At 41.5% G+C, this 56,529-nt stretch carries 61 protein-coding genes and 1 pseudogene (1 of these 62 only partly in view); 26 read left to right on the top strand and 36 right to left on the bottom strand.

From position 1 onward, the window contains the following. The 8 genes in view from IM515_RS21860 to IM515_RS21825 are tightly spaced (at most 33 nt apart) and all read left to right on the top strand, a layout consistent with a single transcriptional unit that may run on beyond the window. On the top strand, positions 1 to 323 hold the 3' portion of the coding sequence (locus IM515_RS21860; protein WP_190723104.1) for a F0F1 ATP synthase subunit epsilon. Its footprint begins 85 nt before the window's first position; the window shows 323 of its 408 coding nt (coding positions 86–408); its start codon lies off the left edge, out of view; its stop codon occupies positions 321 to 323. Positions 324 to 341: 18 nt separating this feature from the next. After that, a complete protein-coding gene (locus IM515_RS21855; RefSeq protein ID WP_272081022.1) occupies positions 342 to 701 on the top strand; it encodes an AtpZ/AtpI family protein in 360 nt (119 codons plus the stop codon). After that, positions 694 to 987: an ATP synthase subunit I gene (locus IM515_RS21850; RefSeq protein ID WP_190723103.1), complete on the top strand. Its 294-nt coding sequence runs from the start codon at positions 694 to 696 to the stop codon at positions 985 to 987. Before IM515_RS21855 ends, IM515_RS21850 begins: the two co-directional genes overlap by 8 nt. Before the next feature lie 12 nt (positions 988 to 999). Further along, positions 1,000 to 1,716 (top strand): F0F1 ATP synthase subunit A, encoded by a 717-nt coding sequence (locus tag IM515_RS21845; protein WP_190723102.1) that lies wholly within the window; start codon positions 1,000 to 1,002, stop codon positions 1,714 to 1,716. Continuing rightward, a complete protein-coding gene (locus IM515_RS21840) occupies positions 1,709 to 1,987 on the top strand; it encodes a F0F1 ATP synthase subunit C (RefSeq protein WP_002768905.1) in 279 nt (92 codons plus the stop codon). Before IM515_RS21845 ends, IM515_RS21840 begins: the two co-directional genes overlap by 8 nt. Positions 1,988 to 1,991: 4 nt before the next feature. Beyond that, positions 1,992 to 2,777, top strand: coding sequence for a F0F1 ATP synthase subunit B family protein (locus IM515_RS21835; RefSeq protein ID WP_287627277.1), 786 nt, complete (start codon positions 1,992 to 1,994; stop codon positions 2,775 to 2,777). Next, entirely contained in the window at positions 2,774 to 4,300 is a 1,527-nt protein-coding gene (locus IM515_RS21830) for an alternate F1F0 ATPase, F1 subunit alpha (RefSeq protein WP_287627276.1), read from the top strand. Before IM515_RS21835 ends, IM515_RS21830 begins: the two co-directional genes overlap by 4 nt. A 33-nt stretch (positions 4,301 to 4,333) precedes the next feature. After that, entirely contained in the window at positions 4,334 to 5,236 is a 903-nt protein-coding gene (locus tag IM515_RS21825; protein ID WP_190719349.1) for a F0F1 ATP synthase subunit gamma, read from the top strand. Between the two features lie 506 nt (positions 5,237 to 5,742). Here IM515_RS21825 and clpB read toward each other — a convergent pair. From clpB to IM515_RS21805, 4 genes are all read right to left on the bottom strand, one after another. Beyond that, on the bottom strand, positions 5,743 to 8,403 hold the full coding sequence (gene clpB / locus IM515_RS21820; protein ID WP_287627273.1) for an ATP-dependent chaperone ClpB: 2,661 nt from the start codon (positions 8,401 to 8,403) through the stop codon (positions 5,743 to 5,745). Between the two features lie 92 nt (positions 8,404 to 8,495). Further along, complete coding sequence (locus tag IM515_RS21815) at positions 8,496 to 8,981, bottom strand: GNAT family N-acetyltransferase (protein WP_002788994.1); 486 nt, start codon at positions 8,979 to 8,981, stop codon at positions 8,496 to 8,498. A gap of 22 nt (positions 8,982 to 9,003) precedes the next feature. Then, the gene (locus IM515_RS21810; RefSeq protein ID WP_002768918.1) at positions 9,004 to 9,306 is read right to left on the bottom strand and encodes a hypothetical protein; all 303 of its coding nucleotides are present in this window, start codon (positions 9,304 to 9,306) and stop codon (positions 9,004 to 9,006) included. A gap of 119 nt (positions 9,307 to 9,425) precedes the next feature. Further along, the gene (locus IM515_RS21805; RefSeq protein ID WP_287627272.1) at positions 9,426 to 10,319 is read right to left on the bottom strand and encodes a methylenetetrahydrofolate reductase; all 894 of its coding nucleotides are present in this window, start codon (positions 10,317 to 10,319) and stop codon (positions 9,426 to 9,428) included. A gap of 222 nt (positions 10,320 to 10,541) precedes the next feature. Here IM515_RS21805 and IM515_RS21800 point away from each other — a divergent pair, with 222 nt between their 5' ends. Continuing rightward, on the top strand, positions 10,542 to 11,270 hold the full coding sequence (locus IM515_RS21800) for a GDSL-type esterase/lipase family protein (protein WP_193956955.1): 729 nt from the start codon (positions 10,542 to 10,544) through the stop codon (positions 11,268 to 11,270). A gap of 197 nt (positions 11,271 to 11,467) precedes the next feature. Here IM515_RS21800 and IM515_RS21795 read toward each other — a convergent pair whose 3' ends face one another. Further along, entirely contained in the window at positions 11,468 to 11,884 is a 417-nt protein-coding gene (locus IM515_RS21795; protein WP_287627271.1) for a type II toxin-antitoxin system VapC family toxin, read from the bottom strand. Then, a complete protein-coding gene (locus tag IM515_RS21790) occupies positions 11,877 to 12,152 on the bottom strand; it encodes a hypothetical protein (RefSeq protein WP_287627270.1) in 276 nt (91 codons plus the stop codon). Before IM515_RS21790 ends, IM515_RS21795 begins: the two co-directional genes overlap by 8 nt. 438 nt (positions 12,153 to 12,590) lie before the next feature. Here IM515_RS21790 and IM515_RS21785 point away from each other — a divergent pair, with 438 nt between their 5' ends. Then, positions 12,591 to 13,241 carry a TIGR04282 family arsenosugar biosynthesis glycosyltransferase gene (locus tag IM515_RS21785; RefSeq protein WP_287627269.1) on the top strand — a complete coding sequence of 217 codons (651 nt, stop codon included), beginning with the start codon at positions 12,591 to 12,593 and terminating at the stop codon, positions 13,239 to 13,241. Here the strand turns inward: IM515_RS21785 and IM515_RS21780 are convergent. The 5 genes from IM515_RS21780 to IM515_RS21760 all read right to left on the bottom strand — a co-directional run bounded on the left by IM515_RS21780 (position 13,203) and on the right by IM515_RS21760 (position 16,009). Further along, the gene (locus IM515_RS21780; protein ID WP_287627268.1) at positions 13,203 to 13,715 is read right to left on the bottom strand and encodes a L,D-transpeptidase; all 513 of its coding nucleotides are present in this window, start codon (positions 13,713 to 13,715) and stop codon (positions 13,203 to 13,205) included. The two genes, IM515_RS21785 and IM515_RS21780, sit on opposite strands and share 39 nt — an antisense overlap. 78 nt (positions 13,716 to 13,793) lie before the next feature. Continuing rightward, on the bottom strand, positions 13,794 to 14,099 hold the full coding sequence (locus IM515_RS21775) for a DUF6464 family protein (protein WP_002768930.1): 306 nt from the start codon (positions 14,097 to 14,099) through the stop codon (positions 13,794 to 13,796). Between the two features lie 59 nt (positions 14,100 to 14,158). Beyond that, positions 14,159 to 14,566, bottom strand: coding sequence for an adenosylmethionine decarboxylase (speD, locus tag IM515_RS21770; protein WP_002735723.1), 408 nt, complete (start codon positions 14,564 to 14,566; stop codon positions 14,159 to 14,161). Positions 14,567 to 14,726: 160 nt separating this feature from the next. Next, a complete protein-coding gene (locus IM515_RS21765; protein WP_002768934.1) occupies positions 14,727 to 15,380 on the bottom strand; it encodes a DUF4335 domain-containing protein in 654 nt (217 codons plus the stop codon). Positions 15,381 to 15,382: 2 nt separating this feature from the next. Further along, on the bottom strand, positions 15,383 to 16,009 hold the full coding sequence (locus tag IM515_RS21760; RefSeq protein WP_002768936.1) for a DUF3038 domain-containing protein: 627 nt from the start codon (positions 16,007 to 16,009) through the stop codon (positions 15,383 to 15,385). 98 nt (positions 16,010 to 16,107) lie between these two features. Here IM515_RS21760 and IM515_RS21755 point away from each other — a divergent pair, with 98 nt between their 5' ends. The 5 genes from IM515_RS21755 (at position 16,108) to IM515_RS21735 (ending at position 19,188) form a co-directional block, all read left to right on the top strand. After that, positions 16,108 to 16,626, top strand: coding sequence for an adenine phosphoribosyltransferase (locus IM515_RS21755; RefSeq protein WP_002742074.1), 519 nt, complete (start codon positions 16,108 to 16,110; stop codon positions 16,624 to 16,626). A 10-nt stretch (positions 16,627 to 16,636) separates the two neighbouring features. Further along, a complete protein-coding gene (locus tag IM515_RS21750) occupies positions 16,637 to 17,698 on the top strand; it encodes an ABC transporter permease (RefSeq protein ID WP_072924375.1) in 1,062 nt (353 codons plus the stop codon). 160 nt (positions 17,699 to 17,858) lie between these two features. After that, positions 17,859 to 18,167, top strand: a complete 309-nt coding sequence (locus tag IM515_RS21745) for a hypothetical protein (protein WP_002737657.1) — start codon at positions 17,859 to 17,861, stop codon at positions 18,165 to 18,167. 3 nt (positions 18,168 to 18,170) lie between these two features. Further along, entirely contained in the window at positions 18,171 to 19,049 is an 879-nt protein-coding gene (locus IM515_RS21740; RefSeq protein ID WP_287627267.1) for an SDR family oxidoreductase, read from the top strand. Further along, entirely contained in the window at positions 19,036 to 19,188 is a 153-nt protein-coding gene (locus tag IM515_RS21735; protein WP_287627266.1) for a hypothetical protein, read from the top strand. The genes IM515_RS21740 and IM515_RS21735 overlap by 14 nt, the downstream gene beginning before the upstream one ends. A 203-nt stretch (positions 19,189 to 19,391) precedes the next feature. On the opposite strand, the gene IM515_RS21730 is transcribed toward IM515_RS21735, so the two are convergent. The 9 genes from IM515_RS21730 to IM515_RS21690 form a co-directional block, all read right to left on the bottom strand. Further along, on the bottom strand, positions 19,392 to 20,690 hold the full coding sequence (locus IM515_RS21730; protein ID WP_287627265.1) for a serine hydrolase: 1,299 nt from the start codon (positions 20,688 to 20,690) through the stop codon (positions 19,392 to 19,394). A 173-nt stretch (positions 20,691 to 20,863) separates the two neighbouring features. Then, entirely contained in the window at positions 20,864 to 21,718 is an 855-nt protein-coding gene (locus IM515_RS21725; RefSeq protein ID WP_287627264.1) for an ARC6/PARC6 family protein, read from the bottom strand. A gap of 28 nt (positions 21,719 to 21,746) precedes the next feature. After that, complete coding sequence (locus tag IM515_RS21720; protein ID WP_287627263.1) at positions 21,747 to 23,021, bottom strand: vWA domain-containing protein; 1,275 nt, start codon at positions 23,019 to 23,021, stop codon at positions 21,747 to 21,749. 13 nt (positions 23,022 to 23,034) lie between these two features. Next, positions 23,035 to 24,141, bottom strand: coding sequence for a hypothetical protein (locus tag IM515_RS21715; RefSeq protein WP_287627262.1), 1,107 nt, complete (start codon positions 24,139 to 24,141; stop codon positions 23,035 to 23,037). 11 nt (positions 24,142 to 24,152) lie between these two features. Beyond that, positions 24,153 to 26,816: a hypothetical protein gene (locus IM515_RS21710; protein WP_287627261.1), complete on the bottom strand. Its 2,664-nt coding sequence runs from the start codon at positions 26,814 to 26,816 to the stop codon at positions 24,153 to 24,155. A gap of 4 nt (positions 26,817 to 26,820) precedes the next feature. Next, the gene (locus tag IM515_RS21705; protein WP_287627260.1) at positions 26,821 to 27,735 is read right to left on the bottom strand and encodes a hypothetical protein; all 915 of its coding nucleotides are present in this window, start codon (positions 27,733 to 27,735) and stop codon (positions 26,821 to 26,823) included. A 10-nt stretch (positions 27,736 to 27,745) separates the two neighbouring features. Beyond that, the gene (locus tag IM515_RS21700; protein ID WP_287627259.1) at positions 27,746 to 28,567 is read right to left on the bottom strand and encodes a hypothetical protein; all 822 of its coding nucleotides are present in this window, start codon (positions 28,565 to 28,567) and stop codon (positions 27,746 to 27,748) included. 19 nt (positions 28,568 to 28,586) lie between these two features. After that, positions 28,587 to 29,360 (bottom strand): hypothetical protein, encoded by a 774-nt coding sequence (locus tag IM515_RS21695; protein WP_287627258.1) that lies wholly within the window; start codon positions 29,358 to 29,360, stop codon positions 28,587 to 28,589. A 114-nt stretch (positions 29,361 to 29,474) separates the two neighbouring features. Then, positions 29,475 to 29,612: a hypothetical protein gene (locus IM515_RS21690; protein WP_287627257.1), complete on the bottom strand. Its 138-nt coding sequence runs from the start codon at positions 29,610 to 29,612 to the stop codon at positions 29,475 to 29,477. A 68-nt stretch (positions 29,613 to 29,680) separates the two neighbouring features. Here IM515_RS21690 and IM515_RS21685 point away from each other — a divergent pair, with 68 nt between their 5' ends. From IM515_RS21685 to IM515_RS21665, 5 genes are all read left to right on the top strand, one after another. After that, on the top strand, positions 29,681 to 30,388 hold the full coding sequence (locus IM515_RS21685; RefSeq protein WP_081417826.1) for a sigma factor: 708 nt from the start codon (positions 29,681 to 29,683) through the stop codon (positions 30,386 to 30,388). 18 nt (positions 30,389 to 30,406) lie between these two features. Continuing rightward, positions 30,407 to 31,327 (top strand): DUF1822 family protein, encoded by a 921-nt coding sequence (locus IM515_RS21680; protein ID WP_287627256.1) that lies wholly within the window; start codon positions 30,407 to 30,409, stop codon positions 31,325 to 31,327. A gap of 93 nt (positions 31,328 to 31,420) precedes the next feature. Then, the gene (locus IM515_RS21675; RefSeq protein ID WP_287627255.1) at positions 31,421 to 32,287 is read left to right on the top strand and encodes a hypothetical protein; all 867 of its coding nucleotides are present in this window, start codon (positions 31,421 to 31,423) and stop codon (positions 32,285 to 32,287) included. Positions 32,288 to 32,338: 51 nt separating this feature from the next. Further along, complete coding sequence (locus IM515_RS21670; protein ID WP_287627254.1) at positions 32,339 to 32,800, top strand: DUF6932 family protein; 462 nt, start codon at positions 32,339 to 32,341, stop codon at positions 32,798 to 32,800. Continuing rightward, positions 32,791 to 33,267 carry a hypothetical protein gene (locus tag IM515_RS21665; protein WP_012266783.1) on the top strand — a complete coding sequence of 159 codons (477 nt, stop codon included), beginning with the start codon at positions 32,791 to 32,793 and terminating at the stop codon, positions 33,265 to 33,267. Before IM515_RS21670 ends, IM515_RS21665 begins: the two co-directional genes overlap by 10 nt. Before the next feature lie 5 nt (positions 33,268 to 33,272). Here the strand turns inward: IM515_RS21665 and IM515_RS21660 are convergent, their stop codons facing one another. The 10 genes from IM515_RS21660 to IM515_RS21615 all read right to left on the bottom strand — a co-directional run bounded on the left by IM515_RS21660 (position 33,273) and on the right by IM515_RS21615 (position 47,677). Then, the gene (locus IM515_RS21660; RefSeq protein ID WP_287627253.1) at positions 33,273 to 35,291 is read right to left on the bottom strand and encodes a hypothetical protein; all 2,019 of its coding nucleotides are present in this window, start codon (positions 35,289 to 35,291) and stop codon (positions 33,273 to 33,275) included. A gap of 334 nt (positions 35,292 to 35,625) precedes the next feature. After that, positions 35,626 to 37,743, bottom strand: a complete 2,118-nt coding sequence (locus tag IM515_RS21655) for a protein kinase domain-containing protein (RefSeq protein ID WP_287627252.1) — start codon at positions 37,741 to 37,743, stop codon at positions 35,626 to 35,628. Between the two features lie 116 nt (positions 37,744 to 37,859). Beyond that, the gene (locus IM515_RS21650) at positions 37,860 to 39,683 is read right to left on the bottom strand and encodes a protein phosphatase 2C domain-containing protein (RefSeq protein WP_287627251.1); all 1,824 of its coding nucleotides are present in this window, start codon (positions 39,681 to 39,683) and stop codon (positions 37,860 to 37,862) included. A 64-nt stretch (positions 39,684 to 39,747) separates the two neighbouring features. Further along, a complete protein-coding gene (locus tag IM515_RS21645) occupies positions 39,748 to 40,302 on the bottom strand; it encodes a double zinc ribbon and FHA domain-containing protein (protein WP_287627250.1) in 555 nt (184 codons plus the stop codon). A gap of 88 nt (positions 40,303 to 40,390) precedes the next feature. After that, positions 40,391 to 41,773 carry a vWA domain-containing protein gene (locus IM515_RS21640; RefSeq protein WP_287627249.1) on the bottom strand — a complete coding sequence of 461 codons (1,383 nt, stop codon included), beginning with the start codon at positions 41,771 to 41,773 and terminating at the stop codon, positions 40,391 to 40,393. Positions 41,774 to 41,796: 23 nt separating this feature from the next. Next, a complete protein-coding gene (locus IM515_RS21635) occupies positions 41,797 to 42,189 on the bottom strand; it encodes a hypothetical protein (RefSeq protein WP_287627248.1) in 393 nt (130 codons plus the stop codon). 19 nt (positions 42,190 to 42,208) lie between these two features. Beyond that, positions 42,209 to 44,383, bottom strand: coding sequence for a VWA domain-containing protein (locus IM515_RS21630; RefSeq protein ID WP_287627247.1), 2,175 nt, complete (start codon positions 44,381 to 44,383; stop codon positions 42,209 to 42,211). A 443-nt stretch (positions 44,384 to 44,826) separates the two neighbouring features. Continuing rightward, positions 44,827 to 45,321 carry an ureidoglycolate lyase gene (locus tag IM515_RS21625; RefSeq protein WP_002788969.1) on the bottom strand — a complete coding sequence of 165 codons (495 nt, stop codon included), beginning with the start codon at positions 45,319 to 45,321 and terminating at the stop codon, positions 44,827 to 44,829. Between the two features lie 5 nt (positions 45,322 to 45,326). Then, positions 45,327 to 46,784 carry an efflux RND transporter periplasmic adaptor subunit gene (locus tag IM515_RS21620; protein WP_287627246.1) on the bottom strand — a complete coding sequence of 486 codons (1,458 nt, stop codon included), beginning with the start codon at positions 46,782 to 46,784 and terminating at the stop codon, positions 45,327 to 45,329. Positions 46,785 to 47,074: 290 nt separating this feature from the next. Next, positions 47,075 to 47,677 (bottom strand): GUN4 domain-containing protein, encoded by a 603-nt coding sequence (locus tag IM515_RS21615; protein WP_002768949.1) that lies wholly within the window; start codon positions 47,675 to 47,677, stop codon positions 47,075 to 47,077. 83 nt (positions 47,678 to 47,760) lie between these two features. On the opposite strand from IM515_RS21615, the gene IM515_RS21610 reads away from it, so the two are divergent. After that, positions 47,761 to 48,741 carry an aspartate carbamoyltransferase catalytic subunit gene (locus IM515_RS21610; RefSeq protein ID WP_287627245.1) on the top strand — a complete coding sequence of 327 codons (981 nt, stop codon included), beginning with the start codon at positions 47,761 to 47,763 and terminating at the stop codon, positions 48,739 to 48,741. Positions 48,742 to 48,764: 23 nt separating this feature from the next. Here the strand turns inward: IM515_RS21610 and IM515_RS21605 are convergent, their stop codons facing one another. Next, on the bottom strand, positions 48,765 to 49,046 hold the full coding sequence (locus IM515_RS21605; RefSeq protein WP_002788965.1) for a hypothetical protein: 282 nt from the start codon (positions 49,044 to 49,046) through the stop codon (positions 48,765 to 48,767). Positions 49,047 to 49,466: 420 nt separating this feature from the next. Here IM515_RS21605 and IM515_RS26205 point away from each other — a divergent pair. Both IM515_RS26205 and IM515_RS21580 read left to right on the top strand, forming a co-directional pair. After that, a pseudogene (locus IM515_RS26205) lies at positions 49,467 to 50,691 on the top strand (ISL3 family transposase). A gap of 95 nt (positions 50,692 to 50,786) precedes the next feature. Then, positions 50,787 to 51,434, top strand: coding sequence for a Uma2 family endonuclease (locus IM515_RS21580; protein ID WP_185240783.1), 648 nt, complete (start codon positions 50,787 to 50,789; stop codon positions 51,432 to 51,434). 6 nt (positions 51,435 to 51,440) lie between these two features. Here IM515_RS21580 and IM515_RS21575 read toward each other — a convergent pair whose 3' ends face one another. The 3 genes from IM515_RS21575 to IM515_RS21565 form a co-directional block, all read right to left on the bottom strand. Further along, a complete protein-coding gene (locus tag IM515_RS21575; RefSeq protein WP_287629307.1) occupies positions 51,441 to 51,644 on the bottom strand; it encodes a hypothetical protein in 204 nt (67 codons plus the stop codon). A 271-nt stretch (positions 51,645 to 51,915) separates the two neighbouring features. Next, positions 51,916 to 52,392, bottom strand: coding sequence for an urease accessory protein UreE (ureE, locus tag IM515_RS21570; RefSeq protein ID WP_272080509.1), 477 nt, complete (start codon positions 52,390 to 52,392; stop codon positions 51,916 to 51,918). A gap of 75 nt (positions 52,393 to 52,467) precedes the next feature. Beyond that, complete coding sequence (locus IM515_RS21565; protein WP_287629310.1) at positions 52,468 to 52,953, bottom strand: DUF4168 domain-containing protein; 486 nt, start codon at positions 52,951 to 52,953, stop codon at positions 52,468 to 52,470. 199 nt (positions 52,954 to 53,152) lie between these two features. On the opposite strand from IM515_RS21565, the gene IM515_RS21560 reads away from it, so the two are divergent. From IM515_RS21560 to cobD, 3 genes are all read left to right on the top strand, one after another. Next, complete coding sequence (locus tag IM515_RS21560) at positions 53,153 to 53,356, top strand: hypothetical protein (RefSeq protein ID WP_002768959.1); 204 nt, start codon at positions 53,153 to 53,155, stop codon at positions 53,354 to 53,356. Between the two features lie 142 nt (positions 53,357 to 53,498). After that, positions 53,499 to 53,783, top strand: a complete 285-nt coding sequence (gene hbs, locus IM515_RS21555) for a non-specific DNA-binding protein Hbs (RefSeq protein ID WP_002739253.1) — start codon at positions 53,499 to 53,501, stop codon at positions 53,781 to 53,783. Between the two features lie 31 nt (positions 53,784 to 53,814). Beyond that, positions 53,815 to 54,882, top strand: a complete 1,068-nt coding sequence (gene cobD, locus IM515_RS21550; RefSeq protein WP_287629309.1) for a threonine-phosphate decarboxylase CobD — start codon at positions 53,815 to 53,817, stop codon at positions 54,880 to 54,882. A gap of 109 nt (positions 54,883 to 54,991) precedes the next feature. On the opposite strand, the gene psbC is transcribed toward cobD, so the two are convergent. Together psbC and IM515_RS21540 are read right to left on the bottom strand one after the other, a co-directional pair. Next, entirely contained in the window at positions 54,992 to 56,374 is a 1,383-nt protein-coding gene (gene psbC / locus IM515_RS21545; RefSeq protein WP_002768963.1) for a photosystem II reaction center protein CP43, read from the bottom strand. Next, a partial coding sequence (locus tag IM515_RS21540) for a photosystem II protein D2 (protein ID WP_271931852.1) occupies positions 56,358 to 56,529 on the bottom strand: 172 nt, incomplete at its 5' end. The genes psbC and IM515_RS21540, both read right to left, overlap by 17 nt.

Raw genomic sequence — 56,529 nt, 5'->3', positions numbered from 1 at the left:
GAAGCGGTTGCTTTTGCCTGCTGCCCCATCACATTGATTTTGTCACCGCTATCTTGCCCGGATTGCTGTCTTTCACCACTCCTCAAGAGCAGGAGAGATTTATGGCCGTGGATGAGGGCATTTTGGTCAAATCTGGTTTTGACGTGCGGGTTTCTACTCGCCATGCTGTTGAAAGTGCCGACTTAGGATGCTTAAGAGAGGCGGTAGAAAAGCAGTTTCAAATCTTAGATGAGCGGGAAAAACGCACTCGCGTGGCTCTGACAAAACTGGAAGCTAACATGATCCGGCAATTTATCGAACTAGGAGGGCAGCGAGGAAACTAGACGAGAAATAATGGAAATATGGGTACTAATAAAATGGCAGCAAGAAGTCATCAAAAAAATCGTTTGCGCTTTAGCCGCAAGGTAGGGGGCCAGGAAGAGCGTAAACTCAGAGCTAGAGTAGAAAAGAAGCACAGTATATGGTTTGGTCTGGGGTTATTGGGATTAGTCGGTTGGTCAGTCGTTCTACCCACTCTCTTAGGTATGGCACTTGGTATCTGGATCGATCGAGAATGGCCGAGTCGCTTTTCTTGGACATTAATGTTAATGTTGGCTGGGTTGATGCTGGGCTGTTTGAATGCCGGGCAGTGGGTTAAGCGCGAACAATCCGCCATCGAGGGCGCACGCGAGCAATCGAAAAAGGAACTCAATCATGATTGAACTACTGTACTTTCCTCTGGCACTATTGGCGGGAATGGCCTTGGGTTTGGCCTATTTTGGGGGATTGTGGCTAACGGTGCGTCAACTCCCCAGAACCAATAATCCCATCGTGTTAACTTTGATTAGTTTTTTGGGGCGTACAGGCATAATTTTGCTGGGATTTTATGCGATAATAGTTGCAGTCCCCCACTTGCCAGTCCTCCACTTGCTGTTAAGCCTGGCCACCTTCTTCTGGACGAGAAATCTAATATTGCAGCAGGTTCAACCTAAATTCAGAAGTAACTAAGTACAATAGCTGATGTATATAAGTCCTGACAAGATTATTTTCTGGCAATCAGGAGCAGTTACCCTTAATGCTACTCTGTTATTTACTTGGGGGTTAATGGCGTTATTGGGCATTAGTTCCTGGCTAATCACGCGCCGACTATCGACAGATACTCGTCTGTCTCGCTGGCAAAATGTTTTGGAAGTTGTAATCGAAGAATTGCGGGGTCAAATAAGAGATATTAGCGGATGCCAACCGGATATCTACTTGCCATTTATCGGTACTTTGTTTATTTTCATCGCCGCTTCCAATCTTTTAGAAATCATCCCGGGATATCATCCTCCTACGGCCTCTCTTTCTACAACGGCAGCACTTGCTATCTGCGTTTTTTGGGCGGTGCCATTTTACGGCATACGTCAGTCAGGGTTAAAAAAATATCTCAAGCACTATTTACAACCCCATCCCTTGATGTTACCTTTTCATCTGATTGGGGAACTGTCACGCACCTTGTCCTTGGCTATCCGTCTGTTTGGCAATGTGATGAGTGATGTCATGATAGTAGCTATTCTTTTATCCATTGCCCCTCTCTTTTTCCCGATTATCATGCAGGTATTGGAGCTACTGACTGGATTAATTCAAGCGTATATTTTTGCGATTTTGGCTATGGTTTATATTGCTTCGGCAACAGAAGCACAGCAAGTGGTTAATAATTCTCATACAGGAGAAAAGGAGCAAAGAAACCATGAATAATATTGGCTTGACGGCAATGATATCAATTTTAGCGGCTGGATTAACTATGGCGATTGGTTCAATAGGGCCAGCACTGGGAGAGGGAAGAGCTATTGCTCAAGCTTTGACCGCTTTGGCGCAACAGCCAGACGAAGCCAATACGATTACTCGAACGTTATTTGTTGGTTTGGCATTTATTGAGTCAGTGGCAATTTATTGTTTTGTGATTTCGCTAATTTTAATTTTTGCCAATCCTTTTTGGGGTTATGTAGTGACTAAAGCGGGGGGATAATTCCGTGGCAGTTGATTGGTTTACCTTTTTGGCCCAAATTGTCAATTTCTTGATTTTGGTGGCTGTACTGCAAAAGTTTCTCTACCGTCCTATTATTCAGGCAATGGAACGTCGGGAAAAAACAATTAGCGATCGCCAGCAAGATGCAGAACAAAAGTGCCAATTAGCGCGAGAAGAAATCGAAAAATACCAACAAATGCAGCAAGATTTTGCGACTGAGCGCTCGACGATGTTGGCTCAAGTTAGGGCAGCAGTTGCACAGACGCAAACAGAGTTAATGCAAGGTATCCGCACTGAAGTAGAAGAAGATCGATCTCGCTGGCAAGAAATAGTTCAACGGCAAAAAGATGCCTTTTTGCAAGAGTTGCGACATCGAGCATTACAACAGATTCAGGAGACAATTCGCCAAGTTTTGGCAGCTCTAGCCGATGTCCAACTTGAACAGCTTGTCATTCAAGTTTTCCTCGAGCGAGTTCGCAATTGGGATCGGGAAGAGAAACAAGTGCTTTGTCAAGCGATCGCCGCAACGGCCAAGACGCAGGAGGCAATCATCTCTAGCAGCTTTGAAATCTCGGAAGAATTGCGGCAGCAAATTATCTCAGTTCTTCGCCAAGAACTTGTTGGTGATCTGGATATAAAATTTGAAGTGAAACCGGCCCTGATCTGTGGCATTGAGTTAAAAACCTCTGGCCGAAGAATCGCCTGGAATGTCGAGGAATTTTTAAACGACTTTGAAGAGGATTTAGCCGTTGTCTTTACGCGAGAGACGAGGGATCAAACAATACCATGAACCGAGATGAGCAAGCTTTACATCGATTGCTAGAGGATACCTTCTCTAGCTGCCAACGGATTTTAGGCGAGCAGCGCCCACAACTTAAATACCGAGAAATTGGCACAGTAAACTTTATCGGTCAAGGGATTGCCCGGATTGCTGGCTTGCCAGGCGTAAAATCGGAAGAAATTGTTTGTTTCCAGGGAGATTCTCTGGGTATGGCCTTTAACTTGGATATTGATGAAGTCGGCACTATCCTCTTAGATAAAAGCGAACATTTAAAAGCAGGGGATGAGGTACGCCGGACGGGACGAGTGCTAGATGTGCCAGTGGGTGACGGACTCTTAGGGCGAGTAGTCGATCCCATGGGTCGCCCCTTGGATAACCGGGGGCCAGTGCGGGCGGCACAAAGATATTTGGCCGAGCGAAAAGCCCCAGCAATTATGGATCGCGCTCCGGTGACCGTACCGCTGCAAACGGGCTTAAAGGTAGTGGATGCTCTGATTCCCATCGGGCGAGGCCAGCGAGAATTGATTTTAGGCGATCGCCAAACAGGAAAAAGCTCGATCGCTCTTGACACGATTATCAACCAAAAAGGTGAAAAGGTGATTTGCGTTTACTGCGCGATCGGACAGCGCAGTTCGGCGGTGGCTAAGTTCGTCGCTGACTTGCAGCAGTATGGGGCGATGGACTACTGTTTGGTCGTCTTTGCCGCTGGAGAAGAACCACCAGGCTTGCAGTTTATTGCTCCCTACGCCGCCACGGCCATGGCAGAGTATTTTATGGAGCAGGGGCATGATGTCTTGATTGTTTATGATGATTTGACCGCTCATGCTCGCGCTTATCGAGAGCTATCGCTGCTATTACGCCGTCCTCCCGGTCGAGAAGCTTTTCCAGGCGATATTTTCTACATCCATTCTCGTTTGCTCGAACGTTCTACACACCTAAATGCTGCCCGAGGAGGTGGTTCTTTAACTGCATTGCCGATTGTCGAAACCGAAGCCCAAAATATCTCTGCTTACATTCCGACCAATTTAATCTCAATTACCGACGGGCAAATCTATCTCTCTCCCGTGCTGTTTCAAAAAGGAATTTTGCCGGCGGTAGATGCGGGTAAGTCGGTGTCGCGAGTGGGGGGGAAGACTCAATTAGCTGCCTATCGTGCTGTAGCCAGTGATTTACGCCTATCTTATTCCCAGTTTGAAGAACTAGAGGTTTTCTCCCGTTTTGGCACTCGTTTAGATGAAGTCACTCGTCAAACTTTAGAACGAGGGCGGCGCGTGCGGGAAGTTTTGAAACAAAATCAGTACGAACCGATGCCAGTTCCCGAACAAATTGCTATACTCCTAGCGGTGACATCAGGAGTATTTGATCGATTGATGATCGCGGAAATCCCAGCCGCCGAAAAAGCCGTCGCTTTAGCAATACGCCAGCAATTACCCGCAATATGCGTTCACCTACAATCTGGCAAAAAACTGAGCGATGGGGATTTCCAGAATTTAGTCAATATAGCCGAACAAGCAATTGCTATCCCAGAATAAATTAACTCGACTAATTGCCAATCCACACAGATCATGCCAGTCCTTGAATTGCTACAACGACGAATTGCGATCGCGCAAGAACTTCAATCCGTTGTCAAGACCATGAAAGTTCTTGCAGCGGCCAGCATTCATCAATATGAACGGACAGTAGAATCCCTTATTGAGTATAATCGTACCATCGAGATGGGCTTGCAAATTGTTTTAGGATCAGCAGTATATCAACACCATGCGATCGCCGCAAGCCCCAGAAAGCCTCCGAGAAATAGTCATTTAGGTGCGATTATATTTGGTTCAGATCAGGGTATGTGCGGTCAGTTCAACGAGCAGATTGTCCGCTACGCCGTTACTCAGATTCAGCACTTGTCTATTGACTCCAACAAACTCGCAGTCTTGGCTGTAGGTGCGCGGGTAATTCCCCCCTTAGAAAATGCGGGAGTAGTCAGCGAACGGAACTTTGCGATGCCCACTTCTCTTGCTGGCATCACGTCAATGGTTCAAGAACTGCTACTACACATCGAAAGGTGGCAATCTCAAATGCAAATAGATAAAATTGCCTTGTTTTACCATAAGCCTCGCTCCAATATATCCTATCAACCTCATGCCTTACAATTATTGCCTGTGGATAACAAATGGCTACAAGACTTACAGCAAAAAAGGTGGGTAGGAGCCACTTTGCCTACTTTTACCATGGATTGGAGTCAGTTATTTTCTGCCTTGATCGAGCAATATTTGTTTATTTGTCTGTATCGTGCTTTGGCTGAATCTTTGGCTAGTGAAAATGCGAGCCGACTGGCATCGATGCAAGCATCCGAGAAAAATATAGAAGAGCAATTAGCACAACTTCACGCTCAATTCCAACAGGAACGGCAAACTGCTATCACCGAAGAAATGTTGGAAATCGTCTCTGGTTTTGAGGCACTAATTAGGGTTGGCTGAAAAAGTTTTTCCTGGGGGCAGGGTGTGGGGTTTTACCCATTTTCATCTGGTAAATTATACTAAATCCAGTTATTAAAAACTGATTATTTATTCTCCCCTTTGCATGAGTGCCTCTTGCATGAGTGCCTGTCCTGATATGTAGCCTATACTCAACGGATTTATTATTACCTAATTTTCAGGGAAAAAGTCCCTGAATTTTCCCCTCGCTCCCTCCAATGGCTGGCACTTTTTGATTTCAAAAAAGCCTAAAGATATTATCCAACAAGGTTTTTAAGTAGGGAGGCACAATTATTTGTAGGATGGGTTAGCGGTAGCGTAACATGAGCGGGCGTTGGGTTTCATGCTTCAACCCAACCTACGTTCATCTTATATTTAATTCCACCCACCCACTTAGATTTATTCAGCCAACCATCTGTAAAACCTGTTTAGCTGGATTCACAAGAACTTTTGGGGCAAAAATTTGTTTATGTTGGCTGAATTGGGGTGAATATATCCCCTATCTGGTTTTAATCTGAACTGAGGTTAACCAGAGCTAATTCTAATGTTGTCCCTTCCTTTTCTAGCTCCTTTTTGCTAAAACTTAACACCTCATCCAGACAATCAATTACCACCGTATCCCCTTCCATAAAAGCTTGTTCGAGAATTTTTGTGGCTAAAGGATTCTCTAACTCCCGTTGGATAGCGCGTTTTAAAGGTCGCGCACCGTAGGTAGGATCGTAACCAACAGTAACGATATGATTTTCTGCTGCCGTAGTTAATTCTAGATTGATTTTTTGTTCTGCTAATAATCTTTCCAGACGCTGTAATTGCAGACGAACAATGTAACGCAATTCTTCTTTTTTCAGGGTATGGAAAATAATTAAATCGTCGATACGATTCAAAAATTCGGGACGAAAATGACTCCGCAAAGCTGTTAAAACCCGTTTCCGCATCTCCTCATAATCGGCATCTTCGGAAACATTTAAAATATGGTCACTGCCAATATTACTGGTCATGACGATAATCGTATTCCGAAAATCCACCACTCGTCCCTGAGAGTCGGTAATGCGCCCATCGTCAAGCACTTGTAATAAAATGTTAAAAACATCCCGATGGGCCTTCTCCACTTCATCCAATAAAACCACAGAATAGGGACGACGACGCACCGCTTCCGATAGTTGTCCCCCTTCCTCGTAACCCACATAACCCGGAGGCGCGCCGATTAACCGGGAAACCGCGTGTTTTTCCATGTATTCCGACATATCGATGCGAACCATGGCTTCCTCGGAGTCGAACAGTAACCCCGCCAAGGCCCGCGCTAACTCGGTTTTACCCACTCCTGTGGGTCCCATAAACAGAAATGAACCAATCGGACGCGAGGGATCTTTCATTCCTGCACGTGCGCGTCGAATCGCCGCTGCTACTGCCGTGACCGCTTCATTTTGTCCGACAACTTTTTTCTGTAAATGAGACTCTAATTCTAATAATTTTTGTCGTTCCGATTCCATTAAACGATTGACGGGAATTCCCGTCCACCGGGCGACTATTTCGGCGATATCTGCATCAGTTACCTGTTGTCTTAACAGGGTCGAACCTGATGCTTGAATAGTTTCTAGTTCTTTTTCTTTTACTTCTAATTCCCCCTGTAAAATTTCTAGTTTGCCATACTTTAATTGCGCCGCTTTATTGAGATCATAAGCTCGTTCCGCCTGTTCCACCTGTAGGCGCAATTGTTCCTCTTCCTCTCGCAATAATTTAATTTCCTCGGCGATATGTTTTTCCGTTTGCCATTGGTCAGCAAGAGGCTTTTGTTTACTTTCTAATTCCTCAATTTCTTCGATAATTCTTTCTAAACGCTCTTGAAAAGCTCGATCTTTTTTCTCCTCTTTTTCTAAGGAGAATTTTTCCATCCGTAACTGCATTAAGCGACGATCTATCATTTCCAAATCGGCAGGTTTAGTGGTACTTTCTACCTCTAATTTTGCCGCCGCTTCATCAACTAAATCGATCGCTTTATCCGGTAAAAAGCGATCGCTAATATAACGATGGGATAGGGTAGCTGCTGCCACTAGAGCCGAATCGGTAATTGTCACCCCATGATGCAGCTCATAACGTTCTTTTAAACCCCGGAGAATCGAGATAGTATCCTCCACGGAAGGTTCCTTAATATAAACCTGTTGAAAACGTCTTTCTAAAGGGGGGTCTTTTTCAATATGATTGCGATATTCATCCAAAGTTGTCGCCCCAATACAGCGCAATTCTCCCCGAGCTAACATAGGTTTTAATAGGTTGCCTGCATCCATCGATCCCCCTTCCCTAGAACCCGCACCGACAACGGTATGTAGTTCATCAATAAAGAGAATAATTCGCCCTTCTGATTGGGTAACTTCTTTCATGACTGACCGCAATCTTTCCTCGAATTCGCCTCGATATTTTGCCCCAGCGATTAAACTTCCCATATCGAGGGAAATTAACTGACGATTTTTCAAAGATTCGGGAACATCTCCGTTAATAATCCTTTGGGCCAATCCTTCAGCGATAGCGGTTTTTCCTACTCCCGGTTCACCGATTAAAACTGGGTTATTTTTCGACCGTCGCGAGAGGACTTGTACCACCCGTCGAATTTCTTCATCGCGACCGATAACCGGGTCTAATTTGCCTTCTTTGGCCGCTGCTGTTAAATCCCGGCCATATTTATCTAAAGCTTCGTATTTTTCCTCTTGATTGGGTTCAGTAACCTTTTGAGTGCCGCGAATCGCTTTGATGGCTAATTCTAAATCTTGGGGGTCAAGATTGAAAGTGCGTAAACATTTCCGGCCAACCCTTTCATCTTCGGCAAAACCGACGAGAAGATGTTCGACGGAGATAAATTTATCTTGCCAACTTTCCCGGGATGCTTCCGCGCGATCGAGTAGCAGATCAAGACCACGACCTAGGTATAATTGATCGACGATGGCCACTTTCGGCTGTCGGTTAGTGAAGACTTCTAGCTGTTGTTGCAGTCGGGGAATTTCTATATTAGCTTTTTGTAAAATCCGGGTGGCTAGACCGTTATTCTGCTCTAGGAGGGCAATAATAACGTGTTCCACCTCTAAGGTCTGATTTTTAAAGCGTCGCGCAATTTCTTGCGATTTAACAATCGAATCCCAAGCTTGTTCGGTAAATTTATTCGAGTCTGTGGGTTGCATTCTGCACCAATGAGGAAAGCCAGTGTCAGAGGTATAGTATAGCAAGGAGTCTCGATCGATCACAAAGTTCTAGGCTCGACAAAGGGTCTGACTTATTTATCACTATTACCCAATTGGGTTAAAGCTGTCCCGGTGAGACGACAAATTTGCCACTCTTGGAAGACCTTAGCCCCCATTTTTCCATAAAAATCGATCGCCAGTTGATTCCACTCTAAGACAGTCCATTCTAAAAGTCCCGCATCCCTAGCGACGGCAATTTTAGCCACAGCCATTAGTAAAGCTTTCCCGATACCTTGACTACGATAATCGGGTAAAACGAAGATATCTTCTAGGTAAATCCCCGGTTTAGTTATAAAGGTGGAATAGTTAGCAAAAAATAGGGCAAAACCGACTATTTTACCCTCTACTTCCGCCACCAATGCTTCGATGTAGGGTTTTTCTCCGAATAAATGCTCCCCTAAAGCTTGACTATTTCCTGTCATTAAATGGCTGAGTTCTTGATAGGCCGCTAAGGCAACAATTAAGTCAAAAATAGCCTTGACATCGGTAGAAACGGCAGCACGGATGGAATAATTCATGATTGCTGGTCAAATCTTGATTTTAATGCTGATGATGTTTATGGGGAGATTCAGCAGGGGGAGAATTAAGATTGGAAAAATGACCGTTATTTAATCCCATCCCAACGCTACCAATACTGAAAAGTCCCATGGACACAAAACCGGCTGCAATTGTCCCCATGGCCACGGTTCCAATGGAAACTACTCCCATAGGAACAATACCGATGGAAATAACGCCCATGGGAACAATGCCAATGGAAATTATACCAGTGGGGGCAATACCGATCGACAACCATTTTCGCCCACCACAACTATTCTCTTTTTCTTGACCTAGATTGGAATCCATGCTTTTAATCCCGAAGATGCTTTGAGCCTTCCCATACTAGGTTAGGGGTAGAATTCTTGTCAAAAGACCGCTAGTCAAAATGAAAGTTAATTTTTTATAAAAACTATTGACTTTTCATCTCAGTTATGTATTGGCGGGATACCAGCCAGATCGAGAATTTTCGGGACTAAATCCTCTCGTTTAATCGCCATGATGTGGACACCTTGACATAACTGCTGGGCTAATTTTATTTGTTCGGCGGCGATTTTGATGCCTTCTTCGAGGGGATGAGGTGCATCAGCGAGTCTTTGAATGATATGGTCGGGAATTTGTACCCCTGGCACATTTTTATTTAAAAATACGGCATTTTTAGCTGATTTTAACAGAAAAATTCCCGCTAGAATCGGTTTATCGGCGAGGGAGGCCACCTGCTGCATGAACTTATCAAGGCACTCGAAATCCGTAACTAATTGACTTTGAAAAAACTGCGCTCCTGCTTCGATTTTACGCTCAAAACGGCTTTGAAGACCGGACCAACTTTTTGACTGCACATCGACGGCAGCCCCGGCAAAAAGTTCTAACGGTCCATCTGGTAAAGATTTATCGTTAAAGTCAAAACCTTTATTTAATTTATCGATTAATTTTAACAAACGTACCGATTCTAGGTCAAAAACTGCCCTAGCTTTGGGGTGATCTCCTGCTTTGACGGGATCTCCAGTTAAAGCTAGTATATTTCTCAATCCCAAGGCATGAGCGCCCATTAGATCTGCTTGTAATCCGATCACATTGCGATCGCGGCAGGCCATTTGACAAATGGGTTCAATGTCGTGTTGATAGAGAATAGCGGAGGCAGCCAGAGAGGACATTCGCACTACGGCGCGACTGCCATCGGTAATATTAGCCGCATGAACGCGATTTTTTAGCCAGAGGGCCATTTCTAGCATATGACTGGCATTACCACCTTTCGGGGGAGTAATCTCGGCTGTAATCAAAAATTCTCGGTCTTGAACCGCGCGTCGTAAACGAGTAGTCATCAATTTATCTAGGTTTTAACCATAAATTTTATAGTAGATTTAGCCCGGAAATGGCTCGGAGGCAAGCAATGATCATCGGGCTGCTTTATACTGGTCGGTATCAGTGCCTAGCTGATATTTAAGTTAACTGGCAGGAAAAAATTTCTAATGTAGTATAATACACGGACAGTTTAACCAAATTCGTTTACAAGTGTAAAGGACAACCGATTCGATCGAGCGATCATGCCAACTCTTTCTCGTTTACCTACTAAAGACAAAGCCCTAATCATGACCCATCCCCTCAAAATCGTCGCTTTAGGTGATAGCCTTGTGTATGGCTATGGCGACCCCGTGGGTGGCGGTTGGGCCGAGCGCCTACGTCGTTTGTGGATGGAAAGTGCCGGTCATGCCCTGTATAATTTGGGGATTCGCGGCGATCGAGTGGTACAAGTGTCCGAACGTTTAGAACAGGAATTTCGTCTCAGGGGGGAAATTCGCAATCGTCTCCCTGACCTGATTCTTCTCTCCGTCGGTGTTAATGATACAGCCCGTTTAGGCCGGCCCGATGGTCGTACTTATACCGATCAGGATCTTTTTCAAACTCAAATCGAACATTTACTCACCCGGGCCCGTTCTCTTTGCCCGGTTTTGTTTGTAGGTATGATTCCGGTAGATGAGCGGAAAATGCCCTTTTTAGATTGCTTTTACTTCAACCATGGCGATCAGTATAGTTTTAAGGAAACCACTAAACAAGCTTGTCTAGAACAAAATATTCCCTATCTCGATTTATTTGATCTCTGGATGAACCGGGGTGATCTGTGGTGCCAAGAAAGATTAATGGAAGATGGACTTCATCCCAATGTGCAAGGCTATCAATCAATTTTAGAGGATATTTTAAACTGGTCGCCCCTCACCTCCTTTGTTGGTGTGGATAGTTTTATTCAACCTTTCACAGGAATTGCACAAAAGTGATGTCCTCTATTCTCAGTGGACCTAACGGCGTTACAGAAACCAGAAGAGCCGGTAAAGAAACCGGTCAAACCCTGTTAGTCTAAACTCCAGATCTGAGAAACGCTGTAAGTATTACTAACTAGGGCTTGCTGAAAATTACTGAAAGCCCTATTTAGTCAAGTTTTTAATTTCATTAGTCATTCTCGAAATTCAGCTAGCTACTTGAGTAAACGGATAAAACCCGCTTGCTCAAAATGCTGATCAGTTGTCAAAGCTTCCTGAATTTCCATTTGTTGCATCACAATAAAAGATGTGCAGTCAACCAACGACCAAGCTTTGTCTATCCTACTTTTGCAGAGTGTCCAAGCTAGAGTATCAGTCACATCGTCAATGTGAACGATCTCAATGTAAGTCGCTGTCTTAATAGCATCGATGATTTCAAAGATACGTGAACGAGAAACCCGAAGTGGACTGTTTACTAGCGCTACCAGTTCAGCAATTATGTAGTTTGTTGTATAAATCCTTTTTTGCTCTTGGAAAGCTAGGCAAAAATACTGCTCTGCCTGTGGATAGTAGGGTTGATTAGCAACAAAAAGACTTGCCCAACCTGACGTATCAACAAACAAACTACTCATGCACTTTTAGCTCCTGATACAGAGCTTGTCCAATGTAGTAGTCATGGTTTTCTGCTAAATCAGGAACGTCTATATCCAAAGAGCCAATTAACCGTAGAAGCGGGTCTGTTTCTACTTGTTGTTCTGGGTTTAATTGAGATGAGATTGTTAATTGCTGTGACAATACTTGTAACATGATTTCTTCTGGGGATTTATTCAAGCGTTCTGCTTGGACAGTCAGTGCTTGCGCTAAATCGTCTGAAAGAGTAATTGTAAATGTTCTGGCCATGCCTTTTCCTTCTGATTGAACTGCACCTATTTTAATTGATTGCAATAGCCTAATGCAGTAGCAAGGGAGATGTGCAAAAGCCTGTTTTATTGGGTTTACTGCCTCCTATTGTGAAAAGCTTCATGCAGTAAGGGTTTTGTCAATTACTTTCTCAGAAGTAGTAGTAGTAGGTTGGGTTGAGGAACGAAACCCAACACAGAATTAAATAACCAACTAAAATAATCTATACTAAGCCAATAAAGCCTGTTTTATTAGCTTTCCTGCCTCCTATCGACAGTAGGCTAAAACTAATAAGTGGGTGGGTGGAATTAAATATAAGATGAACGTAGGTTGGGTTGAAGCATGAAACCCAACGCCTGCATGGGTTACGCTACCGCTAACCCATCCTACAAATAATTTTGCCTCCCTACTTAATTAATATCATCGTCGCAATTACTCGTGGACTGGAGACAACAACTGATTATTTTTACCCGTTATCCGGAATTGGGGAAAGTAAAAACCCGTATGATTCCAGCTTTGGCAGCCGAGGGAGCCGAAGAATTGCACCGCAAACTGGCCGAATATACTCTCAGTAAATTAGCGGGTTTGAGGAATTTTCTCTCTCTGATCATCTACTACCATGGGGGCAGCGAGGAAAAAATGCGTACTTGGTTAGGTGAGCATTATTCCTATCATTCTCAACGGGGAAAAGACTTAGGAGAAAAGATGCAAAATGCTTTTGCCGATGGTTTTGCTCAAGGGATGACAGCGATCGCTATTATTGGCACAGATTGCCCAGAAATCGGGGAAAAAGAGATTTTAGCAGCCTTTGAGGCCCTAAAAACCCACGATATGGTTTTAGGGCCGGCGTTAGATGGAGGATACTACCTAATTGCTTTAAAACAGGTCTTTCCAGAGCTTTTTGACGGTATTCCCTGGGGGACGGGGGAAGTCTTGGCGAAAACCCAGACAATCGCCGCTAAACTGGCTTTAAAGACCGCTTATCTGCCTAAATTAGCCGATATTGATCGCCCGGAAGACCTGCCTATCTTAAAAAAATACCTGCCGGAATTAAGGTTGAACGATGACAGGGGTTCCCATGCGGACTAAATCAAACAACACTTTCACATCCCGATTCCGCATCCGCACACAACCATGGGAAGCGGCAGTACCGAGGGAATTTTCCGCGGGGGTGCCGTGAAAACCGATGGAATTTTTGCCGTCACTCCAAAAACCGATCCATCTTTCCCCTAGGGGACTATTGGGACCGGGGGTGCTGACTTTGCCTGTCCAAGGACTTTTCCAGACGGGATTGCGAACTAATTCCCGCACTTCAAATTTACCGGTGGGGGTTTCCCAGCCTTTTTTGCCGACGGCGACGGTAAATTGTGCTAAAAGTTGCTTATCTTGATAAACGTAAACTTTTCTCTCTTTCAGTTTTAGGACCAGATGGGTAGCGAGAGTTTGATTGGCTGCCGTATTCGGGGTGACGGTGCTGATTTGGTTAGCTTGGGCCGGATATACGGGTAAACAAGTTAATCCTAATCCGATGATTAAGAGGGTCAAATTTCGTTTGAACGCCATTGTTCCCACACTCCTCAATTGCGATAGCGATAATTTTTAAGGATAGCAAATAGGGAACTTTTTGGAAGCTCAAGCCGCTTATACTGTGCCAGTTTTAGCTTCGTACTGCCGACAACCTTCACAAGGACCCGGGGGATTAACCGCACAACGCAAATGGGGGGAATAGGCATTAAAACGACAACTAAGATCACCGATAAAGGCCGGTTTATTTTCTGTCCCTGGAGGGATTGACAAAAAATCACTGGCCATCACCGTGCTGTATTCGTGACGATAGCGAATCCCTCTCAAACGGTTGCTTAATCTCTGTTGGGATCGGTTAATTAACCAGAGACTAAGCAGAGAGGGAAAGAGAGCGAGGATAAAAACAAAGGTTATCCTGATCACGATTTCAGTTTAGGCGATCGCCAGTGCTGCTAACTTATTATCGAGGCCGGCGCTAGAAATTAGGCCATAACTAGGGAAGACTTAAGGGGTTCTTCCTTTTTGCTTTCATAAACTGCCCCAGAACTGGGGAATCCTCTGGTTAGTTCCCGGACTTTAATCTCACCTGCTTGCAGGGATTTGGTCAAAATTTCCATGGCAACCACGGGTTTACCGGCACCACAGAAGAATAAATCGGCGGCGAAATAGCCGTGTTCAGGCCAGGTGTGGATCGCGATATGAGATTCAGCTAAAGTCGCCGTCGCGGTAACTCCGTGGGGACTGAACTGGTGGACACACAAATCGATCAGCGTTGCTTCTCCTGCCGTAATTCCATCGAGGATAGCGCGACGAATGCGCTCGGGATCGTTGAGGAGGTCAGCAGGTACTTGCCAAGCATCGACAATCAAATGGGTTCCCAGTTTGGTCATTTTTTTTTCAATACTCCCTATCGAAAAACCTTCACAGATTTGCCAGCATAACACAATTTTCTAACTTGTGCAAAAAAGATCTGGTTTTTTTCGGTTACTTTCTCTAAAAACTGGGACAGAGCAGTGTGTGGGGTGTGGGGAAAAGCGCAAGGGACTAATTTTATCTGGGAGGGGGGACAGGATTAGTGGGGACGGTGGGACTGGGAGAAGCGGCAGGAATGGGGGGATTTTCGGGTTTACGGACTTGGGGGACGGGTAACAGATAGAAAAGTAGGGCGCAAGCGACAAGACTGCCTAATCCTGCCAAAAAAGGCACTGTTCGACTGGCCACCGATTCATTAACCTTATGGTAGCGACGGGAAACTGGCTGTAATTTCAGGGTTAGGTCAGGTAAAGTGCGAGTATCTGCAAAAAATTGGTCAATCGCTTCTATTAAATCGAATAACTGCACGGTACTGATTTCTATCTTGACCGGACTTTCTGGGATATTCAAGTCCGTTGATGGATACCAAACGAGACGATGGAGATTCTGGTCAATCTTTTCTAGGTACACATGATCTGGTTCATGGACGGGGTCTTGGGGATGACGAACACCACTCAAAAATTCTTGGGCATACTGACTGACCGCTTGTACTAAATTTTCCAAGAAAACCCGACCACCTTGCAGGACTTTATTGGCCCCGATTAACCGACATTCTACGTTAGTCAAAATTGAGAGTAAAGGTCGGCTATCACCGGGATTAGCTGGGGCGAAATCATCGCCGAAACCATCGAGAATCAGGGTACAATTGGGCAAGCTATACTGTCTTCTCATTTCTACACGATCTCCCCATCAAATAAACTAATCCAAAACCGCTGCATTCCCGTCGTACCAGTACAAAATAATAACCGATCGAGGAGGGATAAAGCCAGTTCATTTAAAGCATTTTCATCGGCTAGATAAACCGATACTTTGGCCCGACGGGGGTTCATGCGACTGCGAAAATTGGAGCGAAATCTTTCTAGGTATTCTGATAAAAGAAAATTATTATCCACGGGTAAACCCTTTGATTCCATCTGTTGCCGCGCTAACAGTAATTGTCGGATGGATATAGCTAGGGGTTTGGCCCGATAACTGGCAATGATAACTAAAGCTTTTGCTTGGTCAAGGGTGAGACGGTCGAGGGTGTAGGAAATTCGCCAGGGATTAGTACAGCGTAAGCGCCAGAAAATAATCCGGTTTCTGACAATTTTATCGAGTCCTAGTTCTTTACAGAGGGCTAACAGGGCCTCCCCAGCACCGACTTCTAAGGATTCCAACGCTAATAGCATTAAATCGATATGCTGTTGGAGATGTAGGGCGCATTGCTGACTGGCAATCGGAAAATCGGGTAAAACGCTTAAAATAACTGGTTTTTCTGGGGCTGATGCTGTAGATTCGGGCGTTAGGCTAGTAGGGGTCATGATATAGGATAACTAAAACACAAGGGCGATCGAGTCAGGATATTGTAAATTGTATTGTATAGATAGCTGTCCCCCATTTTACGAGACACGGAAACCGAATGGATCTGAAATCACTGATTCGCGATATTCCTGACTTTCCCAAACCGGGTATTGTCTTCCGCGATATTACCACCCTACTCAATCATCCCCAAGGATTACGTTACACGATCGATACCCTAACGGCAAAGTGTCGCGATTACGGTTTATCCCCCGATTATATTGTCGGTATGGAATCGCGGGGTTTTCTCTTTGGGGTTCCTTTAGCATACCAATTAGAAGCGGGATTTATTCCCGTCCGGAAACCGGGCAAATTACCCGCCGCCGTTCACAGTATCGAGTATGATTTGGAATACGGAAGCGATAGCCTCGAAATTCATCAAGATGCGGTGGCATCCCATCATAAAGTCTTAATTGTCGATGATTTAATCGCGACGGGAGGGACGGCGAAAGCAACGGCCGATTTATTAGAAAAAATTGGTTGTGAGGTGTTAGGATTTGCCTTTATCATCGAGTTAATCGACCTCGGTGGTCGGGAAAAATTACCCGATTTACCAATTATTACCATTATCGATTATTAGGTTTTTTTCTATGACGGCGACTGATGATAATTATAAGGATGCCACCGCTCGATCGAGTGCTAATGGGTTACAATCTCTCCTAACTAGCGAAACTTTTTTGTATATTGTCAAGCGTGTTCTCCAGGGTTTATTAACTCTGTTGTTGGCCTCGGCTTTGAGTTTCGCTATTATCCAATTAACCCCCGGCGGGTTTCTGGCTTTGCTTGACCTGAATCCCAAGATTAGTCAGGAAACTAAAGAACAATATATTGCCCTTTTTGGTTTAAAAGACCCGCCGATTGTCCAGTATTTTAAATGGTTGTGGCAAGTGGTAACTCAGTTTAATTTTGGTCTGAGTTTTACCTATTTTCGTCCCGTGTCTTCCCTATTATTAGAGAGAATTCCAGCGACGTTATTAATGTCTTTGACTTCCATCATTTTAACCTGGGCGATTGCAATTCCCTTGGGCATTCTCAGCGCCGTCAAACAAAACCAATTTATCGATAAATTTTTCCGAGTTATCAGTTATCTTGGTCAAGGTTTCCCCAGTTTTATCACTGCCCTTTTACTGCTAATTCTCGCCCAAAATGTCTCGCCGCTTTTACCGGTGGGTGATATGACCAGTATTAACTATTCGGAATATTCCCCTATCGGTAAAGTTTTAGATATCGCTTGGCACATGATTTTACCAACTATTGCCCTGACAGTTACCAGTTTTGCAGGATTACAAAGATTGATGCGGGGACAATTATTAGATGTTCTGCGACAGGATTATATTCAAACTGCCAGGGCGAAAGGTTTACCGGAAAATAAAGTTATCTATGTCCACGCTTTACGCAATGCTATTAATCCCCTGATAACTCTTTTGGGCTTTGAATTTTCCAGTTTGTTAAGTGGGGCATTTATCGCCGAATTTTTCTTTAACTGGCCCGGATTAGGTCGCTTAATTCTGCAAGCTGTGACGGCTAAAGATTTATATTTAGTTATGGGCAGTTTAATGATGGGTGCTACTATGTTGATTATCGGTAATCTTCTGGCTGATTTACTTCTCAAAGCTGTAGATCCTAGAATTAAATTGGAGGATTTAAAGTAGGGGAAATGGGTAAATTTTATCAGTTATCAGTAAACAGTAATCAGTTATCAGTGGGGAGATGGGGAGATGGGGGAAATTTCAACTAAAACCCTAAAACCCTAAAACCCTAAAACCCAATCCCCAACCCCTTTTTTCCTTATCACTTTTTATCTAACCAACTATGTTAGCAACTACTCATTATTTACTCAGGTCAAAACAAGACGGACAATACCTAGTAGCGCGTCTGAGAAAAGGTGAAAGCGAAACTCCGGCTAGTTATCTGCTTCTGTTTAAAGAATCCTACGATGCTTTAAGTTATATCAATACCCATGCTCAGGATTTAGCCAATAATTTTTCTGTGGAAACTCTCTCAGGAACACAATTAAAGGGACTGATGCAGCGATGGGGATTTGCAGGAATTGGTTTAGTTAGTGAACCTTTGGAACCACAGGTGCAGTTTTTAGCCTACGAAAAAGGATTTAATCTCTAAACTATGAAAACGCTGTTAATCACTGGAGTTAGTGGGTTTTTAGGTTGGCATATTTATCAAAAAACTCGCTCATCTTGGGACAGTTTTGGTACATACCTTAATCACAATGTCAATAGTAATAACCCAAATTTAATTAAAGTTAACTTAACAGACTTAGCCGCAGTTAAAGAACTTTTTCAACAGATTAAACCCGACGCAGTAATTCATGGGGCTGCCCAATCAAAACCGAATCTCTGTCAAGAATTTCCCCAAGCATCCGAGGCAATTAATCTGACAGCTTCTCTAGAAATTGCCCGTTTATGTAGTCAATATCAAATACCGCTAGTTTTTACCTCTACCGATTTGGTTTTTGATGGTAAAAATGCCCCCTATTCCGAAAATGATCCCGTTTCTCCAGTCAGTATCTATGGTAAGCAAAAAGTAGCGGCAGAAAAGGGCATTTTAGCAGTATATCCTCGGGCAGCTATTTGTCGAATGCCTTTGATGTTTGGTACCCCTTCTCCCAGCGCTAATAGTTTTCTGCAACCCTTTTTAAAAACCCTGCAAGAGGGAAAAGAATTATCTCTATTTACCGATGAATATCGGACGGCTGTTGGGGTTAATAGTGCGGTGAATGGTTTACTTTTGGCATTAGAAAAAGTGCAAGGGATTATTCATCTGGGGGGTAAAGAAAGAGTTTCTCGTTATCAATTTGGTTTACTAATGGCGGCAGTTTTTAACCTTCCTAGGCAACAAATAAAACCCTGTTTACAGTGCGATGTTCCCATGAGCGCACCGCGTCCGCAGGATGTTTCTCTTGATAGTTCTCTCGCTTTTTCTTTGGGTTATCAACCATTAAGTAATAAAACCGAATTAGAGGCAATTAGAGATGAAATTACCTGAACAAAAGCGGACTATATTAATCATCTTACTCCTGTTTTTAACCGCTATTCTCATGACCAATTATTTTGAGGTAGGGATGACGGGAGTGTTAGCTTTTTTCGTTGCCTATCTTTCTAAAGGATTGCGAAAAGTTAAGTAGGGTATGTTGAAAAAGCCTGAAATGCCGATAGGAAAAATAAAATATCCTAAAAGTCCTGCACTTTTTTTATTCAGTACAGATGTATAGAATCTCGGCGGCAACTCCATCAGAACCAGAATCATTTGAATTATCCTTTGCAATTTAATTGGCGTATTTACCTGCTTATTTTCCCGACTTCTCTCCTATTTTAGTCTTTTATTAAGTCATTTTTTAAGCATTTGGTTATAAACTTGTCGTGAAAGAATTGGGAAAAACTCTTTGTCTTGATAAAACTTTTTTTCATCTCCAAAGACAACTAAAATATAATGAGCTTTGTTATCAGGACTGACGATAATAGCCGCATCATTTCGATTATTAAATGTCCAGCCCATCTTAGCATAAAATTGAGTGTTAACGGGGAGAGATTGACCTAAAAAGTCTTGGATAGGATTAAAAGGTTTTTCTTTCCACGCTTGAGGATGTAAATCTCGTTTAATTAATTGTTTAATCGCTTGGCTATAAGCTGGCGAAATGGCTTGTTCTTGCTCAATTTCGAGAAGCAATCTAGCAACGCTATAGGTATTTAAATAATTTCGTCTCGGTGGTGAGCTTTTGCCGTTAAGCTGACGAATTTGTTGGTCTGGTCCGGCTGGATCCTCGAGTAGATTGGGGATAGGAAAAGTTTTCTGACTAATATTAAGGGGGTAATTAACAGAATCAACAAAATAGGATGCAAAAAAATCATTAAGAGCATAACGTTTTCTTCTCCATTCGTTGAGTTTTTCTGGTGTGAGGTCTTTTTGACTCGATTTGGTTTGAGTAATATTATCAACAATAATACTAGCTGATTCATTATCGGAATCTTTAATCATTTTAGAAATAACTTTGAGTTTTTCTGGAGGAATTTGATTCGGCTCAATTCCTTGATAATAATATTGACTATAGAGAACTACTAGCCAGAAAAGCTTGACAATACTAGCCGGATATCTAAATTCACTATCTTGATAAGCAGCATAAGCGCAACATTCAGATTGATTTAAGTCAACTAAACTGATAGATAATTTATCTATTGGTAACTTTCTAGATCGAGCTAAACTTACAATATTGTCAACGATTTTTTGCAATTCTTGATCTTGATAAAAAGTAGGTGACTGTTTAACGTTATAAGTTAGCTGATTAGGTTGACTAGGAAGTTGAGGTGTTAAAGGTGTTAGGGAAAAATCATTAACGGGCGTTTTTCTAGGCAGATTAGTTATATTTTGCGAGCTTACTATCAGGTTAATTTGATAATCTAAGTTATCTTCTTGCGTTTCTATGACTAGGGAATAGTCGCCTGTTTCGGACAGAATTGTTTTATAATCTCCTTGAAGATTTTGGGATTTATTACTTGGAAAAACCAGGCTTATTTTTTGATTAGTTGTTAATTGTAATTGCTGCCCTTGAATTCCCTGAAATTCATAACATAGGGTTTTATTGGGAGCAACTTTACCTTCAATGGATTTAGGGACACTGTTAATTAACAATAATTTAGTTGTCGTACAGGATGCCTTTTTGGAGGAGTTTAAGATGAGATACAGAGCGATTGCAGATGTTATAAAAAAAGAAATTAAGATGGGCAAAAACCTAGACCATTGGATATGGTAAGTCTTCGATTGTGTTCTGACTTTTATTGACTTTCTTCTTTTTCTTTCCATGATTAAGTTCCTACCTTATAGTTAATAATTTTCCAATTTCCACTCTCTTTTTTAAACCAATAGGTAACATTTTTTTGATAAGTCTGGGTTGGGGTTCCACATCCGGCACTTCTGGGACCATGGAGTGTAAGTTGTTCCGTTACATTGACTGTTATTGAAGGTGACGAACCTGAAGGATCAAAGGAGACTATCCGATTAATATTGGAAAAATCATAAGTATAATAACAGCCTTTAGAGCGCAGCCAACCCACTGTCCCCCCACAGATTCCATCATTACATTTTTCTAAGGTATTAGAATAAAGTTCTCCGGTGGCGTATTGCTTCACTAAGCTGTCGTCAAAAGAAGAACCGAAAGCCTGTCTTTTAATTTCATACCAACGTTTAACAAGTTTTTCTGCTTCATCTTGTGTGAGATCATGGGAAGGTGAGGGAGATGGAGAGAGTCTTGGTGTCGGTGTCGGGGAAGAAGCGAGCGTTCCTAAACTTATATCTATCTTAAAAGTTTTAGAGCCTTTGGGGGCAGCAATTTGCAGCAAATACTTTCCGTCTTCTGGCAATTTTGTTCCTTGTAAAATTTGATTATCTGGACTATAAAGCCACACACAGATATCATCATCTGTGTTATAGCTAAGGTTTTGTCCTGACTTTCCTGTAAAAGTGTATCCGACAGCTTTAGTGGCACTAACCTGATTAGATTTTGTGATAGTTTCAGTTGTTAGGTTAACATTTTCTAGATTTTCTGCCAGGAGAATAGCTGTGGGTTTTTGAGGACATTCTGAAGTTATTTGAGGTTGATTAAACTGAAAATTACAACTACTGAGAAAAAAGAGAGATGAATAAATAAAGATCTGTTTCATAACTTTACAAGTGCCGAAATATTTAGGATTAGTTCTGTTTTTCTTTTAACCATTTTCCCCAATAATAAAAAGGAATAACTCCTCCCAAACCAAGAGCAAGAAAAATACAAATAAGCATTAATATTCTGGTTTCTAAGGGAAGTGTCCGCCCAAAAAAATCAAGGGTATAAGGTTTAGATTGTGATGCTACTTTCTGAGTAAAAACTGTGGCTACATATTCGCCTCCCCGTCGAACGTTGGGTTGGATATAACTGATTTCGTATCGTCCTTGAATTGCATCAAGGAAAATTTCTAATTTCTCGGCAATTTCATCAGCATCACCAGCAAATTCAGTAACTCCTCCTGTTAACTTCGCAATTTCCGCTAACTGTTTTTGATCTACAAATTCTTTTTCTAGTTGCTCTCTAGTTGCTTGGGATAATTTTGGGTTATTAATATCTCCACGAACAGCAGGTTTACCTAAGGAATATTTTTTGCCTAATTGTTGTGGGGTTAAGCCATATCCTAGGGTATGAACAACAATATCTTTATTGTTCTGAAGATTGGCTAAAGTTTTCTGAATTTCTTGATAATTACTATTATTATCAAAGCCATCAGAAAGGAGAATAATTGAGAGTCGTGGTTGAGGTTTTAAAGGTTTTCCTTCTTTATCTTTAGGATAGAAACGACCTTCTTTATCGTTTTTAAAAAATTTGACGGTTTCTTTGAGAGCTTGATAGAAGTTGGTCGTTGCACAAGGAGTTTTATCCGCAAGACTACCTAGAAAATTAGTTAGTTTAACATCTTGCACTAAATTAAAATTATCGAGAGTTTCTGAAGTAACTTTTGGGTAATAATTACAGGCTCCAGGCTTGTCATTTTTACCTTCTACCCCAAAGGGAACAATAGATAAATAGGTGTTGCCTTTACGCTCTGAGGCTAATTTAATAAATGTTCCCAGCGCGTTAATTGCTGCATCTAATTTTCGCTTTCCTTTAGCAACCGCTTTGGCATCACATTTTGTGTTGAGAGCCTGAGAACAATTCATACTGCCACTAAAGTCGATGAGAACGACAATCCAAGCATCAGGAGGAGTCGTTTCTCGGGGAGACTTCCAGTCAAAAGGTAGTTGTTTTCCTTGATAATTTTTGTTGTTTTTTTTATCAAGAACTTTCAGCTGAAAGTCACTTTCAGCTAAACCCATAATCGGTTTACTTTCTTCTCCTGTCACTTGAATTTGAAGAGTCACTTTATCGTCGATGTCCTCAATATCTGTGATTTCAGGTTTAATTCCCCAAGCTGGGGTAATAAGAGCGCTTAACATAATCATTGATAAACTAAGCTTGTGGGTCAAGGAAGCGATTGTAGAAGACGAAACGATAGATTTTGGGTTCATCGGGGTTGTGGTTATCTTTAACATGGAAAGTTATCAGGTTATTGTGTTTAAGGGTAATTTCTTTGTTGTTAGTTAAACGTCTGCCATTGAGTTCAATAAGGTTGTAAGATGTTGGGTTAGGATCTAAAATGGCATCACGGCTGATAATTTTGATGTCAGCAATATGGGGGGGGAGTCCGGGGAGATAAATATCCGATCCTCTTTCTACACCATCAGAACCTTTAGTTTTGCGGACAGAACCAATTTTGATGATTCCTTTGGCGGGAAGTTGAATCGACAGTCCCTCTTCGATTTTTTCGGCATCCGATTCGCTGACAAATTTGAGCGTTTTATGGATGTTAGGAAAGACTGAATTTATGGATGTAAATTGAGGATCAATGCTTTCGAGTTCGGGAATGATTTTCCTGTACTCGAATCCTTTACCGGCTCTCAGTGCTGCCATGTAGCTAGGAGAATTAGTAATTGTAAAGGTTAGGCCGAGCAATAAGCCTAAAATGGCAAATCCGAGGGGATCTTCTGCTTTTCTAAACGCTTCTGAGGTGCCTAACCATTGACGAATAAATTCAAAGATTCCCACCGCTACTAAACTGGCAACACCCGCACCGATGATGCTAGTATATAACCGTTGTCGAAAGCGATCGCGATCCCCCGCTTCCATGCTGTAAAATTGCCAAGTAAGTCCTTCGGCTAATCCAACGGCTGCACCGACAAAAAGCCAACCTAAAAGTCTGCCTGGAAATTCAGCAACTCCAGATTGAATTAATAGCTGAAAGATTCCACCCGCAGCTAATCCGGCAATCAATCCGATTAAGGTGGCAATTAATAGGGGAACTAAAGCAATCCGAAAGTTGAGTTTAGGACGGGTGGGATTACTAATAAATATTTCATTCATTACCATCCCAATCCCTAAGGATATAGCGACGCAGGGGAAAAGAACCACCTCTGGAAACCGAGACAGGATTTTTAAATCAGTCAAGAAAATCTGACCGATATTCCAGCCAATTAAAGCCGAGGTTATTCCTGCTAGTATGTAAAGCCAAATTCTCATAGGTTTAAAAACTATCCTCTTGGGGGAGTTGACGAATCGATAATTGGGTTTACTTTACCGCAAATTGGTGGTTTATTACTTAATGTTTGACCTAGTTGAGCAGCTACATCACACTTCAAAAGGTTATAGGTATTCTTTCCATAGTTAATCACTCCATCAACATCAATCTTAATAGATTGCTCCTTTTTAAGTCTAGATTTAAGACTTTCTTGGTATTGTAAAATAGCTTTAACCCAAGCTTCTTTATCTGCTGTTTCAGTCATATTAGGAAAGGAAAGTCCAATTTCAGTTTTGGGATCAAGAACATTAATTACATTAGATGAAGATGAAACAGAAAAAGCCTCATCTAATTCTTTTACTAAATTTTCTAAACTAGATTTGGTCTTTTGTGGTTTATCAAATTCCGAGACGGCCTTTCTGATTGCTTCCTCTTCTGTTGGAGTCGGAGTTGGAGTTGGAGCGGGAGTTGGAGCCACTTTAACTTTAGAAAATCCTAGGTTTTTACAATTGTTAGCAGTTGCTTGAGTTGCTTGCAGTTGCATATTTTGAAGCAGATTACATTTTAGAGCTTGATAAGTTTTTCCATCCTTATCAATAATACCATCAATATCATCAGAATTAGATGGTGTAACTTTATATAATTGATAATACAATATAGACAAAATCCACTTTTCTTTATCTTTATTATCTTCTAGTTTATTTAGAGTCTTAAGCTCAAAAGATTTATTGGGATCGAGAATTTTTGAAATAGCTTCATCAATCTCATTCTTGTTAGGTTTAAAAGCATCTGCTCTAGTAGTTTGCTTCAAATCTTGTTGAATTTGTAGTAATGACCCTTTAGTCTTTGGAAAGCTTTTGATCGCTTTTTTAATAATCGGCGATTCTGAATTGTTTGATCCTCCGGGTAAACCGGGTACAGATAAATTAGCTAAATTCAATAATCTTTGAAGGAAAAATCCTCCTAAAGTGAATATAAGCAAAAAACAAATAATAGCAATAAAACAGCCAGATGCTCCACCTTTAACTTTAAGCAGATAAGATAGAAGCAACATTGCTATTTTTTTTATTTCTCTAAATACCAGTTCTTGCCGAGGTATATCTCTTTTAACTTTAATATCAAAATTCTTACCTTCATCTCCCTTCAATTTATGGCGTTTATATACGTCACTAGGAATCTTTTCCTGGGCGAGATGATAAAAGAAAACGGTTAAACTATTTCCTTGATATGATGTAACTTTTTCTTCTAGTTTATCAAATAGGCGAGCAAGATGGATGTATTTTTTAGTTTTTTGATCGGAATAAAAAGGATGATTCCAAACTTTGCTTAGGTCATCTATAATTTCTTGCCAAGGTGTATCATTTAATACATAAAATTTTTCTAAATCTTCCGTTAAATCTCCTTTTTCTTGGCTTAGATAACCTGCTTTTTTTGCTTTTTTCTTTAAATCTTTTTCCAGTTTTTTACTGGTATAAATTTTGTATATTCTGCACCAGAGTCCGCCGTTATTTAATAAGAGTTTAGCTGTAGCATCTATCAATTCTGGCTGTTCAATTACATTAACAATAAGTATATTAATACCTTGGGGGATTTTACTAAATATAGTAGGCGAAGTGGGGGAAGCAGCACCTGGTGGGTAGATTGCTCGTGAAATTTCCTGTTGAAAACTCTGAGATATTGGATAATAATCCTTCTCTTTTTTCATTATCCAAGCGACAAAATCTGGCAGCTTTTCAGGGCAAATGATGGCTTGTAGCGTCAAAAGACGTACTTTAAAGTTATCATAAATTTGTTGCTCATAAGCATCTTTAGAGCCTTCGCCTTCAAATATGTAATTCCAAAAGGTTGTATAATCCTGTTGAATTTTAGGATTGTTCAAAGCATCTTCGATAGGGGCTAAATTTTCTTGAAAGTTTCCAGTCCGGCAGGAATTCTTAATAGCAGTTCTAATTAGGGTTTCTTCGGGTATAGCTGGGGGAAGTTGAGGAATACTGTTTATTGTGGCTCTTATGGTCTCCTCTGCTTTTTTACTGGCGGGATGAATGACTAAAAAGCGATTTGGTTTCTCTAAAGCCTCTACATTACAGGCCCAAGAAATCAATTCATTATATCTTGCTGGGTCAGTTTTAGAGGCAATTTTATGAATGATTAAAGCAGTATATGGTGGCTGTTTTTGAGGAATAATTATCGGTCTTTCTCCTTCCCAAATCCCATCCAACTCAGGCGGAATATAGTCATTAATTTGAGTCCCAGTATCGTCATATTCTGTAAACCAATCGACTTGTTTATGATCGGAGGGGTTAAAAGTTGGCATTCCATTTTTCATGTACCAAGATACAAGATCAGTCAGCTTACCCCTTTCCTGACACAAGAAATAGCGATAGAGAGATGCACCCCGTCCCCGTTCATCCATCCCCCGTGTGACGACGGCAATGACTGACCAAGCCTCTCCATGATATTCCACTTCCCGTCCAATAATGGCGGGATTTTGGCTAGATGCGCCTTCAGAAACGGCAAATTCCCGATTTTTAATCGCTAACTGTACAGGTGTAGGAATTTTAGCAAGGGTTGAGTTCATGTACTCTCCCGAAAAACCCTGCGATTTCCACTCACCAGCACCGCCAGTGCCATCGACTAAAATACCCGTGCTAAATTCATGAATGTGAATAGTAGTCATTGTTTTAATCCTTATCTAATTCTTTGTGACGTTGACCGGTACAAAGCCAGTAAATCGGGGAAACTAAACCAAAGGGTCGCCACCGTCTCGGATCGCGGATAATAGAAGTTGTTCCTTGGCGATCGCGTTGTTTTTCGATCGAGTTGGGTTCGGGATAATTGGTTCCCAACGTACCAAAGGCAGAAGTGGCAAAATAGTCCACTTCACCTCCTCCCCTATCTACCCAGTTTTCTAATTTATTTTGCATCAGAGGAAAGCGTCTTTGTGTCAATTTTCTCGGTTCATGACGACTCACCCACAGTTGACTCAGTTCGCACTTACTAACCGCAAAAGCAACGCGGCGCTGTTTGGGATTAATATCCACCCTGTCTAAAGCCGCTAAAAATTTTTCTAGTCCAATAGCATAGTCTTTATCTTTGCGGTGAGAGGTTCCATCCACTAACAATAAAAGACCTGTAGCCACCACACAGTCTTCGAGATAGTCAACTAAGCGCGGATCGCCGGTTTTGTTAATGAGATCCCGAAGAAACTCGCCGGAATAATCTTTACAGTTAACATTGAGACGTATTGCGCTAGAAGATAGGCCTCTTTGCAGATTTTTCAAAGAAAATTGTTCTTTGAGAACAATACTTAATCCATAATCTTTGACTTCATCAACGGTGGCTTCCAGGGGAGTTGGTTCTAATTCTAGTCCCTGTTCCAAGATGTTCTGTGCCATGTTCATCAGTTGTGCGCTGGCTTCTTGGTTCCCCACTGGAGTCACCGATTGAACTGGACTATCGGCCTTAGCATTTGGCCAATAGGCGAGGGAAGCCATATAGGCGGTTTTACCAGCACTGCGATTGCCGATAACCCGTATTTCGGCATTGGCATCTTTTAATTCAGGAGCTTTTGGTTTTAACCAGTCAAACGCTTTCATTTTTGCTGCCTTAGTTTGTTTTTTTACTGAGCCAATAGAGAGGTTCAATTAGGTTATAAGGTTGCCATGAGTTTGGTTCTCTAATCACTGAAGCTGGCTCTCCTTTTTTAACCCGATCTTCTCGGTTAGGACGTGGATTATCTCTGCCTAAAACGCCAAAGGTAGAAAGGGCAAAAAAACGCAGATTCTGGGGAATAACTTTTGCTCGCAAGGTTTTAGTAGTTTCTCGTAAATGGACAGCGAACAAATCAATTTCTGGGTCAAGCCTACCGGGCCAAATTTCTCCTCTTTCGCATTTACTCATAACTATTGCTAACTTCAAATTCTGAGAACGACCCCGCTCATCCATTAATTTAAGGAATTGTTTCATGATTCTGTTATAAAAGTTATCAGTTCCGGGTTCCCATCCTGTTAGCATAATTAGACAGCCGATGACATCGGTAAAACATTCATTAATAAAATCTTCATGGATAGGCTTTCTTGCACTGGGACTGGCAATTGCCTCAAAGACTTCTCCGGGATAATCTCTAGCGGTTAATTGAAAAGTCTCCGTGGAACTATACCAATAGGGTTTGGCTGTGATACCAAAGGAATAAAACGGTAATTCATCTACTGACTCAATCTCTTGTCCGATGACAGTTCTATCTAGATCGGCCGCCTGTTTGAGAATATTTTCAGCTTTTTCTGCAAGTATTCTTGTGGCGGGATTTTGAGGATTGACAGTAAATAGTTTTTTGCCTTGTTTGTGTTCTTTGAAGTAGGATAAAGCCGCTAAATAGGTGGTTTTTCCTGCTGCTGTCGGTCCAATTACTACAATATTTCCACTGGTCATTTTTACTCCTATTTTAACTTTATTTTGCGAGATGACTGCCCAAATAAATCCAGGGGAGTTCTAATAATTTTCGATTATATATGCTCGTAATGAAACATCTAATTGTTAACCCTTGAATACTACGGTTAAGTTGATTGATTTGAGGGTGAATCGGTCGAAAATAACGCTGAAAAACATAGTTATCTCTCTCTTGCCATGTCATAGGTTGGAAATCAGGATTAAAAGCGAGTTTTCTGGCTTCTTCTTCGAGATCGATTGGGACTAAATCGGCTTTATTTAAACAGAGAAGAAGATGCCGAATTTTCGGACAATCTTGCTGGAAAAATTCAAGCCAACGGTCAAAACGATTACACCATTGTTGTCTGGTGATAAAGTCAGCTAGGTTTACTTGGCTGGTCGGTTTAATGATGTCCCGATAGGGCGGTAAAATCAACATAATTCCTTCAGCTTTTCTGATCGTTTCGAGAAATCTTTGCCACTCATCAGGTTGATTTTTTTGCCAAGATTTTCGCCAGATTTCACCGGGGGTGTCCAACCAATCCAAGGCAATCATTTTCTCTCCTGTGGGAAGGATGACATTAACTTCTATGTACTGCTCAAAAATTGCTTCGGGAGCGATACTACCAGTTGGTCTTGGAGAGCCAAGTTCTAGGTCTAAAAAAAATCCTCTAAGATACTGATAATCGGGATAAGTAACTTTGACATAATTTCCCCTGGGGTTAGCTAATTCCAAGACTAGGTGAGTTTTACCTGTGTCGCGATCGCCAATATAAATAACTCCCAAGCACTCCACCTCCTGATCAATGAGTCCTGATTGATAGCAACCAAACAGCGATCGTGTTTAGTTTCGGTTTTATATTACTTTCTCGTAGCGATGGCTGCTTTTTATGCAAAATTTATGATTATCTTAACATAAATTTACATTCTCGATAGTACCCCGCGCCACATCCACTCTGGCTGCGATACCGAAGGCAGTCCGGGAGCGAGATCGCAATTCCCTCAACAATTCCTCACAAAAAAGAATTTTAATTATCGGTTTTTGCATAAAATGCCAGTAACCTGACGAGTAGATAAAAGGGGTAGTGATCTAGAAAATGCAAGGAGAGTTCTCTGATGAGTAACCCAGACAGCAAACTTAAGCTTCTTGAAGAAATGGCACTTTTGGCTAAAAGCTCCCCTGCAAACAGCAAGGAGAGACAAAAATGGCTAACAAAACTAACCAATGAGATTCAAAACTCTAATAAAGTGTACTGTAAAAATATCTATAATTTTCCTAAGTCTGTCTATCAGGATATTTTTCACGAAGCTCTACAGCAGACTTTTTTAGAGATTTTTGAAAAAATTGATCTGTACGACCCAAGTAAAGGTAATGTCTTGGCATGGGTAAGTTTTTTGCTCGATAAGCGGTTTATCGATGCTGTCAGGGAACATTTAAAACTGCGACATAGACAAGATAATGGCAAGCGAATCAGAATTTATGAGCAATCTTTGGATGTTCCTCTCCAGTCGGAGCAATCAAGCTGGAACCATGCCCCAGATACTTCCTTGCTTGATATAATCCAGCAACCTGAGTCTCTCTCCCCCCAAAAAGATTGGGAGAGATTATGGGATTTTATCCAAAAAGATCCTAGAGATTGTTTTCGGCAGACTCACATAGAAAAGCATCCGGAGGCGAATTTTCAAGCAATCTGTATAAGGCGATTTAATGGACAATCTTGGAAGGAAATGTCAACAGAATGGGGAATCTCCCTAGCAACTTTAAGCAGCTTTTATCAACGCAGCGTTGATAAATTACAACCAATTTTTCAAGAATATCTTTAGAAATAGGAGACAAAAACCATGATGCCACTAGCTGAACGTTTAACTTTTACAGTCCCCCTGAGCGGTGCTGATTTTAAATTAGCTCAAAAGTTTAGTTGCGAGCAGAAAGATGCTGATAAAAGTAAACAGGTTTTTCTAAATACTTTAGCCGTGCTTGCTGTTAACTTTTACTGCCAGTGTTTGAAAGTAGAAACAAATTTAAAGGAAAGCATTATTGGGGATTATACTCGGCGAATTTTAATGGATAGTGCTGATTTAAAGATCGATGTTCTCGGTAAATTAGAATGTCGTCCGGTTTTGCCAAATGAAAATATCTGTTATGTCCCGTCCGAGGTATGGTCAGATCGAGTGGGTTATGTTGTGGTAGAAATTGATGAAGAAGCGAAGAAAGCTATTTTATTTGGATTTGTCGAGCAGATAGAAACTGACGAATTACCATTAGCTCAATTACCGGATATTGACAGTTTAGTTGATTTACTTCTTCTGGCTAAAAACAAACAATTTCGGGAAAGTCTGAAAAGAATTTTTGACAAGAATTATTGGAATGAGGATGAATCAGCAGAAATTTTAAAAGATAAACAGAAAAAGCTTGTTCGTAGAGATAGTCCTGCTCTACCTACAATCGATAAATCTATCACCTCTCCTCTCTGTAGAGCTAAATACATTACTCTGAAAAGACGGACATTTATTCTATTGGTTAGGATAACCCCTACAAAAGAGGGAAAGTTTCAACTTCTCGTGGAGGTTGAATCATCTAAAAAAATTCCATCTGATTTGAATTTGAAGCTATTATCTTTATCCGACCAAACTTTGAAGGCAAATCCGACAAAAGGAGATCATTACATCTCTTTGGAATATACCCTTCAATTGGGAGAGAGTTTTCAAATACAAGTGAAGCGAGCAGAGGAAAGTCACACAGAACAATTTTCTTTTGACTAAACCCTATTAGAACGGGATAATTTATCTAAATTTCTGATTAAAGTTTAGATAAATTGTTCAAAATTTGATCTTATATCGATGCTAAAGTAAGCTATGCCAAACCAAAAAGATTTATCGGATATTCGCAATTATCTCTACGATCAAGCTGAAGTGAGATGGTGGTACAGCTTGTGGTTATCTTTATGCGCTCAAGTTTTAGCATTAATTGCGACAGTCAACAATAAATTGTGGCTTTTAGCTATTGCCGGTTTTCTTGCCTTAATTACTCCAATAGCAGTAGCATGGTTGCGAGAATGGGCTAATAACTTGACACAAAAAGCTGATAAATGTAGAAGAATGATTTTATATGCTGATAGTTTAGGAGAAGATATTCCCAGCCATGAGTTAGCTATGGTTAGAGCTTGGACGACGGGAATTAAATTGCAACAAGCTCCTTTTACTTCTCCTTATTATTCATCTTCTCTATCTAATAGTCCACAAAGATTAATGGATATTACAACAGAATCTGCTTACTTTACTGAGTTTTTAGCGGCAAAAACGGTCAATTATTTACTGGTATTTTTAGTTATTTCAATTTTAATTTTATCAGGAATTATTTATTTTGCAGACTTCGCAACCTCTACGGCTACAATTAGCCAAGAAAATCAAGATATGAGTGGAGTAAAGTGGGCAGTTAAGGCAGCATTAACAGCTATTTCTTTTATCCTATCTGGGGATATATTACTGCTTTGGAAAAAGTATTCAGATCTGAAATTATCTGCTCAAAGTACTTTTCAAAAATGCGCCGATCTTCGTTACGATAAATCCTTATCTATTTCTGAAGCTATGCAGGTTGTTGAGGACTATCATCTAGCGTTGATTCAAAGTCCACCGATTCCTCTAAAACTTTACCTAACTTACAGAGATCCCTTAAACCAATCTTATCAAGATAGTCATTCAATTAGTTCTAATCAACCCTAATTTTTCTTGGGCAATGCCCAGCTTGCTCACAAATTATCTAATATTAAAAACATGGGAATTCCTCCTTTTAATCAGCGCGGCTTTTTGCCGCCGGGAGAACATAAATTAGATAGCTGGGAAGAGCTTGTAGAAAGATTTGGAACCACTCGAAGAAGACAACGTCTTCTAGTCGGACTAAAAAGAGTATTGCTAAATCTTCAACAAGCAGGTTGCCAAAAAGTCTATCTTGATGGTAGTTTTGTGACTAAAAAGCGAAAACCCAATGATTATGATGGTTTTTGGGAAAGTGAGAAAGTAAATCCAGAAAAGCTTGATAGTATCCTGCTGGATACTTCCTTAGAAGGATGTCGAGAGCAAAAGAAAAAGTATGGAGGAGAATTATTAACCGCAGATACGAGAGCCGTAAATGGTCAAACGATTTATGGTTATTATACAATAGATGTAGAAAGAGGAATTACTAAAGGTATTGTTTGCGTTGAGTTACAGTTAGTGGATTTACAGCTATGGTTTTGAACGAAAAGGGATATGAACTTAGAAAAGCTCAAGCTCAAGAGTTTGAGAAAGCAATAGTAGAATTTTCTGACTATGCAATTCAACATCCTGAAATCGATTCAAGAATTTTGAAAGCAAGGGAAAATTCTTTACGGACTTTGTTAGCGAGAATCAACACAGAACTGGCAGAATATGAAGACAAACAGCTAGAAAGTTTAGCTTTGGCTGCTAAAAATTATCCAAAAATTAGTCAGCAAAGATATAAAAGCTTAACGAAATTAACTAATAAAATTCAAGAATCTAATCAAGTACAAAATCAAAATATATATAGTTCTTCCCTGGATATTTCTGGAATAGCATGGCAGCAAACCTTGAAGCAAGTATTTGACAAAATCGACCAATATAATCCTAATAAAGAAACGGTATCGCAGTGGTTTTTATCGCTGTTCAAGCTTCAATATCGTAAGCTGGAAAAAGAGTCTTTATAGGTTTATTATTCATACTGACAAGACTCAGTATATAAATCTGCAAACTTTGATTCTTTTATGTTATTTATCGATGTGTCCTGGGGATTTTTAAGCTTTTTTACCTCTAAAAGAGTATTTTCAGGAATACCAATTCCCAAATTCTGATTAGGCAAATTAGGACTACCTAAATCAATTCCAATTAAGCAGCCATATTGATTGATAATAGAATTTCCATCCGCTTTTGGTTTAATTGTACCATCGAAGCTGTCGTAGAAAAATTTATAAGTTTGATTTTGTTGCATTGGATTTAGATCGGTAATTTTACCATCAATTAAATTGAGATTTGAATGAGAGTCTTCTGGAGACTGTCGAGCGGCCATATAAACTTTTTCTTCTAATGCAGCCTTAGCTTTGCTCAGTTGAGCGATTTTGTATGTTTTATTGCTGTTAAAAGTCATTATAGCTAAGTGCTGACTCACCTCTGTAATAGGTCTGTAGTTTCTGAACTCTTTTCGTCCTTGATTAGTTAATATAACAATTTGACTATTTTCTCTGTTTTCTAATGATTTTGCGGTGGTTAGAATATAATAAGTTGTATCTTGTTGAGAATGAGATTTTTCTGCTTTCTTGTCATAAGCAAAAATAATACCCGCAAACAAACTAGAGCTATTTGTTTTGGGGTCATAAACCTTAATAGTTACTGTACTTTCTTGTAATACATTTTCTACTTCAGCTTTTGACGGAGGAAATAGTCGACGAGTGATAGAAATATTCATAAATATACTCTTAATAGAAATTAACCCAATTGCGAAACCAAATAGAAAAACTAAGCAATATTTTTTGAAGCGAGATTCTTTATTATTAGGCCATGTCCAAGGAGTTTTGTTGAGATTTTGTAAAAGAGCAACGACTGAAGCAGAACTTTGCCATTTTTTATCATCCTCATTATCTTCTATCTTTTCTTGAGCTTCTTTAAGAGCAAAAGGTAAAAATTTATATCGAAGTAAATCGATCAACAAAACCACTAAAAATTCTCGAGAAAAATCCAGAAAGATAGACTCTCTCGTCGCAATAACTTGAGGAATTTCTGCCTCGTTAATGAGAGCTTTTGCTAACTTTAGGGAATAGCAAGAGTCTAAAATAACTAGCTTTAAAGTTTTTATTTTTTGAATATTAATACATTCGCAAAATCTACTATTTGGCCAATATTCATATTCACTAATTTGTATATTGTTGTCTTCTTGACCATTGCCTTCTTCCTCATATGGGTTATGTCCCAAGAAGTAAATAACTTCAAATTGATGCCCATTATCGACAAGTGATCTTATCTTTTGAGAACTAATTTTTTCCAAATAATGCAACTCTAACTTAATACCCAAATTATGACATATCGAAATTGATTTTTCCCAGATATTTTTTTGCTTTTGAATATTTCCTTCTGGGATATCTCCGAAAATAATCAAAACTTCCAATGTTCTATTAGACGGTCGAACATACAATTCTTGTTTAGCTTTATTTTTTGGTTGTGTTATCCCAAATATAAGGCTAATTTCAGGATGATTTTTGAGTAATTTCCAATGATGCCAAAACAGCTTTTGAATTTCCAGAATTTCAGTTTCAATGACAAAGATTACTTTGGTATCAGAGTCCAAAAATTTTTCAAGACTACTTAAGAAATTTTTCTCTATTTTTTCTTTAACTTTATTAGGAACAGATTCTAACCAGTTATTTAATTCTTGGTTAAATTGTTCTAGGTTACGATCTAATTGTTTTGCACATCTATCTAAATCCTCATTTGCCGAGCTAGGATTCAGTCCTAATTTTTGAAATTGCTTATATTTACTGTTCCAATTATTATATTTATTAATCAGTTCAGTAGGATAATCGAGTTTAAATTTTTCGCCGCATAAAAAATTATAAAATCGTTGAATACTCCAATCAAAGATTAACGCTCGCAATGGATTAGTTGATAAATATTTTATTTGCAGAGAACATTGAATTTTATCATTGCTCGGTTCTAAATTGAGAATAACGTATTTAATCATGGTTCAAATTAACTAGCTAAACTCGAAAACTACTAACATAAAAAAACAACAACCTAGAAATCCCTACGTCAATGCTTTTGGCAAAATCCTGTCAGGAAAAACTAAAAATCCCAAATAAACAGGATAATAGATAATCTCCTTCAGCTTACTAAGCTGAAAATCAGGCACAGAAGTAGGCCAATTTCCTGAAAATGAGCTACAAATAACAATCAACGAAGTCGTGGCGGTTAGGGAAGTAGAAAAATAGCTCTTGGGAGGAAACTGTAAAACAGTTTTTTTGCGACTATAGCAGGTTAACTTTGCAAAAGCAAGTAAATTTTACATTTCTTAGCCTTTAAACGTCAGCCTCTGTTAAAGCTTGAGCGAGCATTCTGGCTAGATGGGATTTATCTTGTTGATTGTAGAGAGTAATGGCTTGACGATAGTAGGATAACAGTTCGCGGGCATATTGGATTTGTCCATCGGCAGTTTTTAGATTAAGTAATACCCAGCCTAAATTGTGGTAGGCTTCAGGGTAGTCAGGTTGGAGTTGAATCGCCTGCTCCAGATGAGTTTTCGCTTGCTTCCATTGTCCCAATTGAGCGAGTAATGTTCCTAGTCGATAGGCAATAAAAGGCTCCTCACCATTGTTCTGTAGGTAAGCTTGATAAATTTGAAGGGCTTCCGAGGGATTGTTGAGATGCTCATGACTAATAGCCGTATTGATAAGCACCCAGGGGGCTGCGTTGGGGTGACGACTAGCTTGTTGAAAGCAAGGAAGAGCCTGACTCCATAACCCTTGTTGAGCTTGTTTCCAACCTTTGAAACCCCAAGCAAAGGGATGGTCTTGAATTTGAGTCAGACAGTCTTGAATGCGCCGGTCTAAATCTTGGCTTTGTTGGCTAGTGGTGGCTTTGTCAAGAGCGGCAAGCAGGTAGGGATAAACCCAATATTGAATTTGTTGATTCTTTTGGGAGGGGTTTTGTTTGGATTTAGTAATTGCTTTACTAGCAGCACCAATAGTGGCTTTAAATTGATTTTGATTGAAGGTAATCCAAGCTTGAATTCCGAGAGCAAAGAGATTGTTACTATCAAGTTTTAGGGCTGTGTTGATAGCGGATTCCGCTTCTTGCCAATGACCAATTTTACCGAAAGCCCAGGCTAAATTCACTTGTATCCAAAGAGCTTGAGGTGAAAGTTTAGCTCCTTGTTGTAGTTGTTGTACGGCAGATTCCCAGTTATTTTGATGGCAATATACCAAGCCTAAAACTCCGTACCCTCTACCATCATTAGGGTTTAGTTGAATTGCTTTTTGGGCAGCAATTTCAGCTTGAGTATCATTAAGATGAATCTGCAATAGCGCTTGTTCAACTGCGGCTGCACCATTATTGGGTTCGTTGCTTAAACATTTCTCGTAACTTTGAACTGCTTCGACAAGTTTTCCTTGTTTAACTAACTCTCTTGCTTTTTTTTGTAAAGGAGAAACAAATTGACCTTTGAGCGCATCAATCAGTTCGTCAGCAGTTTGGAAACGATCCTCAACATTAATTCTCATTCCAGTTAGGATAACAGTTTCCATTAAATTAGAAATATCTGGATTGAGTTGTCGGGGTGGAATGAGGGGATCTGATGAACGTTGCTGCAATAATGCACTAGCTCTATCCGGTGCTTCAACTGGTAATTGTCCTGTTAAAAGTTCATAGATTGAAGCACAAAAAGCATAAAAATCCGTGGCAGGAAAACGTTTACTCCTTTGACTATATTGTTCATAAGGAGCATAACCCGGGGTTAAGGTTCTGGTCATGTCTCCTGTTTGACCGGCGATAAATTCTCTCGCTGCACCAAAGTCAATTAAAATCGCTTTATCTTGAGGATCAATTAAAATATTGTCAGGTTTAATATCCCGGTGTAAAAAATTATTATTGTGGACGGTTTTTAAGGCATCAGCAATTTGCAGAAAATAGCATTTCACTCGATCTTCAGTTAGCTTTTTTTCTTGGGTCAGGATTTTAAAAAGAGATTTTCCCGCAATAAATTCCATGACAATATAAACTGTATCGTTTTCGTCAAACCAATCATAAATTTTAGGGATATTGGCATGATGACATTTTTGTTGATGGCTGGCTTCTAGCTTAAATTTACTGGTTTGTTGTCGTTTTATTTGAGGAGAAATAGAGGCAGGCCAAATAACTTGATTCCCTTGTCTAGCGGATTTTTCTGGCCAAAGTTCTTTGATAGCCACAGGAGCATTATTCGCTCGATAAATTCCTTTATAGGTAATGCCAAATCCCCCTTCACCTAAAACTTGTTCGATCTGATATTGTCCCTGTTTGAGTAAAGTTCCGATGCTGAGATGATGGAGTGATGTGGTAGTTTTGTTAGGGGATACAGGGGTGAGATTAAAACCACAACTAATACATTGTTGTGTTCCATCAGGGTTATCAGTTAGACAGCTTGGACAGAGGATAGACATATTTTTATTGTCTTTGAGACTTATAATTATTGTTGGTTAGGGAAATTACTCTCAACATTTTCTCTTGCTTATCTATTTTGAGATTTTTGTTCATCTTCTGAATTATTTACTTTATTTTAAGTGCCAGAAGTCATAAAACATTGCATAGCTAAAAGCGTTGCATTATCGGTTGCTCCTTGATTAATAACTCTTTGGATGGTTTGATCAACTGCCATTTGTAAAGATTTAAATTGACTAAAAATTTCCGCCAGTTCCTGAGTCGGTACTAAATCCCAAACTCCGTCAGAACAGAGAAGTAAAATATCTTCATTTTCTAAAGTCATTGATAAATTGCTAGTGGTGCGACTTAAATTCTGCACATAGCCTTCACTTAAATGTTTTTTTGAACCGATAGATTTGAGTAAGACATTTCGATCTGGATGGGTTAAACTTTCCTCTTCTGTTATTTCACCGTTAGCCACTAACATAGCTACCAGTGAATGATCTTCACTTAGTTGTTTAATTTTTCCTTGTCGTATTAAATAAATTCGACTATCTCCCACATGGGCTATCATTAAGCTATCATTGATCGCTAATGCAACACTTAAAGTTGTTCCGCCATTACGAACAGTATCAGCAATAGATATGTTGGCTTTTTCAAATAAGTTTATTAGCCATTTATTACGCTGTTCTACTGTTTTAAATTCTGAAGGAAGGGGTTCTTGTAATATAGTTTTAACAGCAATTTGACTAGCTACTTCCCCTTGGGCCATTCCTCCCATACCGTCAGCTACAACGCCTAAAATAAGGGTTTCTAAATTACTAATTTGTTGTTGTCTTACACCGTAGTTATCTTCATTTTGTAGGCGTTCTGTTGAAAGTCCAACGGTTGAATAACTGGCAATATTCCACTGCACTTTCAGACTCCGCAGTGAATGGCGAGTTTCGATTAATAAGCTGAGAAATTGAGCTAGGGGAAAGCGTTCTTCTGGAAGAGAGGACAAGGCAATTTTCAGCAGTTGATAAAGACGCGGAATCGGAGCAATTTCTAAACTAATAATCTGGTCAGATTGAGGTAATTTTTTATGGGTAGTTTGATACAATAAAGCGGCGATCGTATAACTGCTCATTGATTCATTGATCGAGCGACTTGCAGCAAGTTCAGGAGCGCAATAATCTCCGATAACACCAGAAGTCAGGCTTTCTTCAATTGAGTAAGCGCAGGTTAAGTCAAAGATTTTGAGGGGTTTGTCTATTTCTATAAACTGGGGAAGCAGGTTGATTAAATACCAGTTTTGTTTAGCTATATAAGAAAATAACTGACAAATTTGAATCACTAACGTTAGTGCTTCTTCTTGAGAATGTTCTTCTTTTAGCCAAGCTTCTAAAGTCAAGTTTTCTTGAGGAAATCGCGTTAACAGAAGAAGTTTTTCTGGTTTCGTCTCGTTTTCGACTGCTGTTTCTGGGTAGTATTCTTCTTCTAAATAGTCTGTTTCTGCGGACTGATTTTCTCCAGAATCATCATCTTTTGTTGAAGTAATATTGACAAATTCAGAATCTTCCGAGACTATTTGTTCAGTGGCAATATCTTCATTTTGTTTTTCATCTACCTCCTGGGATTTTTCCTTGATTGATAGGGGATTAATAATAGCTGAATCTACTTGAATATCAGCGATAAGTGGAGCGATTAAGCTGTAGTTTTGAAGAATTTTTCTCAGTTGCAGTTCCCGATCGAGACTACTATTAAGAGAGCCGACACGCAAAAGTCCCAATTGAGAAGATGTTTCGCCCTTTTCCCCATCGAGATCGGCAATGGGTTGAAACTTGACTTTGAAGTAATAAACATCTGCGGTTAATAACCCTAGATAGGCGATAATTTCTATCTGGTAATCTGCCATAGAAAAAGATTCTTTTTCTTGAATAAGCAGGGGGGAGAAGTTTTCGGTAGATGGTGAAGTCATGAGAGGCAGCCATTAAAACTTTAGTCGAACACAATCGGGGTGGGGCTAACCACCCCAAGAAATGTTAAGGAGTTTGGAAAAGAAAGCGAATTTTAGCGATCGCAATCTCATCACCGGAACTGAGAGGGGTTGGGGCAGTTATTCTGGCGTTAAAGCGAGTTTGACCGATGGGTTTAATAAAAACCCCATTCAGAGAACCGAGGTCTTTAATTTTCCAAGTTCCTCCATCGGGATAAATTTCGGCATGGTTGCGGGAAACGGTTTCATTATCGGGGAATTTTTCCAAGTCCACATCCACAGGTCCGGTGTCCGAGTCAAAGATGCCAATCAGGGTAAAACCATCAATGAAAAATTCAGCCACCGGGGCGTTAGGGTGCTTGGCAATCAGTCGGGCCGTTGTTGTTATCGCCGGAGTAATCGGTTGGGGCAGCGGTTCTGGTGTGAGTGTTATCGTCTCGGCAATCGGTTGGGGAATTGGCATGGGTGTGGGTTCCGGGATGGGATCGGGGATGACAGGTGTAGGTGGTGTCGATGGGGTCAATTCTGCACCACAAGCATCACAGTATTCTGCTCCCTGGGGGTTTTGATCGTAGCCACAAACTTTGCAAACAATAGCCATTGGTTTTTCTCCTTTTTGAGGGATATAAGAGGAATTAATCAGATTGAAATTAATCTTACTGTTGCCTGACTCGGTGCCAGAAGTCTGCTCAAGTACCGGTTAGTTTCCGAATAGTTTCTTCCGAGAGATCGTCGTTGAGGTCATCGCCCATCTTGACAGTTTTTCCTCTCGATCCCATTTTCACGGTTTTGCGGGTTCCAGAGGAAATCTGACGAGTTTTTCGCAATTCTTCAATCCCTTCATTCAGAGATTCGAGCATAGCATCATTGCCAATTTGAACCGTGATGCGACGGGCAGTTTCCAGGAGTTTTTCGGCTTGTTGGGGGTTACTCTCTGCCATGCGGGTTGCGTCGTCAACTAATTGGGAAATATTGCGTTGTTGAACGTATCCCATAACTTCTTGATCGACCTGCGCTGTCCCCCCCTGTCCAGGCACAAACTGGACAACAACGTTCTGCGGTAGTAATTCCCCCCGTCGGTTTAAGCCAGGAATGTCATAAGTCAAGCCCAGTTGAGCCAGACGAATTTTTGAACTAGGACGACTATCGATAGCAAATTCTAAGATAAAGATGGTTTCATCCTTTGCTTTGGCGGCACCAATGGGATAGGGAGCTTGATTTAAGGAAAATTCTGCCAAATCGGGATAAACACGGGTAAGGCGCAGCAGTTTGACTCCCTGAACAGTTTTTAAGCTGAGGACAAGATTGTTAATCACTTCTTGCTGGGCTTGCTGATAGTCTGCCAGTAGAAGGTTGGGAAGATCGGTAATAGAAACATCGTTACCACTAGCCGTTCCTGGAACAATGTGACGGCAATGCCCTCCCGTCTTGCCGCTTATGTCTGTGAGCAAGTTTTCGTTAAACTCGCCCACACCCAGGGCCGTAATCGAAATCCCTTGACTGGCAAATTGTTGGGCTAAGTTTTGGCAATCATCTTCATCAAAGGTGTCGCCATCGGTAAAAATCATGATATGGCGGCTAGTCATGCTTTGATTAGCTAGGAGAGCCAGGGCTTGATTCATGCCTCTCCCCATACAAGTCCCACCGCTAAAATTTCGCAGTTTAGCGATCGCGTCTTCCAGTTGACGGGTTTGGGTAACTGGTGTTAAGCCAATCAGAGTAGAGGCTTGATCGTCAAATTGGATCAGAGCAATCCGATCTTCCGGGGTGAAGCGTCCTGAATTAATCAGGGTGCGAAGCGACTCAATAACCATGTCGATTTTGGCAATGCCGCCCACCACTCTCGTGTATTCCTTCCCATCTTGTCTATAGATTTCGCCGGTGGGTTGAAAATCGCCAGCCACAATTTCGTACATCGAGCCACTGGTGTCAATTAGAAAGACAAAGGTAGTAGAAGGACGGGTTTGAGCGACTTCTTGGGTTGGTCGCAACTTCAGCATAATAAACAGTCGCTGATCTGGAGTATCGGCCGGTAAAAATTCTCGATGGGGGGTAATAGATATGTTAAGCATTAAAATTTCCTTCAGAGAATAGGTTAACTGTTGAAAATGTCTTCTAAAGGGGGAAACATTCCCTCCATGGGTTCTATAGCCCCTAAATCGGGGGCAAAAAGAGGGGGTAACTCTTGATTTCCTTCATCTTGGATGTTTTCAAGGTTCGACTCGCTCAGTAGGGGTAAATCTAGGGTCAGGACAGTTTCTCGATAGCCTTCTCGGATATCTTCGACCCAAGCGGCGATAATTTGATTGAGACGGTGATCGTTGACAGAGCATGAGCTTCTTGCTTGAAAATGTTTTCGGATTGCTTGGCGAATTTCCTTGGTGAAGATAGTTTCAGGATTATTTTCCTGATCGGCGGTTAGATCTAGAGGATAATCATATCTTTCTGGCGAATTTTTCAGGTTAAGAAAGAATTTATAGACTACCATTTGGGCAACCAAAATAAGATTAATGAGTTGATATTATTCGATTGGACGGTTCGGGCGATGTTTTTACCTCTATCGTAATCTGTCCAAATTTCCGGCGATCACCATCCTTTAATTGATGCTCTAGTTTTTTCATCCCCTTGGCTTGTCCATAGGACGAGTTATACTGCATGATAATGTTTTCCCCTTTTTGAAAAACCTGAGCCGTGATCGGGGCATAACCCTGTTTTTTGGGTAAGTAAATATTAGCTTCCGAGGAACTGCCCAAAATGATCGGGCGAGAGCCTAATAAAAATTCTCGTTGTTCCGTAGGACTCCAATGCACGATCAGTTTAGCTTGTCGAGTCAGCAGTTCCAAAAGAGCGATCATCATGCCAATACAAAAACCCAAAATCGCTGAACCTGCTAAACGTCCGGCGATCTCATTACTCGCTCCAGTCAGCAAAACAAAACCCATTCCTCCCATCGCGCCACCGAGAAACCCGCCCAATACCGCCCTGCCGATTTTCAGATTGGGGACAAAACGAGCCATGCCGCCGCCAAGCATTGTCCCTAAAATCGTCCAACCCAGAAGTGGCCCCCCTGGGGCAAGGGTGGGAATGCTTTGAATGAGAAAACGAGAGACAAGGAGTCCTGAGCTACCAGCAACCAATCCGGCAACGATTCCCCCCACCGTACCGATGCTTGTCTCACCTAGGGAAAGAAGGCGACGACGACGTTGATAGAGGTTCTGCCCGACAATTAACGCTAAAGAAGCACCCACAGACAGGATAGCCGTCCAGCCACCTGTCCGCAAGGCATCATAGATAAATCTAAATTGAGGGGTTTGCAGTTGATTTTTAGGAAGAGATTGGCTGAGTAAAGTGTATAAAATTCCTTGATTTTGCTTTTGTTCTCCGATCAGCTGCGAATCATAGATGAGTTTTGCCGCAGATTGAAAGGCTTGGTCAAATTCTCCGGAATTAGCATAGAAGACTTTTTTATCTTCTCCCGTCAGTTGAGTCAAAAAGTTTTGATCGGCATCTCCCGTTCCGACGGCAATAATATTGATTTTTTGGCTCAGAGCCGTTTGACCGATGTTTAGGGTCGCCTCTACAATCGGTTGGCGATCTTCTTCTTTCAGGGTTGTTTCGGCGATGGCTTTACCGATGGTGGGGAGTACACTTTCAAATCCTTGTCGTCCTGCGGCGGTTTCACCGAGTAAGAAGGTTTCTCCAGGTGCGGGGAGTTGCAGTTGTTCAAAAGTAGCGCGATCATCAGGTTGAATGACTAAGTGCAGTTGAGCAATTTGATTTTCCTTTAAAACATTAGTGGTTGCTTCTAAAGAAGGCATTTCTCGATCGGGTATTAAAGGAGGAGCATCAGTAATCAGCAGTATGACTTTGGTTGCATGGGAACGGAAAGGCTGACGGGCAGCTAATGCCAAAGCATCTAAGCTACTTTCTGGCGGATCATTGCCGTTAACCCGTTGAATGCTGCCGATTTGCTCACTAAAGCGATCGCTATCAGGGGTGAATACAGAACCATCAAAGTTGAGAATTTGCGGCTCTTCGCCAAATAAGCGATCGCCAAAAGCGATTAGGCCTATTTGAGCATCAAGTTTCCGTTTTTTGAGTTCTTGGGCAAAGTTTTGGATGCCTTGTTGTACTCCGGCGATCTCCTCATTCATACTGCTAGTAACGTCGAGAACAATCATAATATCAATTTGTTCTGGAGAAGGAGCCGGGGCGGGTTGTCCATCTGTAAACAGCAAGATATGACGATCAGAGCTGCTAGACTCTAGTTGCTCAATCGCCGTTGCCAGTCCTAAATCCATTCTTGTCCCCCCACCATCAGATAAATTGTCAATGGCTTGATTGAGGGTGGCTAAATCTGAAGTTAGTCCTGTGCCAATTTGAACCTGACTGCCGAAACCAACCACCGCAAAGCGATTAAACGACCGATCCTGTCGCTCGATAAAGGCTTTTGCGGCATTTTTCGCCTCTTGTAATTTATTGTCATCGTTCATGCTGCCAGAGGTATCAATCAACATTACGACAGATTGAGGATTCTGTTCGACAATTGGCGGACGTTCAGTCACCGTGAGAAAAACCTCTCCTAGCGCGATCGCCGCTACCAGACATCCTCCCGCACCACATAATCCAAAAATTAGGGGTTTTCTGAGATTTCGCCTGATCTGGCCCAATAAGTTCTGCATTTTAATTTCGGGGGAGTATATTATCTATTCGCCAGAAGACCTGTGATTTACGCCAAAGCTGTCACAAAAGTACACAAAAAAAGGATATGGCTGAATAAACAGTCAATTAGTGAGTAAATTGTTCAACCTCTACAGGGATTTGTGTTTCTAAACTACTCGTAATTGAGCTTTGTAAAGTAATCAGTTTTTCGTAACTAATGTCATCGTTTTCAGACTTAATCGACAAATATTGCCAATTCAAAGTAGTATCTGGAATTTTCTAGTTAACATTTTAGGGGGTCTCATTGCTTACACTTATAATCCTATTAAGCCTTCTCTGCATTTAGAGGCAAAAAGCTTACCTGCTCTAACTTATGCCTTTTTTAAACTGCATCGAACTCACATTTTACCCCTGTCAGCTTTCACCGATATTCAGCAAGCCCTAGGTAAAAAAATTAATTGTTTCAATCAACAATCTCAAATTCTATTGACTGCTCTTGGGCAAAATTATAGGTAAAATGATCGATAATATTGGTATCGCTCAATTCGAGATTATAAAAATCAATTGTCGGTTGATCAAAAAGTGGGCCAGCGTGCCAAGTTCCCACCTCTAATTTAATAAAACAGTCCCCGGGGATGCGAAAAACCTTTAATTTTTCTAAATCCGGTTGAGGATGAGGACTAGGGGGGGCCACTCCTAAAAACCACTCTTGTCCCCCCAAAGAACCAAGACATTGGGTACATTGACTATGACGAGTAATTCGCTTAAATTTACGTCCGCGAGTCTGTAAACGCATAATATAAAAGCGTGGCACACCGTTTTTTAAATGCAGTTGTGCATCGCTTTCATCAAACGGTTTTCCATCATGACTAGGGGTTATTAATTGACCGTAGGGACGGAAACTCTCGGCAGTAATTAGTTGCGCTGACAGGGGACGAACGGTAATCGAATTACTCATAAAAATTACTGCTGACTAACAGTTATAGCTGTACCATCTCGGAGAGAAAGAATATTATTAATAGCAATTCTTTCCCCAGCATTTACTCCAGAAATAACCTGATAAGCTTGCCCTTGAATCGTGCCGACTTGAATTGGTTTTTGTCTGACAATTAAACGCTCCTTGGCATTTTCTTGACCTTCTTTAGCCTTTTCTTTTTCGGCCACAAAAACAAAATTCTGCGCCCCGATGCTAGTCACTGCCGTGGTGGGAATTAATACCCCCGGTTTTTGATCCCAAATTACCCGCGCCCGCACATATTGGTTATTGCGAAGACTGCCATCATTAGTAAAGGCAAATTTCACTAAAACCGATTGGGTAGCTTGGGAAACGGTGGGAGAAATAAAAGTTACTTGACCGCGAACCCCGGCACTGCCATCGGGATTAATGATTTCCACGGGCAACCCGACACGCAGACGCGGTTGTAATTCCACGGGAATCTGCACATTTAGTTCCAAAGTTTTGTTATTAGTCAACGAGGTTAATTCTTCACCCAGGGAGATAATATCGCCGACTTTTCTTTGATTAAAATCGCCGACAAAACCATCAATCGGGGCGGTAATGGTGTTAAAAACTAAATTCTGACGCGTCGCCCCTAATTGCCCCTCAGCGCTGGCTACTGCCGCTTGACGACTGTTCACTGTTGCCGCTGCCGCCGCCACCTGTTGCTGTGACGCTAATTCGTTTTGAATGGCGATATTTAATGCTTCTTTGTTTGCCTGTAGGGTAGCTCTAGCCGCCGTCACCTGTTGACGGGCCGCATCACGATTTTTAGACTGGGCCTCTACTTCTGCCCTGGTGGCCTGAATGTCGCGCCGGCGATTATCTAAGTCCTGTTGGGGCTGTGCGCCTTGTTTGACCAGAAATTCGGCTCTTTTTAGGTCTTTTTCCGCTAAATCTAAATTAGCTCTCGCTCTCTGTAAATCGGCTTCGGCGGCGCTCAACGTGGCGATCTGACTTTTAACATTGGCTTCGGCATTGGCCACATTTGCCCGATTCTGGGCAATTTGGGCTTTATTTGCCGCCGCTTGCGCTTGTCTTTGCCTTAAATCTGCCTCAGACCCATTGAGGTTTGCTTTGGCCGAATTTACCTGGCCGATACTGGCGTTTACCTGTTGCTGTTGTTGTTCGGGATCCAATTCGGCGATTTTTTGTCCCTGAGTTACCTGATCGCCAGATTTAACGAAAATATACCGAATCCGACCAGTAATCTGAGGGGAGACGCTAACACGCTGTTGGGCGAGCAAAGTACCGACAAATTCGCTACTTTGCACTAATTTGTCGGTGCCGAGGGTTTGCAGTTTGACGGGAACAGCCGCCGGTCCGGTGGCCTGGGGGCCCTGGGGGGCGCAACCGGCGACAATTAGGGAAACGGCGATCGACGAACCGATCGCTCTCGATACGTTAACGGATCGTTTAATCATTGTTAAATTTAGGGTTTTTTAGCGGAAAAAGTGCTAGTAAATCGGAAAAGGAAGATGAGGAGAGAAGCTTTTCCTTAAATTTTACTCTACAGAATTGATCAGCGTGATTATTAAACTTCTGGCATAATTAATTTTTGAGGGTTCAAAAACGGCAAAAATAAGGATTAAATGGCATAAAATCCGTAAATAGACCATTTAATTGATTATTATTCATTCTTAATTCTCCTGACTACTGACTACTGACTACTGACTCCTAACCCTAACAACAATTTTTGATTTTTACAAGAGGTCTATTGTTTGCTTTGCCCTAAGCTAACAATATTACAGGTGACTAATCTTTGGGCGAGGGTAGTGTATTCTAGGCGACCACCGGCGATCTGATATTCGTCCCGAGGCGCCGGTAGATGACCAACGGGTGCATTGAGGGTATAGTTAAGATTTTCTTTAAAAATAATCCAATCACCATCTTTACGCCAACCGATGCGATCGCCAAAAGTTTGAAAATTTTCGATCGCCACTAAGCGCCCCGGTCGATTACCTGTCTCAATAAAAATGCGAAATTGGGTACTGAAACTAAAACGTCCCCCAGAAGCTTCTTTCCAGAGTTGATCCATCTTTTGCAGATCCCAACAGGCCAATTTTTGCAGGTCTTCCATGGTAAACCAGCCCTGTAATTCCCGTCCGGTCGCTTTCAGCATTAAATTCCGGGTTTCATCGTTAGCTTGTCGCCAATTTTGTTGAGCGAGGAAATTTTTCAGGCGAGTGTAATTAATGCCCGTGGTCGGTGATACCATTTCCCCAGAGGTGGCAGTCTGGGCAACGATCGCCGGCAAGGGATTGAGAAATAAAGCGATCGCAAGAGTGATCTGACACAAGGAAAAATTAATTCTCATAAACCCTATTTATTAACCTGATGCAAAGAAATCCTACAATAGCATAGACGAAATTTGCCGTTTTTACCGCCTCCTTAACTCCTATGGCTTTCACTTGGATCCGACACCATATTTTGGGATTAGAAGACTGGCAACCGGAAGAATACCAAACCCTGCTACAAACGGCCTCTAGTTTTCGTGAAGTTCTTTCCCGACGTACCAAGAAAGTGCCGGCCCTACAGGGACAAGTGGTGACAAATCTTTTTTTTGAACCTTCCACCCGCACCCGTAGTAGTTTTGAACTAGCGGCGAAACGTCTTTCGGCCGATGTTCTTAATTTTGCCCCGGGTAGTTCCAGTTTGACTAAGGGTGAAACGATTCTCGATACCGCTTTAACCTATGTGGCCATGGGTACGGATATCTTTGTCATTCGACATCAACAGTCGGGAGTTCCCGATTTAATTGCCGCAGAAATGGATCGTTTGCAGTCGGGGGTCAGTATTCTTAATGCTGGGGACGGTCAACACGAACACCCCTCCCAGGGACTTTTAGACCTGTTTACGATCTGTTGTCTGTTAGATGAAGAAAATCCCCGTTTAGAACTGTTAGAGGGTAAAAAAATCGCTATTGTTGGGGATATACTCCATTCTCGTGTCGCTCGTTCCAATATCTGGAGTTTAACCACGGCTGGGGCGGAAGTACATTTGTCCGCACCCCCCACCCTACTGCCGAAATATTTTGGGGAATTGTGCGATCGCATATTTCTCCACTGGGATTTAGAACCAGCTTTAGAAAAGGCCGATTTTGTCATGACCCTGCGACTGCAAAAAGAACGAATGACTGCCAATCTTTTGCCCAGTTTACGGGAATATCATCAAAGTTTTGGCATTACTCGTCCTCGTTTGCAATCCTGTCAACCGGGGGTGAAGGTACTTCATCCCGGTCCTGTGAATCGGGGAGTGGAAATTAGTTCCGATTTAATGGACGATCCCGATTTTAGTCTGATTTCCCAACAAGTTACCAGTGGTGTCGCTGTCAGAATGGCTTTGTTATACCTGATTGGTAATCTTCGCGGCGATCAGTAAAAGTTTCTCAGGGATTTGCTCTTTTAGTCTGGTTTCATTGAAACAATCCTAAAGTTTCTATCAAGGTAAATATCATACTTTCTTCCTCCCTCACACACAGCATCTTCTGCTTCAAATAGGTTAGTCTCAACATCAAATTTCATCGCTTTAGGATTCCTACAACCCTGTTTTAGCAAAGCATCAGTCAACCGTGATTTCTCTTCCGGGGTCAAAGCTCGATAATCACTGCTATTAGCTTGACCTGCATAGATTGACATTCCCATAATGCTAAGGGATAGTAAGCTTATGATCGATTTGGTCTTCATTTTTTTAACTTCCTGAATACAATAAAAACATCATTCCAAGGGTTTTCAACCCAAATTTTCGGTAATTAGTTCGGCACGATTACCGATCAACTATATCTTAGGGGAAGCATACCTAGATTGCAATAAGTATAAATACTCAAGCTATCCCTAGGGCTTTTCTAGAAACTTTGACCGATACCGAATTCCGTTCTCAAGGGACTAGATATGGCAACCTACTCCTTTCTTTTTTAACTAAGGTTGGCTGAATAAATCAAAGGCTCTTCAGAACTTGTCATGTAAAATTAAATAAAAAACAGACAATTATTGCTAACCAATAAAATAATAATTTATCTTTAAAAGTTCACTATGCTTGCAATACAGCAATTTATTGGTTAAAATATAGACAGCCAAGACCAGAAATTTTAGACACAAGCTATACTTATGCCATCAAATCCACAATTAAAGTTAATGACCGAGCTACTTCACCTAGAAGAAGTTGTAGTTACCAATTATCAAATTATTACCGATATGGCAATTGTTTTACATTTAGAAAATATGTCAAGAGAAAGCCAGTGCATTCATTGTGGAAGTAAAACGGAAAAAGTTCATTAAAACAATGAATTAACAATCCGAGATTTACCCTTTGGAGAACAGGCATTATATCTGAGAATCAATCGTCGTCAGATGAGATGGGAGAAATGTGGGAAAAAATTCACAGAAGAACTAAATTATTTGCCGAAGAAAAGAACCTACATAGACAGATTTAGAAAAAAATAGTGACCGAATTCCTGAATAGTGATCTCAAAAATACGGCAGAAAGAAATGGAGTAAGCGAACGAGAAATAGAAACGATGCTCAAAGACTTAGGAGAAGACTTAATAACCGCAAAACCTCAGGTTCTAAAAAAACCAGGAATAGATTAAATAGCCATGATAAAGGGAAAAAGAAATTACTATGCTGTGTTAGTAAATATAGACCCAGGGAAAATTGTAGGCTTAGTGGAAAAAAGAATAGAAGAAGCATTAACAGAATATCTGAAACACTTGGTAGAAGAGGTTTTGAGCCAAATAGAGGAAGTAAGTATAGACCTGTGGATAGGGTATAAAAATGTGGCAGAAAAACTAATGCCTCAAGCTCCAATAGTAGGAGATAGATTCCATGTAATGAAACAAGTAAATAACGAGCTAGATGAAGCCAGAAAGGAGGTAAAAAGAGAGGCAGCCAAGATAAAAATAAGAAAAATAAAGAAAATATCTTAGCAGGAATAGCCAAGAGCAAATATGCCTTGTTAAAGAATGAAGGAGACTTAGTAGAGAAAGAAAAGAAAAAATTGGAAGAAGTATATAAAGTGTCTCCAAAACTTGGGGAAATACACAAATTAAAAGAGGAATTTAGAGAAGTATTTGAGAAAAATACGGAGGGGAATGAGGGATTATTTGCCTTGAGCGATTGGATAAAAAAGGCGATGGCTTACTTTCCTAAAAGCTGCCAGACAATTCGGCGGTAGATTGACGAAATAACTGCCTATTTTGATAACCGAACAACCCAGGGAATAGTGGAAGGAATTAACAATAAACTGAAGGTGATTAAAAGGAGAGGCTATGGATTTAGAAACTTTAAAAACTTTAGTATTAGATGTTTATTAAATTGGCATTTTGCTAGTTAATTTTACATGGTAAGTTCGGAAGAACCTAATTTTTGTTGAAATCCTATGAGTAAGGGTATAATTAAACTAAGAAATCAACATTTTCAGCTAAAGCCATGCAATTAGCCTTAGAACAAATTATCGTCAATCCCGGTCAACAGTTACTTTTAAAAGAGCTTAACTGGCAAAAATTTGAGACAATATTATCAGAATTAGGAGAAAGTCGTGCTTCTCGGTTATCCTACAGTAACGGAATATTAGAAATTATGGTACCTTTACCCGAACATGAAAAAGATAAAGAAATCATTAGTTATATGGTTCAGTTTTTGTTAGAAGCACTCAATATTGATTTTGAACCGTTAGGATCAACAACATTTAAAAACGAGCGGATGAATCAAGCGGTTGAACCTGATGCCTGTTTTTATATTAAAAACTATCAAGCCGTTATTGGCAAAAATAGACTTAATTTAGAAAGTGATCCCCCCCCCGATTTAGTCCTAGAAATTGATATTACTTCCCGTACTTATTTAGATAATTATCGACAGTTAGGTGTTCCCGAACTGTGGCGTTATACTCAAAGTGGCCTACAGATTAATTTATTACAAGAAGGAGAATATATTGAGTCTTTAAGCAGTCCCAATTTTCCTCAGATACCGATTATTGAATTAATTAATCAATTTGTTAAACAAAGTCAACAACTGGGGAGAAGTGAAGCCATCAGAAACTTTAAAAATTGGCTGACGGAAAATATAGATAATAGTTGAAAAATCCTAACATTTTTGACTAAGATAAATTCGTCCGTCGAGAGTTGTATAAACTTCTTGCGGTTCAATGATCAGTTTGTTACTAGAATCTAGTTCACAAAAATAGATTAGATCATTGTTTTGAGCAGGGGATTTTTTAACCTCAGTGGGTGTGGATAAATCAGACAGGACAGAGGTTACAGCCGTTGGTGCTAGTTCTGAAAGTACCATGGTTATTCATTCTTCGTAGTTCGATTTTTACTTTGATGATTAATCAATTCACCGAGGCCGATTAAAATTCTAGAAACTAGCAGAATGAGAGCCTCTTGATTAAGAAAATATCCCGTAGAGGCTGTTAAAAAGTTACTGTTTTCTTGTCAGTTAAATTTTGTTAAGATAATGCCCAAAAACTACAATTTATGGTAGGAAAAGAGGTAAGTCGAAACCGAGTTTGATTTTTGCTTACTCTAAATCAGAAAGAGCATTGGGCAAGATTAGCTAACTATCCCTTTTTTGCCTCTTCCAGGTCATGATAATGCTGATAAGCGCCGATTTCGGGGTTAAAGGGGGCGATTTCTTCAGTTACAGTTAATCCCAAACCTTCTAACATTGCTTGTAGGACAGAATCGGGGGCCAGACGCAGATAATCGGGATTAATTTCTAGGGCTACATGACGATTACCGAGGTGATAGGCGGCTTTGAGGAGTAAATCGGTTGAAGAGGCGGTAATAGTGATAACTGGTTCGGGTTTAGCGATAATTTGAACAATTTCGCCGTTTTCTCCCCGTAGGAAATCGCGATCCTGTAGAATGGTGCCGCGGGGTAAACGAAAACAGAGGGAAAAACCTTCGGGACTGTCGAGACGATAACGGCTGCGGGTGCGTTCTTCGGCCGTAAGTAGGAGGCTAAAAACCACCGTTTCTGGGGGAGGTGGACTAGCGGTATGACGGGGGGGTAAGCGCTCGGTAAAAGTTAACATGGTAGTGGTCAATGGGAAAAACATTCTTATTGTAGCCCTGACTCCAACTTGACCCGAAAAACTGAGGAACTTTTTCTATTTATTTTCCCGCTGCAGACGAATCATCTCATTTTGCACCTGTCGTCTCAAGTTATCATCGCTACTAATCCGGTTAGTAATGGTGTTAAACTGAGCGGCAGTTAGACCACTATCTTGGACAATCTTTTTTGAGTTATTACAATAATCGACGGCAATTCTTTGGGCATTAGCGGGAAGATTATTAAAGCTTTCCCGTTGGTTACAGGTAATTGCTGGGGGACTTTTCCCTAAAATTTGCGAAATTGCCTGATAAGCTTGTTTTCTTTGGGTTTCGATCAACAAAACTGCTTTGGCATAACTTTTGATTTGGTCATCCGTAAAATCTTGAGTATAAGCGGAAGACCGGAAACTAACTACCTCCGTCGTCCAAGAAAATTCGGGAATCACACCGCCAAGAATGGCGATTACTGCCAAAAAAGTCACAATAAAAGAACGTCTTAAGCTTTGACCTAGATCGGCTAGGGGATAGCAGTAAATCACCATGCGAGTTTGTCGCTGAATAGATAATGATAGCAAACTTTCCAGTTAAATCCTGCTTTTTTGAATATTTTTAACGATCATAAGTTCCAATTTTAGCCAATATCTCCTGGGCCCGAACCTTAATTTTTGGGCAGAAATTGCTTTGGTAAACTTTTTTAACGTTTTTGGGGGCAAAATTAGTTAAAAATCTGGGAGAGAACCGATGAACGATTTTTGGGAAGTTAGGATGCCTATCGCTTTTAGAGAATATTTATCGGCAATTTGGTCAGCTAATCTCTTTTTATTAGCTTATATCGCTGTTAATCTCTCGCTTATTCCCTTTTGTCTCTCCCCTGGCGGAGAATCGGGGGGAAATCTAGATAAATTAAAGGTTTCAGCGATTCCGATCGAGACAATTCCCGCTTAGAATAATGCAGTGGAATATATAGCCAATGAGGATTTGAGGCATTATTTAGTGATCTCGATCCTGGTGAGTCCTCAACAGGGGAACCATAAACTACTGACAACCACCCTAAACTCAGAAAAACCGCAAAACAAGGAGTTAGCGCATGAATAAAGGTGAATTAATCGATCAAATCGCTCTCAAAGCCTCTGTCACCAAAAAACAAGCAGATGCTGTTCTCACTGCCGCCATCGAAACCATTATCGATGCGGTTTCTGAGGGGGACAAAGTAACCCTAGTAGGATTCGGTTCCTTCGAGGCCCGGGAACGTCAGGCCAGGGAAGGACGCAACCCAAAAACCGGCGATAAGATGGAGATTCCGGCCACTCGCGTCCCGGCTTTCTCGGCGGGTAAACTGTTTAAAGACAGAGTAGCCCCGGATAAGGAATAATTACTGTTGAGTTTCGTTCGCTGTAAGTCTTTTGCCTAGACCTAAACATGGTGGTAATCTTGACTGGGCGGCCGCAATTGCTGGCTGTCCGGTTTCCTCTATTCTCGATTTTTCTGCCAGTATCAACCCCCTCGGTCCGCCAGAAAGCGCCCTAACCGCTATTAAAAGCCATTTAACCAGTCTGACTCGTTATCCTGACCCCACGTATTGGCAGTTGCGTTCTGCCCTCGGCCAATGGCACGATATCGGGCCAGATTGGATTCTCCCCGGCAATGGTGCGGCTGAGTTATTAACCTGGGCCGGTCGGGAATTAGCATCATTTGATAGTGTTTATGTACTAGCACCCGCTTTTAACGATTACGAACGGGCTTTAAAAAGTTTTGGGGGGAAAATCTGCAAACATTCCCTAGATTTAACCACTTTAAAGCCGGTTAATCCCGAAAAACAAGGCTTATTACTCAATAATCCCCACAATCCCACGGGGAAACTCTGGACGGTGGCGGCCATTCGTCCCTATCTATCGCAATTTGGTTTGGTGGTAGTGGATGAAGCTTTTATGGATTTTTTACCCCCGCCACAACAGGAGAGTTTAATATCTCTGTTGCCAGAATATCCTAATCTCGTGATTTTGCGTTCCCTAACTAAATTTTACAGTCTCCCCGGTTTACGTTTAGGATACGTCCTTGCCCATCCCGATCGCCTGTTACAATGGCAAAGATGGCGCGATCCTTGGTCGGTGAATAACTTGGCTGTGGTTGCCGCTATCGCGGCAATTGAGGATAGGGATTTTCAACAACAAACTTGGGACTGGTTAACAGCAGCCCGCGAGGATTTATGGCAGGGATTAGCTAATTTTCCGCAATTACAGCCCCAAACCAGTGCCGCTAACTTCCTCTTAGTACAATCTCAATCTTCCTGTTTACCCCTACAGGAAGCTTTATTAAAATATCATCGAATTTTCATCCGCGATTGTCTCAGTTTCCCCGAATTGGGCAGCAATTATTTTCGGGTCGCTGTCCGTTTACCGGCAGAAAATCAACGATTATTATCGGCTTTAGAGAGTATTTTAGCCGCGTCTGATACTAAATCCGTTGAGTAACGCACAGAAAACGGGTTTCTCGGAGAAACCCGTTTTCTACTCATGCAAATTAACAACAAAAAGGCTCCCGCCAACTGGACGGGAGCCGCTGCCATCGAACTAACCGAAATTAGTCGAGGTCAGGCATTGCCAATGCGGGTTCAGTCTCGCGGTCAATTCCTTTCTCGAAACCGGCGGCGGCGGCGCGAGCGCGTCCAGCGTGCCAGAGGTGTCCAATCAGGAAGAAGAAAGCGAGGGTGAAGTGAGAGGTGGCCAACCAAGCGCGAGGAGACACATAGTTAAAGGAGTTAACGTCAGTGATAACCCCACCCACAGAGTTCAAGGAACCTAAAGGAGCGTGGGTCATGTATTCAGCTGCGCGGCGCACTTGCCAGGGTTGTACGTCATTTCTGATTTTGTCGAGGTCTAAACCGTTAGGACCGCGGAGGGGTTCTAACCAGGGACCGCGGAAATCCCAGAAACGCATGGTTTCACCACCGAAGATGATTTCGCCAGTGGGAGAGCGCATCAGGTATTTACCTAGACCGGTGGGGCCTTGGGCAGAAGCGACGTTAGCACCTAAGCGTTGGTCACGCACCAAGAAGGTGAAAGCTTGAGCTTGGGAAGCTTCCATACCGGTCGGACCGTAGAATTCACTGGGATAGGCGGTGTTGTTAAACCAAACGTAAACGGCGGCGATAAAGCCCATCATGGAAAGAGCGCCCAAACTGTAGGACAGATAGGCTTCTCCAGACCAGATGAAAGCGCGACGCGCCCAAGCAAAAGGTTTGGTGAGAATGTGCCAGATACCGCCAGCGATACAGATTAAGCCAATCCAGATGTGACCGCCGATGATATCTTCCATGTTGTTGACGCTGATAATCCAGCCTTCGCCACCGAAGGGAGCTTTGGTCAGATAACCAAAGATAACTGCGGGGTTGAGGGTAGGATTAGTGATGACGCGGACATCACCGCCACCGGGAGCCCAGGTATCATAGACACCGCCAAAGAACATGGCTTTAAATACCAACAACAGCGCACCACAACCCAAGAGAATCAGGTGATAACCGATGATGTTGGTCATTTGGTTTTTGTCTTTCCAGTCGTAACCGAAGAAATTAGAGTATTCCTCTAGGGTTTCCGGTCCGCGGATAGCGTGGTAGATACCACCAAAACCGAGTACAGCCGAAGAAATTAAGTGCAGAACACCGGCAACGAAGTAGGGGAAGGTATCGACTACTTCACCACCCGGACCGACCCCAAAACCGAGGGTAGCTAGGTGGGGAAGCAGGATTAAACCCTGCTCGTACATCGGTTTTTCAGGGATAAAGTGGGCGGTTTCAAACAGGGTCATTGCCCCGGCCCAGAAAACGATTAAACCAGCGTGGGCGACGTGAGCGCCGAGCAGTTTACCGGAGAGGTTGATAAGACGAGCGTTACCAGACCACCAAGCGAAGCCGGTGGAACTTTGGTCACGACCGGTAGCGGTAGGGATATTAGAGAGCGTTACCACGCGGGAGAACCTCCTCAGGGAAGATAAAGTTTTCGTGGGGTTGGTCTTGGGGAGCCATCCAAGCTCTCAGACCTTCGTTAAGCAGAATATTTTTAGTGTAGAAGGTTTCAAATTCCGGGTCTTCCGCCGCTCTCAATTCCTGAGAAACGAAGTCA

This window comes from Microcystis sp. M44BS1, assembly GCF_020244875.1.
Lineage (GTDB): Bacteria > Cyanobacteriota > Cyanobacteriia > Cyanobacteriales > Microcystaceae > Microcystis > Microcystis panniformis.
The sequence above is the reverse complement of the archived record's forward strand: the minus strand, read 5'-3'. Positions and strand labels throughout refer to the sequence as shown.

What these genes read in the sequence shown, in the direction of transcription:
- IM515_RS21855 (WP_272081022.1), top strand. Translation starts at nt 342, where the DNA reads ATGGGTACTAATAAAATGGCAGCAAGAAGTCATCAAAAAAATCGTTTG.
- IM515_RS21850 (WP_190723103.1), top strand. Translation starts at nt 694, where the DNA reads ATGATTGAACTACTGTACTTTCCTCTGGCACTATTGGCGGGAATGGCC.
- IM515_RS21845 (WP_190723102.1), top strand. Translation starts at nt 1,000, where the DNA reads ATGTATATAAGTCCTGACAAGATTATTTTCTGGCAATCAGGAGCAGTT.
- IM515_RS21840 (WP_002768905.1), top strand. Translation starts at nt 1,709, where the DNA reads ATGAATAATATTGGCTTGACGGCAATGATATCAATTTTAGCGGCTGGA.
- IM515_RS21830 (WP_287627276.1), top strand. Translation starts at nt 2,774, where the DNA reads ATGAACCGAGATGAGCAAGCTTTACATCGATTGCTAGAGGATACCTTC.
- IM515_RS21825 (WP_190719349.1), top strand. Translation starts at nt 4,334, where the DNA reads ATGCCAGTCCTTGAATTGCTACAACGACGAATTGCGATCGCGCAAGAA.
- clpB (WP_287627273.1), bottom strand. Translation starts at nt 8,403, where the DNA reads ATGCAACCCACAGACTCGAATAAATTTACCGAACAAGCTTGGGATTCG.
- IM515_RS21815 (WP_002788994.1), bottom strand. Translation starts at nt 8,981, where the DNA reads ATGAATTATTCCATCCGTGCTGCCGTTTCTACCGATGTCAAGGCTATT.
- IM515_RS21810 (WP_002768918.1), bottom strand. Translation starts at nt 9,306, where the DNA reads ATGGATTCCAATCTAGGTCAAGAAAAAGAGAATAGTTGTGGTGGGCGA.
- IM515_RS21805 (WP_287627272.1), bottom strand. Translation starts at nt 10,319, where the DNA reads ATGACTACTCGTTTACGACGCGCGGTTCAAGACCGAGAATTTTTGATT.
- IM515_RS21800 (WP_193956955.1), top strand. Translation starts at nt 10,542, where the DNA reads ATGCCAACTCTTTCTCGTTTACCTACTAAAGACAAAGCCCTAATCATG.
- IM515_RS21795 (WP_287627271.1), bottom strand. Translation starts at nt 11,884, where the DNA reads ATGAGTAGTTTGTTTGTTGATACGTCAGGTTGGGCAAGTCTTTTTGTT.
- IM515_RS21790 (WP_287627270.1), bottom strand. Translation starts at nt 12,152, where the DNA reads ATGGCCAGAACATTTACAATTACTCTTTCAGACGATTTAGCGCAAGCA.
- IM515_RS21780 (WP_287627268.1), bottom strand. Translation starts at nt 13,715, where the DNA reads ATGGCGTTCAAACGAAATTTGACCCTCTTAATCATCGGATTAGGATTA.
- speD (WP_002735723.1), bottom strand. Translation starts at nt 14,566, where the DNA reads ATGACCAAACTGGGAACCCATTTGATTGTCGATGCTTGGCAAGTACCT.
- IM515_RS21765 (WP_002768934.1), bottom strand. Translation starts at nt 15,380, where the DNA reads ATGAGAAGACAGTATAGCTTGCCCAATTGTACCCTGATTCTCGATGGT.
- IM515_RS21760 (WP_002768936.1), bottom strand. Translation starts at nt 16,009, where the DNA reads ATGACCCCTACTAGCCTAACGCCCGAATCTACAGCATCAGCCCCAGAA.
- IM515_RS21755 (WP_002742074.1), top strand. Translation starts at nt 16,108, where the DNA reads ATGGATCTGAAATCACTGATTCGCGATATTCCTGACTTTCCCAAACCG.
- IM515_RS21750 (WP_072924375.1), top strand. Translation starts at nt 16,637, where the DNA reads ATGACGGCGACTGATGATAATTATAAGGATGCCACCGCTCGATCGAGT.
- IM515_RS21745 (WP_002737657.1), top strand. Translation starts at nt 17,859, where the DNA reads ATGTTAGCAACTACTCATTATTTACTCAGGTCAAAACAAGACGGACAA.
- IM515_RS21740 (WP_287627267.1), top strand. Translation starts at nt 18,171, where the DNA reads ATGAAAACGCTGTTAATCACTGGAGTTAGTGGGTTTTTAGGTTGGCAT.
- IM515_RS21735 (WP_287627266.1), top strand. Translation starts at nt 19,036, where the DNA reads ATGAAATTACCTGAACAAAAGCGGACTATATTAATCATCTTACTCCTG.
- IM515_RS21725 (WP_287627264.1), bottom strand. Translation starts at nt 21,718, where the DNA reads ATGAAACAGATCTTTATTTATTCATCTCTCTTTTTTCTCAGTAGTTGT.
- IM515_RS21720 (WP_287627263.1), bottom strand. Translation starts at nt 23,021, where the DNA reads ATGTTAAGCGCTCTTATTACCCCAGCTTGGGGAATTAAACCTGAAATC.
- IM515_RS21715 (WP_287627262.1), bottom strand. Translation starts at nt 24,141, where the DNA reads ATGAGAATTTGGCTTTACATACTAGCAGGAATAACCTCGGCTTTAATT.
- IM515_RS21710 (WP_287627261.1), bottom strand. Translation starts at nt 26,816, where the DNA reads ATGACTACTATTCACATTCATGAATTTAGCACGGGTATTTTAGTCGAT.
- IM515_RS21705 (WP_287627260.1), bottom strand. Translation starts at nt 27,735, where the DNA reads ATGAAAGCGTTTGACTGGTTAAAACCAAAAGCTCCTGAATTAAAAGAT.
- IM515_RS21700 (WP_287627259.1), bottom strand. Translation starts at nt 28,567, where the DNA reads ATGACCAGTGGAAATATTGTAGTAATTGGACCGACAGCAGCAGGAAAA.
- IM515_RS21690 (WP_287627257.1), bottom strand. Translation starts at nt 29,612, where the DNA reads ATGCAAAAACCGATAATTAAAATTCTTTTTTGTGAGGAATTGTTGAGG.
- IM515_RS21685 (WP_081417826.1), top strand. Translation starts at nt 29,681, where the DNA reads ATGAGTAACCCAGACAGCAAACTTAAGCTTCTTGAAGAAATGGCACTT.
- IM515_RS21680 (WP_287627256.1), top strand. Translation starts at nt 30,407, where the DNA reads ATGATGCCACTAGCTGAACGTTTAACTTTTACAGTCCCCCTGAGCGGT.
- IM515_RS21675 (WP_287627255.1), top strand. Translation starts at nt 31,421, where the DNA reads ATGCCAAACCAAAAAGATTTATCGGATATTCGCAATTATCTCTACGAT.
- IM515_RS21670 (WP_287627254.1), top strand. Translation starts at nt 32,339, where the DNA reads ATGGGAATTCCTCCTTTTAATCAGCGCGGCTTTTTGCCGCCGGGAGAA.
- IM515_RS21665 (WP_012266783.1), top strand. Translation starts at nt 32,791, where the DNA reads ATGGTTTTGAACGAAAAGGGATATGAACTTAGAAAAGCTCAAGCTCAA.
- IM515_RS21660 (WP_287627253.1), bottom strand. Translation starts at nt 35,291, where the DNA reads ATGATTAAATACGTTATTCTCAATTTAGAACCGAGCAATGATAAAATT.
- IM515_RS21655 (WP_287627252.1), bottom strand. Translation starts at nt 37,743, where the DNA reads ATGTCTATCCTCTGTCCAAGCTGTCTAACTGATAACCCTGATGGAACA.
- IM515_RS21650 (WP_287627251.1), bottom strand. Translation starts at nt 39,683, where the DNA reads ATGACTTCACCATCTACCGAAAACTTCTCCCCCCTGCTTATTCAAGAA.
- IM515_RS21645 (WP_287627250.1), bottom strand. Translation starts at nt 40,302, where the DNA reads ATGGCTATTGTTTGCAAAGTTTGTGGCTACGATCAAAACCCCCAGGGA.
- IM515_RS21640 (WP_287627249.1), bottom strand. Translation starts at nt 41,773, where the DNA reads ATGCTTAACATATCTATTACCCCCCATCGAGAATTTTTACCGGCCGAT.
- IM515_RS21635 (WP_287627248.1), bottom strand. Translation starts at nt 42,189, where the DNA reads ATGGTAGTCTATAAATTCTTTCTTAACCTGAAAAATTCGCCAGAAAGA.
- IM515_RS21630 (WP_287627247.1), bottom strand. Translation starts at nt 44,383, where the DNA reads ATGCAGAACTTATTGGGCCAGATCAGGCGAAATCTCAGAAAACCCCTA.
- IM515_RS21625 (WP_002788969.1), bottom strand. Translation starts at nt 45,321, where the DNA reads ATGAGTAATTCGATTACCGTTCGTCCCCTGTCAGCGCAACTAATTACT.
- IM515_RS21620 (WP_287627246.1), bottom strand. Translation starts at nt 46,784, where the DNA reads ATGATTAAACGATCCGTTAACGTATCGAGAGCGATCGGTTCGTCGATC.
- IM515_RS21615 (WP_002768949.1), bottom strand. Translation starts at nt 47,677, where the DNA reads ATGAGAATTAATTTTTCCTTGTGTCAGATCACTCTTGCGATCGCTTTA.
- IM515_RS21610 (WP_287627245.1), top strand. Translation starts at nt 47,761, where the DNA reads ATGGCTTTCACTTGGATCCGACACCATATTTTGGGATTAGAAGACTGG.
- IM515_RS21605 (WP_002788965.1), bottom strand. Translation starts at nt 49,046, where the DNA reads ATGAAGACCAAATCGATCATAAGCTTACTATCCCTTAGCATTATGGGA.
- IM515_RS21580 (WP_185240783.1), top strand. Translation starts at nt 50,787, where the DNA reads ATGCAATTAGCCTTAGAACAAATTATCGTCAATCCCGGTCAACAGTTA.
- IM515_RS21575 (WP_287629307.1), bottom strand. Translation starts at nt 51,644, where the DNA reads ATGGTACTTTCAGAACTAGCACCAACGGCTGTAACCTCTGTCCTGTCT.
- ureE (WP_272080509.1), bottom strand. Translation starts at nt 52,392, where the DNA reads ATGTTAACTTTTACCGAGCGCTTACCCCCCCGTCATACCGCTAGTCCA.
- IM515_RS21565 (WP_287629310.1), bottom strand. Translation starts at nt 52,953, where the DNA reads ATGGTGATTTACTGCTATCCCCTAGCCGATCTAGGTCAAAGCTTAAGA.
- IM515_RS21560 (WP_002768959.1), top strand. Translation starts at nt 53,153, where the DNA reads ATGAACGATTTTTGGGAAGTTAGGATGCCTATCGCTTTTAGAGAATAT.
- hbs (WP_002739253.1), top strand. Translation starts at nt 53,499, where the DNA reads ATGAATAAAGGTGAATTAATCGATCAAATCGCTCTCAAAGCCTCTGTC.